This is a genomic window from Streptantibioticus silvisoli, from assembly GCF_027947535.2.
Classification (GTDB): Bacteria; Actinomycetota; Actinomycetes; order Streptomycetales; family Streptomycetaceae; genus Streptantibioticus_C; species Streptantibioticus_C silvisoli.
On record NZ_JAAGKO020000042.1, the window covers coordinates 1 to 57671 of the forward strand.

Sequence of the window (57671 nt, forward strand, 5' to 3'; positions counted from 1 at the left end):
GGTTCGGGGGGTCGGGGGTTCGGGGCATTGTGCCGGCCGGCGGTGGCGGGACGAGGCGTTGCACCGGACGACGATGCGAGGGCGGAGGCGTTGCACCGGACGACGGCGTGGCGGCGGACGGCACGGCGGGCAGCGGGGGCCAACGGCGGCGGGGCGGAGGCGTTGCACCGGACGACGGTGTGGCGGCGCAGGGCACGGTGGGCAGCGGGGGCCGGCGGATTCGGCGCCGGTGACTTTGGCGGGGCCGCAGACAGTAGTCGTGGCGGGAGCCGGTGACGGTGGTCGTGGCGGGACCGGTCAGGGTTCCTGCGACAGCGCGGTGGCGAGCGCGGTGATCCCGGTCGGGCCGACCCGGCAGCAGCCGCCGATCAGCCGGGCGCCGTCCGCGTACCACTGCCGGGCGGCCGACGGTGCGAATCGTGAACCGCCGTGCCACTCGCGCTGCCCGGGGTCCCAGTCCTCACCGCTGTTCGGGTAGACCACGACGGGCTTGCCGGTCGCCGCGCGGGCCACCGGGATCGCCCGGCCGGCGTCCAACGGCGTACAGCAGTTGACGCCGACCGCGACCACCTCGGGAACGTCCGCCGCCAGCCCGAACGCCTCCGCCAGCGGCTGACCGGCCCGCGTCACCCCACCGGCCACGCTGTAGGACAACCACACCGGCAATCCGATGCCGTCGACCACCCGCAGCAACGCCTCCGCCTCGACCACGTCCGGCACGGTCTCCAGCGCCAGCACGTCCGGCCCCGCCTCCGCCAGCGCCTCGATCCGCGGCCGGTGGAACCGTTCCAGCTTCGGCACGCTCAATCCGTACCGGCCGCGGTACTCACTTCCGTCCGCGAGCATCGCCCCGTACGGTCCGACCGACGCCGCGACCCACACGCCCTGCCGCTCCCCCACCGCCCGCCGGGCCAGCGCCACGCTGTCGCGCAGCACCTCCGCCGCCCGCGAACGGCGCACGCCACGCCGTACGAAGCCCTCGAACGTCGCCTGATAACTGGCCGTCGTCAGCACCCGCGCCCCCGCCGCGAGGTAGGCCCGGTGCGCCGCGACGACCTGCTCCGGCTCCTCGGCGAGCACCCTCGCCGACCACAACTCGTCGGTCAGATCGCAGCCCTGGGCGGCGAGCTGATTCGACAGCCCGCCGTCCAGGACCACCGGCCCGGCCGCGATCGCGTCGGCGAACGCCACCGGACCACCAGCCGAACCTTTCATCCGACGATCACCCCGCCCGTCAGCGCTCTCCGGTGCCTCTCGCTCTGCGGCAGCCGACTGTCTCAGCCGAGCTGCGACTGCACCTGCGAGGAGATCAGCTCCAGGTGGTCCAGGTCGTCCAGGTCGAGGATCTGCAGGTAGAAGCGGCTGGCCCCGGCCTCGGCGAACCGGCCGATCTTCTCGACCACCTCGGCGGGCGTGCCGGCCAGCCCGTTCTCCCGCAGTTCGGCCGCGTCCCGGCCGATGGCGGCCGCCCGCCGCGTCACCTCGGCGTCGTCCTTGCCGACGCAGGCGACCAGCGCGTTGGAGTACACCAGCTCCTGCGGGTCCCGGCCGATCTCACGCGCGGCCTCCCGCACCCTGCCGAACTGCTCCCTGGTCTCCTCCAGCGAGCCGAACGGCATGTTGAACTCGTCCGCGTACCGCGCCGTGAGCTTCGGCGTGCGGCTCGCGCCCTTGCCGCCGATGAGCACCGGCAACCGGTCCTGCGCCGGCTTGACCAGCGCCGGGGCGTCCGTGAGCTGGTAGTGCGTGCCGTGGTGGCTGAACGTCTTGCCCGCCGGCGTCGACCACAGCCCGGTGACGATCGCCAACTGCTCCTCCAGCCGGCCGAACTTCTCCTTCGGGAACGGGATGCCGTACGCCTTGTGCTCCTCCTCGTACCAGCCCGCGCCCAGGCCGAGCTCGACCCGCCCGCCCGACATCCGGTCGACCTGCGCGACCTCGATCGCCAGCACCCCCGGCAGGCGGAACGTCGCCGCCGTCATCAGCGTGCCCAGCCTGATCCGGCTCGTCTCCCGCGCCAGACCCGCCAGCGTGATCCACGCGTCGGTCGGCCCGGGCAGGCCGTCGACGTCACCCATCTTCAGGTAGTGGTCGGAGCGGAAGAACGCGTCGAATCCGAGGTCCTCGGTGGCCTTGGCGACGGTCAGCAGCGTCTCGTACGAGGCGCCCTGCTGCGGTTCGGTGAAGATACGAAGATCCATGCCTCCTATCCTGCCCCTTCCTCCCGCACGGGGCAGGGCGGGGCGATCCGGAAACGGCGAGCCGGCGCCGGCGGTCCGCAGCTCACGTCTTCAGCTCACATCTTCAGCTCACGGTCTTCAGGGGGCGGCCAGGTCATCGGGACTCCGGTGTTCGGGACTCCGGTGTCCGGCGCTCCCGATTTCGGCGCTCCCGTTTCGGCGGGGCTCAGGGGCGGACCGCCAGCGAGAGTGCAAAGCGGTGCTCGGCGTCGGTCCACCAGTGACGTTGCTCCAATCCGGCGGCCAGCAGTTCGTCGCGCACCCCGCTCTCGCGGAACTTCGCCGAGATCTCGGTCCGGATCTCCTCGCCACGGGCGAACTCGACCTTCAGGTCCAGCGCGGGGATCTTGGCGGTGAACGCCGCGGTGGCCCGCAGCCGCATCTCGATCCACTCGTGCTTGGCGTCCCAGCGGGCGACGTGCTCGAAGGCGTCCGGATCGAGGTCCGCGCCGAGTTCCCGGTCCAGGACCGCCAGCACGTTCTTGTTGAACGCCGCCGTCACCCCGGCCGCGTCGTCGTAGGCGGCCACCAGGGTCCGTTCGTCCTTGACCAGGTCGGTCCCCAGCAGCAGCGCGTCGCCCGGCGCCAGCGCGTCGTGCACCCGGCGCAGGAACTCCGCACGCTCCGAAGGCAGCAGATTCCCGATCGTGCCGCCGAGGAACGCCACCAGCCGCGGCCCGTCGGCCGGCGGCAACGTCAGCCCGGCCTGGAAGTCGGCGATCAGCGCGTGCACCGCCAGCCCCGGATAGTCGGCGATCAGCGCCCGCCCGGCCTGTTCGAGCGCCGACTCGCTGACGTCGACCGGAACGTACCCGGTCAACGTACCGCCGGCCCGCAGCGCCTCGATCAGCAGCCGGGTCTTCTCCGACGATCCGGAGCCCAGCTCGACCAGCACGCGGGCACCGGTGACCGCGGCGATCGCACCGGCCTCGGCCGCCAGGATCGCCCGTTCCGCGCGGGTCGGGTAGTACTCGGGGAGTTGGGTGATCTCCTCGAACAGCTCGCTGCCTCTGGCGTCGTAGAACCACTTGGGCGGCAGCCATTTCGGCTCGGCCGTCAGTCCGTTGACGACGTCGGCGCGCAGGGCGCGTGCGGTGGCGTCGGCGGGCAGTTGCCTGGTCAGGGTGAAGGCACTCATACCGGCGGCTCCTTGAGGGGGGTTGCGTCGATCCCGTCGGGGCGGGCCAGGATCACCGTGCGATCCGGGACCCGCGTCCAGCCGGGCGCGTCGTCGTAGGGTTCCGAGGCGACGACCACGTGGCTGCCGCGCTCCCATCGGTGCCAGAGCGTGTCGCCCCAGGCGGTGGCGGCGATGGTCTCGCCGTCGGTCAACAGCAGATTGAGCCGCGCCGGAACCCGGGCGGCCACCTCGGTGACGGTGTCGGCCAGCGCCTCACCCGGCGACGCGCCGTCACGCAACCGGTGCAGGACCAGCGCCCACACCAGCGCCGAGTCGCAGCGCGCCTCCAGGTTCAGCAGTTCCTCGGCCGGCAGCCGCCCGGCGAGCGCGGCGACCGAACCGGGCCAGCCGGGCAGGGCGCCGTTGTGGCTGAACAGCCAGCGCCCCTCGCCGTAGGGCGCCGCGGCCGAGGCGTCCGGCGCCGAACCGTCCGTCGTGTCCCGCACCGCGGCCAGGATCGAGCCGGACCGCACGACCCGGGCCAGGTCCGTGAACGACGGATCGGCCCACATCGGCCCCGCCCGGCGGTACCGCGCCGGCACTGGGTCACCGGGCGCGTACCACCCCACGCCGAACCCGTCCGCGTTCACCGTGCCGTGCTCCTGCTGACGCGGCGCCCACGCCTGTCGGTACAGCGCGTACGCCGGCTCGACCAGCACCGTGCCCAACCGCACGGGTGGACCGAGATAGGCGACATGACGACACATCGGAACTCCTCATTGACGCTCGGAATCGGCCTTCGACATCCGGGCTTGGGGCTTTGGAGCTTGGGGCTTCGGAGCTGGGGGCTTGGGGCCTGGGCTTGGGGCCTGGGGCAATCGACTCGGGCGTTCGGCTTGGGCTTGGGTAATGGGGCTTGGGCAATCGGCCGACGGGGCCTTGCAGGCGGCAGGCGCTTCGGACCGAGGGAATGGCGGTGCCACCGTGTCCCGTGCCCGGGCCGGCGCGCCCGGGCACGGGTCCACCTCGGGTGGGACCCGAGGACTCCGACGGATCACCGCCCGGCGCGGTCAGGGCGTGGCTGGACGTGCGTCGCGCGCGGTCCGGAAGCCGGCGAATATCTGGCGGCGCACGGGATAGTCCCAGTTGCGGAACGTGCCGCGGCACGCCACCTCGGCCACCGAGAACGCGCCACCGCGCAGCACCTTGCACTCCGGGCCGAAGAAGACCTCGGAGTACTCCCGGTACGGGAACGCCCGGAACCCCGGGTACGGCAGGAAGTCGCTCGCCGTCCACTCCCACACGTCACCGATGAGCTGGCGCACGCCCTGCGGCGAGGCCCCCTCCGGGTAACTGCCGGCCGGGGCCGGCCGGAGATGGCGCTGCCCGAGGTTGGCCAACCGGGCACTGGGCTCCGCGTCACCCCACGGGAAACGGCGGGACCGGCCGCTGTCCGGGTCGTGCCGTGCCGCCTTCTCCCACTCCGCCTCGGTCGGCAGCCGCCGTCCCGCCCATCGCGCGTAGGCGTCCGCCTCGTACCAGCTGACGTGCAGCACCGGTTCGTCGTCCGGAACCGGCTCGACGGTGCCGAACCTGCGCCGCGACCAGCCCTCCCCGTCCCTGCGCCAGGACATCGGCGCCTCGATCCCCTGGTCGCGCACCATCCGGTATCCGGCCGGCGCCCACCACCGCGGCTCGTGGTACCCGTTGTCCGCGATGAAACGCTTGTACGCCCCGCACGTCACCGGCACGGTGTCGAGGAAGAACGGCGGCACGTCCACCCGATGCGCCGGCCGCTCGTTGTCCAGCGCCCACGGCTCACTGTCGGTCCCCATGACGAACGGCCCGCCAGGGATGAGGACTTCGGCCGGCAGCGTAGCCGCGTCCGCCGGCGCCGGGCCCGGTGCCGGCGCGGTGAGGGCCGCCGGACCGCTGCGCAACTGATGGGTGATCAGCATCGTCTCACCGTGCTGCTGCTCGTGCTGCGCGATCATGCCGAACGCGAACCCGGCGTCCAGCAACGGCTTGCCGTGCAACGCCGTGACCTCCAGCAGGTCGAACACCCTGCCGCGCACCTCGGCCGCGTACCCGCGCGCCTCACCGGGTGACAGCAGCGGCAACATCGGCCGCTCGGACCGCGGATGCTCGAACGCGTCGTAGATCGAGTCGATGTCCGGCCGGATCGCCTCCCGCCCACCGACGGCGCGCAGCAGCCACAGCTCCTCCTGGTTGGCAATGTGCGCCAGGTCCCAGACCAGCGGCGACATCAGCGGCGAATGCTGGGCGATCAGGTCGCTCTCGTCAACGCACGTCGTCAACACGTGGGTTCGAACCCGCGCGCCGTCCAGCACCCTGACCGCCCGGCGCCGCGTCTCCTCGGGGTCGAAGACGTCCCCGGTACCGCGGGGGTCGGACGGGGGAAGTGATGTGGTCATGATGCTTCGTCCTTCCCGCTGAGCGGGCCCGCCGCCGCGGCCGGCCGCCGCGCCGGAGTGAAAGTCTTCTGGTCGAGCAGGTCGTCGGCGGGACATCGGCCCCGAGCGACGTACCGTTCCGTGAACTCGGCCACCGCGTCCTGGATCGCCGCGCTCGCGCCCAGTCGCGGCAACGCCTCCCGCGCCGCGTCGAAGCACGCCGCAGCCGCCAGCCGCAACGCCGCGTCCGTCATCCCGTGCCGTGCCGCCCGCCGCCACAGCGGGTTGCCCGGCGCTCGGTAGTACGGCCGCAGGTCCAGCGGTCGCACCGCTTGCAGCGCCGTCCGCGACGCCACCGGATCGTCCAACAGCGCGGTGGTCACGGCCAACGGCACGATCCACCCGTCCTCGCCCGGCTGCGCGTCGATCATCCGGAACTCCAGATGCCCTTGCGGCCGCACCGGCGGAAACAACGTCGTCAGGTGATACGCCAGATCGTCCGCCGTCGGCCGCCGCGACGCCGCGCTCCGACCGGCCAGCCACTCACGGAACGTCAGCCCGCTCGGCACCTCCCACGGTCCGCTGTCCCGCCGCACACACAGCACCGGCGTGCCGAGCGCGTAGGCCACCCACGCGTCCCTGGGGTCTTCCGCCTCATCCGGCGCCCGAGTGCGCGCCGGGTCCAGTGCCGCCCACACCGCCTGCCGCGTCGAGCGGATACCGGTCGGCCTTCCCCTGCTGAACGGTGAGTTGGCGAAGGCGGCCACCAGAACCGGTCCCAGCAGATGCGCCAGCCGCCACCGCTGCCGATACCCCTGCGACCCCGCACCCTCCGTGCCGGAGTCCAGGCAGACCTGCACCGAGGCCGTACTGCCCATCATCGCCCGCCCGACCGGCCCTGCCCGGTCGAAGTACTCCTCCATCGCGGCGTACCGCGGCAACGTCAGCACCCGCCGCGGCCGATGCCACGGATCATGCCCGAACCCCGCCAACCCCAGCCCGTGCTCCCGCAAACACTCCCGAACCGCTTCCAGATCGCGGTTCATGGTCTCCACACACCCGGTGAGCGACTCCTCCGGCGGCGAACTCAGCTCCACCTGCCCGCCCGGCTCCTGCGTCAACGCGGAACGCAGCGGAAGTCGCTCCAGATCTGTGTACGCCGCCCGCAACCGCACCGGACCCACCGGCACCAACGGGTCGCCATCGTCGTGCACCAGCCACTCCAGCTCCACGCCGACCTTGCGCGGCGGGCCGTTCTTGAAGCAGATGCCGTGCACACGCGCCGCAGCCTCCGCCTCATCGATCAACGTGACGTCACTCATCGCCGGACCCCCAGTCACGGTCTTCCTCGGACAACCATTCCACTGCATCACGTTCCCGGGCATATCGCACGCCCTTTATCGAACTACAGTTCCTTTCTCCTCATCCATTGCCTCCTTCTCTGCCCGCCGTCGCCGTCACCAATCCCCACGAATTGACCACCTCTCCCCACATCCGGCAAGCCTCCGGGGAACGCATACTCGCCCCGCCCCGGCAATCCGTCCGCGACCTGCGGATTCCGTGATCCTTTGCCGATTTCGGTCCGCCCGGCCGCACCGCCGATCCAGGCCGACCGCATGCGCCGCGTCCACGGCGGCCGACGCACCTTGCCTCCCTCACCGGAGGGGCCCGCCCCGGGAAGACCGCCGTACTCCGCCCGCTGCATCAGCGCCACACATCTCCTCCCTCCAGCCGATCCCTCCGGGCCCCTCCGGTCTCTCCGATTGCCGCTCCGCCCGATTGCCCGACTGCCGCTCCGCCCGATCGCCCGACTGCGTCCACCCCGAGTGCCTCGACTGCTGCTCCATCCGATCGCCCGACTGCCGCTCCGCCCGATTGCCCGACTGCCGCTCCGGCGTCTTCCCCACGGGGCCGTTCGACCAGGTCACGGTCCGCGATCTCGCCGGCCGTCCGGCTGGGCTCTTCCCCCGGCTTGCCGAGGTCGGAATCCACTGCATTCGGTGTCACCCGAATGGCCGCTGCCTGCGGTCACCTACGGCTCGGCACCCCTCCCTGCCGCGTCGCCGGCGGCAGACGGCAGACGGAAGCTGCTGGCAGCCGCCCCCGTGGACCTCGAAGGCCTGGACGCCCGCCTCGAACCATCCGCCAACCGATCGCGCGATCCCTCCGAAGACGGACACCATGCGGCCGTGGACGGCGGACCGGAGGGCGGCGAGCGACGGGCGACCGGCGACCGGCGACCGGCGACCGGCGACGGCAAGGCTGCCACTGCGAGGCCTCCCGGCCGACGCGGTTGCCGCCGCTGCGGACTTCGCTTCAACCGCTGGCGCCAACCCGTCCATTCAGGGCCACGGTGGACAGTCGCGAGCAACGAAAGCGGCGATGTGTGAACCACGCAGGACACCTACCACTTCTCCCACGGGTTCTCCGATGAGCGAAGCGCTCATGCGCAACTGGTTGATCGATGGCAGCGACCGATGCGTCGCGCCTGAACGTCCACCAGCCATCGCCTCCCTCCCAATCCTCGAAGTCCTCAACGTTCCCGACGTCCTCAACTCACAGATCCCAGCGAATGCGATGGCGGCCCAGAGGCCGTGCCGGTCGATCAAGCCGGCGCGGCTGGCTGACCCATTGCGATCGGACCGTTGAAGCCCCAGCCATGGGGCGGACCCCTTGAGCCAGGGGGCGTTGAAGCCCCAGCCGTGGGAACTGCCCTGTTGAGCCCGGTCCGTCGAAGTCCCAGCCATGGAGGCGCAGCCGTTGAACCAGGGGCGTTGAACTCGGCCTTGCCATCCCAAACCGATCCGCTGGATCAATCGATCCGGTCAACGGAAGCCCGACGCGTCGGCACGGTCGGAACAACCGTGGCGCGGACCGAAACAACTAGCCGCCGGTGATCGTTCGCAGAGAGTCGGGGCCGGGGCCTTTCAGGGTGGCCCCGGACCCGGCGAACAGAGCTCCAGGAGTGCCCGCACCTGGTCAGCGGCCTCAGCGATGGCATCAGCTGCCTCGATACAGCTCCAATAGAGAGCCAACTCCTCCGTCGAACGCGCGAGAGCGACCAGCGCGACCCCAGCCTCACCGGATATCGCCAACAGGTCCCGCAACGCACCGTCCGGCCGCCGAACCGACGTCAGCCGCACCGCCCTCACCGACCCGGCTCGCACTCCGGGCAGTGGATTCATGGCAAGGCGCCCGACAACAGCTTCGACCAGAGCATGGGCTTCCCATGCCTCGGCCACGACAGCCCGTTCCTCAGGTGCGGCGGCGATCGCGAAACGCGTGATGGCGATCAGGCGTGCGGCGTCCATAGCAATTCCCTCCCTCGCGACCGCCCGCAAGCGGATCGCATCCGGTTCTTTCCGCGCCTCCCCTCGGGGCAGCGCTCGACTGTCCTCACTCAGCCCGTTCAACGGACCGCGCTTGACTCGCTACTTACAGTGACATCGATCGCAAGCGAGCGCTAGAGAAGGGGAAAGATCCGTGGATAGAGGAGCATTTGTGGATAACTCAGTTACACGATCCGGTTGATTAGGCCTCGAAGTGCGAAATCAGCCGTCGGACCGGGGCAAGCTTGACTCAGCCGAGGGGCGCTCTTCGCCGAGGCGGCATCCAGCCGCCCGACTCCGCCCGCACAAGGCCCGGTCACGCCGACGATCGAGCCTCGCGCGGCAAGAGCATTCCCACGGCGCGCGGCAAGTCGGACGAGAGGAGGCGAGATGTAGGAGAGAGCGGCAGAAGCCGGCTGAGGACCGCCGGACAGGTCAACGGCGGCTGGACGGAGCCGCGGAGGCGGTCAGGCGGTCAGGCGGTCAGGCGGTCAGGCGGTCAGGCGGTCAGGCGGTCAGGCGGTCAGGCGGTCAGGCGGTCAGGCGGTCAGGCGGTCAGGCGGTCAGGCGGTCAGGCGAAGCCAACTGCATGGCGGCGGGCGGGCGCCGTCAGCGAGTGGGTGTGTCCAAGCGGTCCAAGACATCGTCGAAACGGAAGACCGGAGACCACGGTCCTCGGGGCCAGGTCTTGCGGGGACAAAGTCGAAAGTGGAGAGGGATTCGAGCAATGAAGCGTTCAGAGTCGGAGTGGTACGGACGGAGCCCTGGAGGGGACCGCCCAAGGGGTCGTGCTCTGGGAGACGTTGGAGGGCATGGAGGACAAGGTTGGAATCACTCGCCCCCTTGAGGACGGCCTACTCGACGCCAGACACTTTGAAGACGCCCGGCGTTGAAGGAGACAACCCCGAGAAAGCGTGGCTGAACAAGCACCGGCAGGTGGCGATTCACGCGCAAGTCGCTGCCCAAGCCGCCCGGGAGTCGAGGCTTTGAGGCTGACGAGGCGGTGCCGTGCGTCTTCAAAGGCGTTGAACTCCATACGGCGATCCGATGGCAAGGGATCGCCGATCCATGGATAGCCGGTCAGGTCATCCGAGATATACGGATCAGGTGTTGGAGTCGGCCTCGGGGACGGGGAAGCGATGCTCATTACGGTCGATCTTGGCTGACAGAGCGGAAAGGAGGTCGATGGCGAGCGAGTCGCAGAACTGAAGGAGGTAGGCGAGGACGTCGGCGACCTCGTCGCGGACCCTGTGGGCCGTATCGGAATCGGCCATCACGGCAGCGGACTGCTCGGGCGTCAGCCACTGGAAGATCTCCAGCAACTCCGACGCCTCAACGCTCAACGCGGCGGCTAGGTTCTTCGGGGTGTGGAACGGCTCCCAGTTGCGGGCCGTCGCGAACGCGGTGAGTCGGCGCCGCAGCGCGTTGATGTCTTCGGTCATCCCGCAGGTCTACCTCATCAACGCTGACAGCGCCGGGGAGCGTTGCGCGGTCCGAAGACGTGGCCGCTGAAAGCGCTCCGTGTCCCCGCCGGCGGAGCGGCGTCGAGCCCCGCGGCAGCAACCGTCAGCCATCACACCCCCTACCAGCGTCCCCCTACCGCCACGCACCGCCTCTCGCCCCCGCCCCCGCCCAGACCTACCCGGCCAGAACCACCACCGCCTGCCTCCGCCAACCATCTCCTACCACCGCCACCACCGCCATCCGCCCCTACCTCCGGTCTCGTCCACCACCCCCGTCTCCAACTGCCAACCGCCGACAGCATCTACCGCCCCCGGACTCCCCCTTCCACCGCCAGCCGCGCGTCCACCGCCCGTTCCCCTTCGCCGCCCGCCCCCTTCACCGGCGGCACCGGCGGCACCGGCGACTGCTTCACTGCCCGCCCCCCTCACCGGTGTCCGCCCCCGCCTACCGCCCGCCCCCGCCTACCGCCCGCCGCCGCCGAGGTCGCCGCGGCGGAGGTGGATGACCGTGATGCCGTCGGCGGTGACGGTGGCGGGGTCGTGGGTGGTGGCCAGGACGCGGACGTGGCCGTGTTCGGCGGCGCGACGGGCGACGGCGAGGAGGGCCGCTGTCTGGGCGTGGTCGAGGCCGGCGTCGAAGCCGTCGGCGACGACCGTCATCGCGCGGAGGGCAGGCGGGACCTCGATGCCCTGGTCCATCTCCAGGACGCCGGGACCGGTGAGGAGGACCAGGGCGAGGGCGAGGAAACGGAGTTGGCTGTCGCCGAGGCGGTCGACGGGGGTGAGTCCGAGCGGGCCGCGGTCGAGGGCGGCCATGACGCCTTCGCGGGGTTCGGCGGTGGCCGGGGCTGTGCCGCAGGCGTTGCGGGGATCGGGGGTGGACCGGGAGGAGGGACGACCGGTTCGCGTGCCGGTGGAGCGGACGGAGGTGCGGCCTCGGAGACGTTCGCGGAGACCGGGATCCGGCTCCGGGACGACCGGGGGCAGGTCGCGGCGGGTGACGACGATGCCGTCGAGAGGACCGTCGGTCACGGAGCGAACCGCGTCGACGAGGATGCCGTGGCGGATGCGGCATTCGGCGTTGGTGCGGTTGAGGACGGCGGAGAGGTTGTCGCAGCCGGCGCGCAGCATGCCGTCGGTGGGAAGGGAGGGGGAACGCATGCCGGAAGGTACGGGAGCGACGGGGAAGACGGCGCGTAGGCCGATCAGCATTTGTTCAGCCGCCTCGATGACCAGGCGTTGGCCCTGGGTGGTGCCGGCGACGCGGAGTGGGAGGAGGGCAGTGGCGAGCCGGTCGTCCGGCAGGGGTGCGCGGGTGACCGGGACAGCGCCGGCGGTGTACCAGGCGGCTTGGACGGAGGAGCGGGACGGATCGCGGAGGGCGGTGGTCAGAAGGGGGAGGTCCGAGCCTGTCAACCGCTCGCCGACAACGCGGAGTTCGGGCTCCGTCTGGACGGCGAGGTCGAGCCGGACCTCGCCGGATGGGCCGTTGACGGTGCAACCGAGGTGGAAGCCGCGGCGGCCCTGGTCGTCGGGGCGGCTGCTGTCCGGGGCACAGGCGTTGACGCCGCCGCTGACGGTTTGCTGGATGGCGGTGGCGAGTTCGTCTCCGGCGGCGAGGCGGGACAGCAGGACGAGGGCTTCAAGGGCGCTGGACTTCCCGGTACCGGCGTCCCCGGCGAAGACCGTCACCGGTCCGAGCGGGAAGACGGCGCCGCGGTGCGACTTGAAGGCGGAGAGCCGCAACTCGGTGACGGTCGGGCGCAACGCGGGATACGCGGCGGGGGCTGGTTCGGTCGCGAGGGGCTGTCTCGGGGTCGGGAACTCGGTGAACGCAGCCAGTACGTCGCCGTCGGTGCTCTCCGCAGCCTCGTCCGTGACGGAGTCGCGTTGCTCGACCACGGCGGGCCCGGGGTGGTCGAGCGCAACGGACCGGTCCCGCTCGCTCAGCATGGACTCGCAAGGGGCAGCAGGTTCAGCACCGGCGGCCTCGGACTCCAGCCCCGTCGCGGCCTGCGCCCTCACCTGCGTCTCCGTCTCCAACTCGTTGCCCTCCGTAGGTCGCGCCCCCGACGCCAGACCGTTCATCGACCGCGCCCCCGTCTCCGAACCCGCTCCCGGACCCGCTCCCGTCACCAGCCGCACCCCCGACTCCGGTTCCACTCCCCTCACCGGCCGCGTCCCCCGCTCCAGACCCGTTCGCGGGGTCGGCGGGGAAGGGTGGGTGGGTTGCTTGTTGTTGGCCCCGGCTCCGTTGGAGGGGGTGTTCGCCGTGCCGACCGTGTCGGCGTTCGCCAGCTCCATGGGGGGACGGTAGCGACGGGAGGTGGTGAGGAACCGTTACGCCTGACCGCGTTTCCACCGAAAGAGTTACAGAAAGTAATAGAGCACCTTATATGTGCTTTGGCGGCCGAAGCAACGATGAGGTAGCTGGTGTCGGTTAATGCGATGAAAGCAGATGGATGCGTGAAATTCGCGACGGCGGACAGCCGAATGACGGACAATCGGACCGGAGTCGTACGCGCGACGGCTCACCGAGAGATGAACGCCCGCCCCCGCCCCACAGGAGGCTCACGTGTTGCATGGCATCGACGTCAGTTCGTACCAGTCGAGCGATTACTCGACCTCCGGCCTGTCCTTCGTCTTCATCAAGCTGACCGAGGGGATGTCGTACGTCAATCCGAAGTGGACCGCGCAGCGCACCAGGGCGCGGGGAGCCGGGCTGGTTACCGGGTTCTACCACTATCCGCATATCGCCAACTCCCCCACCGCCGAGGCGGATCACTTCCTGGAGCAGATCAACCTGACGGCCGGTGACATCCTGTGTCTGGACTGGGAGTGGTACGGGCAGGACGTGTCGAACGCGCGGGCCCGGTCGTACAAGGACACCTGGCTGTCGCATGTGAAGTCGAAGGCGCCGGCGCACCGGGTGGTGCTGTACAGCGACCGTTCCAACTGGCTGAACGTGGACGAGGATTCGCACTGCGGGGACGGCTTGTGGATCGCGGACCCCACGGCGGCCGGGCATCCGCGGGTGAAGCATCACTGGACGTTCCACCAGTACGCGGAGTCGTCGGCCGACAAGGACGTGGCGAATTTCTCGTCCGCGGCGGCGCTACGGTCCTGGGCCGGTGTGGCGAAGGCGGCGGACGAAGAGGTGGCGGGGCCGGCAACACCTGTCGCCAGTCGTACCGGTGACGACTCGAAGGGGTGAAATCCGGTCGGGCCATAACCCCGGCCGTCCGAAGACCGTTGCCTCCGGTGCGGGCGCATGTCCCGTGAGCGATTCCGGAAGGCAGGAGACCTATGAGACTGGACGCCAGGAAGGGCCTGGTCACCGCGTTGGCCGCTGGTGGGGCGTTGGCTGCCGCCGCCGGATGCGCGCAGGCGGACGCGGGGGCGCAGGGCACCTCCATCGGTTCGCCGGGCGTGCTGTCCGGCGACCTCGTGCAGATCCCCATCCATCTGCCGGTCAACGTGTGTGGAAACACCGTCAACATCGTGGGACTGCTGAACCCCACCACGGGCAACAGCTGCGCGAACACCTCGCAGGGCACCGGCACCGGAACGGGCCCCGGCGCCGTCAACAACGGCGGAGCCGCGGCCGAGGGCACTGCGGCGGGATCGCCGGGCGTCGGATCGGGCCTGACGGTTCAGCTGCCGGTCCACGTGCCGGTCAACGTCAGCGGCAACTCGGTCGGCGCGGTCAGCGTGCTGAACCCGACCACGGGCAACACCGCGGTGAACGGTTCCGCGCCGGCGCCGACCGTCACGCACCGCACCGCGGCACCGCGGCCCGTGCCGCAGACGCCGAACCGGCCGGTGCCCCAGGTGGTGGAGCGGGCGCACACGCTGCCCGCGCAGGCGATGCTGGCCCACACCGGTTCCGACGGCATCGGGTACATGGCGGCCGGCAGCGCGGCGAGCCTGCTGGGCGGCATCGTGCTGTACCGGCGGTTCCGTCCGGGCCGCGGCTGACCGCATACGCACATCGCCGACGGCGGGCAACATGACTCACCGCGGCCGGGACGAACCCCTTCGTCCCGGCCGCAGGCGCTCGCCCGGTTTCCGGTACGGCAATTCACCTGGGGCACGGCTCCCCCCGACGGGAGCCCGGCGGCAGGCGTTCAGTCCGATGCCCCGGACCTGCCGAAGGCGTTCGCCCGGCTACCCGACCCGTAGCCGTCGACGGCGTTCACCCCGACGTCCCGGCTCTACCGAAGGCGTTCACCGCACGCCGTGCCCGCACGACCGCCCGAAGACGCCCGTCCCCGCACCGCCCCGCACCCCGGCTCCCGTCCCTGTCCCCGCCCCGCCTCCACATCCGGGCCAGTTCCATATCCGCACCCACCGGAGGCATCCCCCTCGCCGGTCGCAGTCCGCCCTGCATACTGGGCGCAACTGACGAAGGAGATCATCGGATGTCCAGCCGATCACCCTGGCTTGTCGCTCTACGGTCCGAGGCCGCAGCGACGCGCCGTCTCGTCTGCTTTCCGCACGCCGGGGGCGGGACGTTGTTCTTCCACTCCTGGGTGAAGCACGTCGGGCCGGACGTGGAGCTGCTGGCCGTCGGGTATCCGGGGCGGGAGAGCCGGTTCGAGGACCCGCTGGTGGGGTCCGTCGCTGAGGCGGCCCGTGCGGTGGCGGACGCGTTGCTGGCCGAACCGGCCCGGGAGACCGTGCTGTTCGGGCACAGCATGGGCGCGTCGATCGCCTACGAGACCCTGCGGCTGCTGGACGCGGACGGGCGGTCGGACGTCACCCGGCTGTGCGTGTCGGCGCGGCGGGCCACCGGGTTCCCCGAACCGATGAGGACCACCCCGCGCGACGACGACGAACTGCTCAGCTCGATGCGGCAGCTGGGCGGCACGCATCCGGAGCTGCTGGAGAACGCCAGCTTTCGCGAGATGCTGTTTCCGATCATCCGGAACGACTATCTGCTGGTCGACACCTACCGGCCGGACCCGGACGCCAAGCTGCTGGACGTCGACGTGCAGGTCGTGATCGGCGCCGACGATCCGCGGGTGAAGCCGGAGGAGGCAGCCGCCTGGGAGGGGGTCACGCGGGGCTCGTTCGACATGTGGACGATGACCGGCGGGCACTTCTACCTCACCGAACACGTCGCCGACGTGGTGTCCCTGGCGCTGACCGGCGAGCTGGCGGAGGCCGGTGGCGGTCAGCGGTCCCGGAGCCTGCGGACCCCGTAGAGCAGCAGTTGCGGCGCGACGACCAGGGCGAGGAAGAACAGCAGGTACCAGCCGAAGCCCGCGTGGTGGGTGTGCCGTTGCAGGACGTGGGCCAGGTAACCGCCGAGCGGGATGGCGACGGCGTTGTAGAGCTTGCCGCGAAAGGCGGCGTCGTCGCGCCGCATGCGGTCGATCCGCTCCGGGGTGTCCATGTACTCGCGGTAGTTCTCCAGGCGGTCGCTCCACTGCTCGGACCGGACCCACTCGTCCTCCCGGTCCCGCCCGGCCCCCGGCCGACTCCAGCTCATGTACGCCTCTCCCCCGTCACGACCGCGCCGCACCGCGCCGACCCCGGCGCCACGCCCGCCATCCGGCGCCACGCCCGCCACGCACGCCGCGCCGACGACGGCTCCGGCTCCACGCCGGCTCCGACTCCGATGCCACCGCCGGCTCCAGCTCCCAGCTCCGACGCCAACGGATGACCACGCCTCAACACGCCAACGTCAACACACCACCACGCCAACGTCAACGCGCAGGCTGAACGTCAACGGGAGCGACCGCGTCGACCCCGACCCCGACCGCGGCCCAGCACCGGCACCGGCACCGGCACCGGCACCCGCACCCGCACCCGCACCCGCACCCAACGAACCCCGCGAACGCCCGTGCGCCGGAGCCCGAAGGCTCCGGCGCGGCAGCGGGATCGTGGAATCGACCGGTGTAATCGGCGGGACCGGTGAATCGGGGGAATCGGTGGGATCGACCGGTGAGGGTCGGGGGAATCACATGGTCACGGTCGGCTTGACGACGGTGTCGACGAAGTCGCCGATCGCGCCCAGGGTCTTCCCCAGCTGCTCGATGTGCGGGAAGTGACCGGCGTCGGGGACCGGAACGAAGTGGCCGTTGGGGAACGAGGCGGCGTAGGCACGGCCGTACTCGACCGTGGCGATGCCGTCCTGCTCACCCCAGGCCACCAACACCGGCACGGCGACACGGTGCAGGTGGTGCCGCAGCTTCGGGTCGTGCGTGAACGCCTCGCCCCCGTAAGTCGCGAGCGCCTTCTGGTTGGCGCCCACCGCGGCCCGCTGCTCGTCGCTGAAGGAGGAGAAGTCGGGGCGGAAGGCCGGGTTGACGAAGGACAGCTCGCCGATCTGCGCCGGGGGCACGGTGCGGGGGTCGGTGATCTGCTTCTCGTCGCCGGGCTCGACGCCGAGTGCGTTGAGCAGGGTGAACGCGCCGATGCGGCCGCGGGTGTCGCGCAGTGCCATCTCGGCCGCGACCCAGCCACCGAACGAGTTGCCGATCACCATGACCCCGCTCAGGTCCAAGGTATCGAGCAGATCCAGGTAAGCGGTCGCCAGATCCGCGGCCGAGTCACACCACTGCGGACGCTCCGTGCCGTCGAACCCCGGATGCATCGCCGCGATGACGTACACGTGCTCGGACAACGCCGTCGCGAGACCCGCCATCGAACGGGGTCCGGCGCCGCCGTGCAGCACCAGCACGGCGCTGCTCTCGGTGGTGTCGCCGTACTCGGCGATGGTGACGGTCAGGCCGTCGGCCAGGTCGACGGTCCGGGAGGTGCTGGTGACGGCGGGGGCGGTCACGGTCGGCTTGACGACGGTGTCGACGAAGTCGCCGATCGCGCCCAGGGTCCGTCCCAGCTGCTCGATGTGCGGGAAGTGACCGGCGTCGGGGACCGGAACGAAGTGGCCGTTGGGGAACGAGGCGGCGTAAGCACGGCCGTACTCGACCGTGGCGATGCCGTCCTGCTCACCCCAGGCCACCAGCACCGGCACGGCGACACGGTGCAGGTGGTGCCGCAGCTTCGGGTCGTGCGTGAACGCCTCGCCCCCGTAGATCACGGTGGTGCGCCCATTAGCGGCCATGGTGGCCCGCTGCCGGTCGTCGAGCGCGGCGGGGCTCAGGCGGGTGGCCGGGTCGTGGAAGGCCAGCCGGCCCAGTTCGGCCACGGGGAGTCCGCGGGTGTCGACGAGTTCGTCGCGGCGGTCGGCCTCGACGCCGAGTGCGTTGAGCAGGGTCAGCGCGCCGATGCGGCCGCGGGTGTCGCGCAGTGCCATCTCGGCCGCGACCCAGCCACCGAACGAGTTGCCGATCACCATGACCCCGCTCAGATCCAAGGCATCGAGCAGATCCAGGTAAGCGGTCGCCAGATCCGCGGCCGAGTCACACCACTGCGGACGCTCCGTGCCGTCGAACCCCGGATGCGTCGCCGCGATGACGTACACGTGCTCGGACAGCGCGGTCGCGAACGCGGTCATGGAGTGGGGTCCGGCGCCGCCGTGCAGCAGCAGGACCGCGGTGCCCTCGGAGGTGTCGCCGTACTCGTCAACGGTGATCGACAGGCCGTCGGTCAGGTCGACGGTGCGAGAGGTGCTGGTGGACATCGGGTCGTTCATCATGCGGAATCCTTATCCTGAGGGCTGGCTCTCAGGAATATAGAAGGCTCTCGCCACTTCATGCAAGCCCACTCTCACCACGAGAGTCGCCCCGCCACGAATGGGCGATGCGGCGGCGGCCGGCGGAAGGGGTGAGCGGGACGCAGTCGCTCCGCGAGCAATGCCACCAACCGACCGCCGCCACGCCAAGCAATGCAGACGGCACACCCTCACCACGAGAGGTAACTTGCATCGCACGACGCGAGTCATCTACGTTAACGAGAGTACACTCTCACAAAGGGGCAGCGGTGGAGATCGGTCTGCACATCTCAGACTTCACGTATCCGAGCGGGCCGAGCGGGCTCGCCGACGACCTCACGCGGGTCGTGGTGGCCGCCGAGGAGGCCGGCTTCGCGCGGGTCAGCGTCATGGACCATCTCTGGCAGATCGGCGTGGCGGGCCCGCCGGAGCACGACATGCTGGAGGCGTACACCACGCTCGGCTACCTCGCGGCCCGCACCTCGCGCGTTCAGCTACTGGCCTGGGTGACGGCCGTCAGCTACCGGCAGCCGGGGATGCTCGCCAAGCTGGTGAGCACGCTCGACGTCCTGTCGAAGGGCCGCGCCTGGCTCGGCATCGGCGCGGCCTGGAACAGTGCGGAGGCCGCCGGCCTGGGCCTGCCGTTCCCCGGCACCGCCGAGCGGTTCGAACGGCTGGAGGAGACGCTGCAGATCTGCCGGCAGATGTGGAGCGCGAACGAGGGCCCGTACGAGGGCCGGCACTACCGGCTCACGCGCACGCTGAACGTCCCGCAGCCGATCCGGTACCCGCCGATCCTGATCGGCGGCGGCGGGGAGAAGAAGACCCTGCGCCTGGTCGCGCGCTACGCGCAGGCCTGCAACCTGTTCGCCGGCCCGGACCTGGAGCGCAAGCTCGACGTCCTGCGCGAGCACTGCCGGGCCGAGGGCCGCGACTACGACGACATCGAGAAGACCGTCATGCTCTCCCTCGACCCGGGCGACCGGGGCGAGAAGATCGACGGCCTGCTGGCGCAGTTGGAACGGCTCGCCGCGCTCGGCTTCGCCGAAGCGCACGGCCGGGTACCGCGGGTCTGGGAGACCGAGCGCCTCGCCCTGATCGGCAGGGAGATCGTGCCGGCGGTCTCCGGGCTCTGAGGGGACCGATTGCCGGCGGGGGTGGGACGGGCGTCGCGAGGCGGATGTCGAGGGCGAGGCCGAGGGCAAGGCGGATGTCGGAGGCGGGACGGATACCGCGAGGCCGATGTCGGAGGCAGAACCGGCGGCGGAGGCGGGACGAACGGCGGGAGGCGACCGACGCCGGAGGTGAGTCGAACGTCGGAGGTGGCGGGTCGAACCTCCCGCCGGCCCCCTGCCTGGCCCCCACCACCGCAAGACCACCCCCGCCCCAGCAGAGCCAACCGCAGGACCACCACCGCCGCGGGAAAACAGCCCCCTGTACAGGCCCCGCCCCCTGGTGGACCCTGGTGCCCGTGAACGACACGACGGGCGATCGGGCTCGGCCCGGCGCCATCAAGGACCCGGCCGGAGAACCCCGGAAACCGCGGACCGCCGCTTCCCACGGCCCCGCCGACCGCATTCAGGAGAACACACGGTGACCACCGCGCCGGACCCCGAAGTCCGAACGCTGCTGTCGTTCCTGGCCGGGCAGCGCCGCCATGTCCTCGGCGCACTCGACGGGCTCGACGCGGAGGCGTTGCGGCGGCCGGTGCTGCCGTCGGGGTGGAGCTGTCTGGGACTGGTCCAGCATCTCGCGCTGGACGTCGAGCGGTTCTGGTTCCGCGCGGTCCTCACCGGTGACAAGGACGTCATCGCGGCGCTGGACGACGCCGACGACGCCTGGCAGGTGGGGCCCGACGTGCCGGTCGCGGACGTTCTGGGCCGTTACCGCACGGAGGTGGACCTCGCGGACGCCGTCGTCACCGCGGCGGCCGCGGACACCCCCTTGGCCTGGTGGCCCCGTCACCTCTTCGGCGAACCGCACCTGCACACTCTGCGGGACATCCTGCTGCACGTCATCACCGAGACCGCCTGCCACGCGGGCCACCTCGACGCGGCACGGGAGCTCATCGACGGGCGGCAGTGGATGGTCCTGCCCTAGGGGCACGGCCGGCGTCCGCCGTTCCCCGTCACGGGGGCCGGAGGAGGCCCGGGGTCCGCGCCGACCCCCTGCGCTGCGCGCCACGAAGCGAGGCGGGCCGCGGAAGGGCGGGGCAGCGCTGGCCAGTGAATATCTTCATACCGGCTGCCGTCCACCGCCCGGTTCCCGATAACGGGCCCCGTTCACGATTCCCGTTCGGCGGTCCCCGTGCGGCGATTCCCGGTCACGTTCCCGTGCGGCGGCCCCCGTGGGCCTCCGTGCGACATTCGTCGCATTGTGACGCGGGGACTTCTGCGGTCGGCGGCCCTTTGTTAGACAGGAAGGAGGGGGCAGGCAGACGCGACAGGCGAGACCCGGGAACGCACCGTGACAGATGACGGCTCCAGCGAGCACATATCCGCATTCGACATCGACCTGACCCGTGAAGAGGCCCGGCGGCAGACCGAGGTGATCGCGGCGCTCGGCCCGGACTGGGATCCGGTCGCCGTCCTGGAGGGCGAGCGGGAGGCGTACCGCCTGCTCTACTCCGGACTGGACGCCGGGCAGCTGGCGACGTACCGGCGCCTGGAGGCGGCCGGCGTGCTGCCCCCGCTGCCGCCGCCGGCCGAGGGGGACGGCCATGCTGCCCATTGACCCGACCGCCGACATCGGACGGCGGGCCTGGGTGCCCTGCCCCGGCTGCGAGAACCACCGCGGCTGCGCGACCTGCGAGGCCGGCCGCAACTGCCCGGACCACTGGCGCTACCTGCTGTCCAACACCGGCCGCCTGCTGCACCTCCAGTGCCCGGCCTGCGCCCACCTGTGGTCCTGGGACTCCGGCTTCGGCAGCCGCCCGACCGGCTGACGCCACGACTCCGGCGCGCCCGCCACACCACCGGCTTCCGCGACCCCGCCGCCGTCCACCGGCGTCCGCCACCCCACCGGCGTCCGCCATCCAACCGCCTACGCCACCCCACCGGCGTCCGCCATCCAACCGCCTACGCCACCCCACCGGCGTCCGCCACCCAGCCCTCCTACAGCGACCCACCGCTGTCCGCCACCCCACCGCCATCCATCACCCCGCCGTCGTACGGCAACCCCGTGCGGGTCGCCAGGCCGGCGATCAGCGTTTCGAGACCGTAGCGGAACTCCGCGTCGTGATCGCTGACGGCCAGGTGCGGCGCGACGGCGGCCAGGAGGGGGTCGCCGGTGGCCGTGATCTCCTCGACCCGGTGCCGTACCTGGTCCGGGTCCATCACGCCGACGGTGATGGCCGAGCCCAGTTCCCGCATGATCGTGCCGATGACGAAGGCGACGTAGGTGCGCAGCGCGTGGACGAGTTCCGACGGCGGGAGGGGGACGCCGGACAGGCCGGACAGTGCGCAGCGGATGGTCTCCAGGGCGGACGCGGCGTGCGGGGGCCGGGTGAGGACCAGCTGGAACGCCCTGGGGTGCCGCTTCGCCGCGGCCCGGAAGGCGTTGGCGTTGGCGCGGACGCGGTCCTGCCAGGAGCCGGTGCCGCCGGCGGACAGGTCGATGCCGGCGAGCAGCAGTTCGGCGACACCGTCGAGGAGCGCCTCCTTGTTCGGCACGTGGTTGTAGAGCGACATCGTCTCGACGTCGAGTTCGTCGGCCAGCCGCCGCAGGGAGAAGGCGTCGAGGCCGTCGCGTTCGATCACGGTGACCGCCGCGGCGATCACCTTCTGCCGTGTCAGTCCCAGCCGCCTGCCGCGGCCGGTGCCCCGAGTGCCCATCCGCCGCCTCCTGCGCGGGTCGGCGGTAAGGACCGCCGCCAGCAAGGTCGTTGACATCACTTACGGCGTAAGTCTAGCGTCCGGAGCGAAGACCGGCATGGCAGGTCTTCTGCTCCCGAGGACGCGGCCCGGCCGAGGGAGGACCGACTCGGACCGGCAGCGCCCGACCGCACACCGGGGCGGACGGCCGCCGGACATCCTGGGGGAACCGTGCAACTCGCCTGGCGGGACGCCGACGTCGCCGACATGCCGACGATCGGCACGCGGATCACCACGTTCGACGGCCTGCGGCAGGTGCCCGGCGGCCACGGTGCCCGGCTGGAGTGGGTCCGCGCCCGGGCGAAGGCGTTCCGTGCCGAGTTCACCTCCACCGGAACGCCCGCGAGCGTGACCACCTGCGACCTGGTGACCCTGCCGTATCCCACGCGGTTCGGGCTCTTCCGGGCCAGCCGTGCGGTGGCGCCGTTCCTGGCCATCACCAACCGCATGCTGGTCATCCGCTGGCAGGACGGCGACGGGCGCCGGCGCGTTCTGCTGTTCGAGCCGAGCGACGTCGAACTGGGCCGCAGCACGCCCTACTTCGCCGCGCTGGCCCGGCGCACCCCGGCCGCGCTCAGCTCCCTGCTGGTCACCGAGCACGGCACGGTCCTCGGTCACCTGGCCCGGCTGGGCATCGCGCCCGAAGAGGTCGACTATCTGATGTTCGACCACCTGCACACCCAGGATCTGCGCCGCTGGGTCGGCACCACCACCCCGCAGCCCGACCTCGGCGGCGCCGTGGTGGAACCGCTGCTGCCGAACGCCAAGGTCGTCGTGCAGCGCGACGAACTGCTCGCCATGACGTGCCTGCACCCGATCCAGCGCCCCTGGTACCAGCCGGAGGCGTTCCGTGCCGTGCGCACCGGCGCGTTCCTCGCGGTCGACGGCGCACTGCTCCTCGGGCCGGGCGTCGCCGTGCTCGCCACCCCCGGCCACGTCCACGGCAACCAGACGCTCGCGCTGAACACCTCCACCGGAGTGTGGGCGAGCAGCGAGAACGCCATCGCCGCCGAGTGCCTGACCCCCGAGCACTCCCGCATGCCGGGCATCGCGCGGTGGACCCGGACCTGGCAGCAGGAGGTCGTCCTGAACGCCAACACCATCGAGACCACCGCGGAGCAGTACAACTCGCTGGTGCTGGAGAAGACCCTGGTGGACCGCTCCCAGGCCGACCCGCGGTTCCTCCAGTTCTTCCCGTCCAGCGAGCTGACCGCCGCGTGGACCAACCCCGGCACGAAGCCCACCTTCTCCCACCACGCCATCCACCACGCCGCGTGACCAGCCCCCCGGAGCACCCGTGATCACCGAAGACGTCCGCAAGGCACGCCAGAAGCTGGTCCTCGACCACTTCCACGACGAGGTCCGCCAGGACTGGGACGACGTCCTCGCGACCTTCCCGCATCCGCACTACGAACTGATCCCGACCATGACCGTCCACGACGGCGATGCGACGGTCCGGGGTTATTACCATTCCACGCGGCTCGCGTTCCCCGACCAGGACCACGAGATCATCGCGTTCCGGCACAGCGACGACGCCGTCATCGTCGAGTTCTGGCTGCTGGGCACCCACCTCGGCCCGCTCGGCGGCATCCCGCCGACCGGCAGCCGCTTCCGGGTGCGCATGACCGCCTACTTCATCTTCGACGAGCACGAGAACCTCGTCTGCGAGCGCGTCTACTTCGACAGCCTCAGCATGCTCAAGCAACTCCTCGGCGGGATCAACCTGAAGAACCCCAGGAACTGGCTCCTGGTCGCCCGCTGCCTCAAGGGCGCCCTCGGCGCCAGCGGCGGCACCCCCGACCCGTCCCTCGTACACACCACACCGCCGGTCCTTGCGGACTGAGCGGACGGTACGGGCAGGCGGGCGTACGTGCGTATGCCGAGGTGCCGGTGAGGTCGGTGGCGTCGTCGGCGTCGGCGTCGGTGCCGACGAGGCGTCGTCGGCGGCATCGGTGACGTCAGGACGCCGGCCGGCATCGCCGGCGTAGGAGCGCCGCCTGCGACGGTGACGTCAAGGCACCGCCGACATCGGTGACGTCAACGCGCCGCCTGCATCGGTGACGACGAAGCGCCGCTCGGCAACGGTGACGTCCGGCCCGGTCCGCCGAGAAGCCGAGAACATGTGCGCGCAGGTCTTGCGGGCGATGCGTGGTGCGGATAGAAACCCCGATAACGTTGTCATACGAGAGGTCGCGGGATGCATCTCCATCGCAGACACAGACGCCGCTTGCGGGCCGCGGTGGTCGCGGTAGCCGTCGCGGGCATGTATGCGGCCGGCGGCGGGACCGCCGGGGCCCAGCCGCCGCAATCGTCCAGCGCGGACACCCTGGTGAGCGATCCGGCGTCGCTGGTCGACCCGCTGATCGGCACCGGGTCCGGCGGGGCCACGGTCGGCCAGGTGGACACCTATCCGGGAGCGACCGCACCCTTCGGCATGCTGTCCTTCAGTCCTGACACCCCGTCGCGTCCGGACGGCGGCGGCTACAACTACGACGACACCTCCACCACCGGCTTCAGCCTCACCCACATGTCGGGTCCGGGCTGCGGTGCCTACGGGGACTTCCCCGTCCTGCCGACCGTGGGCGCGGTCGGCGCCGACCCGGCGAACAGCACCGCCGCGTTCAAGCACAGCGACGAGCACGCCGCGCCCGGTTCGTACTCCGTCGCGCTGAACCCGGGTACCCCCACCGCCGTACAGGCGGATCTGGCGGCCACCGCCCGTACCGGGATCGGCGAGTTCACCTACCCCAGCACGACCGCGGCCAACATGCTGTTCAAGATGGGTGACGCGCAGTCCGGCAACCAGGCGGCCGACGTCTCGGTGGTCGGCGACCACGAGGTGACCGGCACCGAGACGGCCGGGCAGTTCTGCGGCTCGCCCGGCACCTACCCGGTGCACTTCGTCGCCTCCTTCTCCCGGCCGTTCTCCACCTACGGCACCTGGCACACCGCGCCGACCGGGGCCAACGCCTTCACCGGAGCCACCGGTGACCTGTCCTGGAGCTACCACGAGGTCGCCAGCGGCGGCAGCACGGCGGCCATCGCGCCCGCCACGACGCCCGGCGGGGACAGCGCCGTGTCGTGGAAGCAGACCAACGCCCTGGCCAACACCTGGATCCAGGCCACGCCCCCGGCACTGACCCAGGGCGACAACTACCAGGCGAGCGTCACCCTGCAAGGTGCCGGCGACGTCTACCTCAACTTCTACAACGGCCAGCAGGACGTGGGCGGCAAGGCCGTCAACCTCACCTCCACGCCGGTCACCCTGACCGTCGACGCGGCCATCCTGACCGGTTCCATCGGCACCCCGCAGTTCCAGGTGCGCACCGCCGGCACCGGCCCGGTCGACCTGCTGGCCTCGGCGGTCTCGCTGCGGCAGGACACCGTGGTCACCTCGCCGGGTACCGCCAAGGTGGCCACCCACGGCTCCGGCGCGTCGCGGATTCCCGCCGGGTCCAACGGCAAGCCGGCCGGCGCCGCGGCGATGGCCCCGCGCGGTGTCGAGGCCAAGGGCGCGCAGTCGCGCACCCAGGTCGCCGGCACCGACGGGCTCCAGTCGGGCGCCTGGGTCGGGTTCGACACCACGAAGGACCGCAAGGTGACGATGAAGGTCGCCCTGTCCTACGTCAGCCAGGACGACGCGGCCGCCAACCTGGCGACCGAGGACCCCGGCTGGAGCGTTCCCGCGGTCGCCCACCGCACGTACGGGCAGTGGAACGACCTGCTGTCCCGCATCCGCGTCGGCGGCGGTACCGCGGCCGAACGCCAGCAGTTCTACACCGCGCTCTACCACACGATGCTGGAACCGACGCTGTTCTCCGACGCCAACGGCGCCTACCTCGGCTTCGACGACAAGGTCCACCGGACCGCCCGCGGCAAGGACCAGTACGCCAACTTCTCCGGCTGGGACATCTACCGTTCCGAGATACCGCTGCTCGCCGTGATCGCCCCCGAGCAGACCAGTCAGATGATGACCTCACTGCTCAACGACCAGGCGCAGGGCGGCTGGCTGCCCAAGTGGGGGTTCGCCAACGACTACACCGACGTCATGAACGGTGACGCCGCCGACCCGATGCTGGCCGAGGCGTACGCCCTGGGCGCGCGGGACTTCGACGCCAAGGCCGCGCTGGCCGCCATGGTCAAGGGCGCCACCGAGACACCGTCCTCACCGGCCGCGATGGGCCAGGGCTGGTACGTCGAACGCCCACAGCTGTCCTCCTACGAGTCGCTCGGCTACGTACCGAACACCACGCAGAGCTCGCTGTCCCCCGAGGACAACGGCGCCTCGGAGACCATCGAGTACGCCACCGCCGACTTCGGCATCGCGCAACTGGCCAAGGACCTGGGCGAGACGTCGACCTACCGGACGTTCCTGGGCCGGTCGCAGGACTGGACCAACATCTTCAACACCGCCACCGGCTACATCCAGCCGCGCGACGGCGACGGCCGGTTCCCCGAGTTCGACCCGACGACCGACGGCATGGGCAGCTTCGGCCAGTCCGGCTTCCAGGAGGGCAACGCCGCCCAGTACACCTGGTCCATCCCGCAGGACATCCACGGCCTCACCACGGCGATGGGCGGTGACCAGGCCGCCGTCCAGCGCCTGGACACCTACTTCCAGCAGCTCAACGCCGGCCCCAACCTGCCCTACGAATGGGCCGGCAACGAGCCCGCGTTCGGCACCCCGTGGATGTACGACTACGTCGGCGCGCCGTACAAGACCGAGGAGACCGTGCACCGGCTGCTCACCTCGGTCTACGCCGACATCCCGGGCGGGGAGCCCGGCAACGACGACCTCGGCGCCATGAGCTCCTGGTACGTCTGGTCCAGCCTCGGCATGTACCCGGAGACCCCGGGAACGCCGGTGCTCGCGCTGGGCGCGCCGATCTTCTCCCGGGCGCAGTTCGACCTGCCCGGCGGCCACCGGCTGCGGATGACCGCGCCGGGCGCCTCCACCAGCACCTACGTGCACAGCCTGTCGGTCAACGGCCGCTCCTGGGGCCCCGCGTGGCTGCCCGCGTCGCTGCTCACCGGCGGCGGACCGGGCCGCGGGTCCAACGAGCTGTCGTTCACCATGTCGCCCACCGCCGACCGGACGTGGGCGGCCGCGTCCGCCGACGCACCGCCGTCCTACCCGGCCGGCCCGCTGAAGTTCCCGCCGGGACGCAAGCCGGTCATCCTCACCCCGACCGGTCCCAACCTGCTGGGCAGTACGCCCACCGGCCAGCTGGCCTGGCAGGGACCGGTGCAGAACGGCGCGGGCTCGGTGCCTGGCACGGTCACGGCCACGACCACGCCCGAAGGGGCCAGCGCGGTGCGGTGGACGTCGGCGGACCCGGCCGCCAACACGTGGATCTGGGTCGACCCGGCCACCGAGCCGACCGTCGGGCAAAGCTACGAGGCGTCGGTCACCGTGGAAGGCACGGGTTCGGTGTACCTGGACTTCTGGAACGGCTCGCAGGACCTCACCAGTGCGACCGTCCAGCTGACCGGCACCCCGCAGACCCTCACCGTCCAGGGCGCGGACACCTCCGCCGACGGCACCCACCTGCAGATCCGCACGGCCAACCCCGGCCCGGTGGACCTCTACGCCAGCGCCGCGTCCCTCCAACTCCTCACCCCGCAGACCGGCTGACCGGCTGACCGGCTGACCGATCCACCGAAGGGTTCGGGGCTCCCTCACCGCGATGAGGGAGCCCCGGCCTTTTGGTGCTTTTGGGTGGGCGGGAGCGGGGGGCCGGCTTGCGCGGCAGGACAGGTCAGCCCTGGCCATGGCAGAGAGGGCAACCCGCTTTTTGACGGGACCGGGGTGGACCCAGCATTTCGAAATTGTGCGGTGCCCGGTCCCACGTGACCGATGAGGACCCCCGATAATTCAGCATCTGAGCCCCGACTTCGGTCTCGCCACGAGAAGGCCGGGTGATGCATGAGGGCCCGGGCACGCGAGTTTCCGGACTTCACGACGTCGAGCGTCAGGAAAGGGGAAACCAGGCCGACAGACGCTTGGCAATGACAGGTACATCGACCCTGTCTTGTGCGACTTCCTCGACGAACGGGCCGGCCACGGAGGCGGGCGGCGGGACGGTGCCGGCGCTGGCACCGTTGAACCGCAGGAAGACGCGCATGGCGAGCTAGGCGGTGCGCTTGTTGCCGTCGATCAGCGCGTGATTGCGGGCAACCGAGTGCAGCAGCGCCGCCGCCTTCTCGTGCAGCGTGGGATACAGCTCGACCCCGAACATGTTGGTCCGGGGCCGCTCGATCGCCGACACCAGAAGTCCCATGTCACGCACGCTGTGTCCGGTGCCGTTGACCGCGCGGGCGATGGCCAGCGATCTCGTCGATGTGGATGTGGCGCGCTTCGGTCACTTCAGGTGGTCCAGGATCTCCGCATCGCTGTCCATGAGCTCGGCAAGGACGTCACCGACCTGTAGCTCGGCCCGGTTCTGGGCATCACGGATGGCCTCAATGGCAAGCTCCTGCTTGCTGCGCCGCTCCCGGCGAGCACGCTCGGTGAGTTTCGCGTCAAGGTCGTCGGGAAGTCTGAGCGTCATGGCCATACGGCGATGACACCAGACTGGTATCTGGGCGGGATGGTATCAACCCTTCGGGACCCCGAACCGCAGCACCGCCTTTTGCGCCCGGACGGGCCACGCTCTCGGTTCCGCGGCACGTGCGACCGAGGGAGCCGGCGGCCCCGCCCGCTTCGAGCGTCACATTCCGCATTTCGCATCCCGCGTTACCCGCGCCAGCAGTTGAAACTGCGACTCAGAACGTTCTGCACAAACGAACCTTGGTCGACGCGTTCCGCAAGCGAAAACAAGTCGAATCGACCACCCGGAATGCAATGCGACAGGTCAGGCGCCCTTTTCGGCAGGCTCCAGAATCGCCACGCACTCCCCGTGGTGCGTCATCGGGAAGAGGTCACGAGAATCGAAAGCTGGCAGAAGCGCAGGTCAGCGCGGGTTCACTCCGCCGTGAGCGGCCATCTGGCTACCCGGAGACTCCGGACGCCGCACCGGCAACCTGCACCGACCGAAACGCTAAAGCCGCCGCCTGCGCAGGGCTTCTACTTGTCCGCCCAGACCAGCATCATCGGGGACGGTCCCCACCGGGACTTCTACCTCAAGAAGCGCGCCGAGGGGGTGCAAGCACGTCCAAGCGATCACCGCCCTGGCCCGTCGCCGGGTCAGCGTCCTGCGGGCGCTCCTGCGCGGCAACCGGACCTTCACCCCCGCCCGGCCGGTCGCGCAGGCAGCTTGACTCGGTCATTGAGACTCCTTCACGAAGAAAGCCGTACTGCAACAGCAGCAACAGCTGCACCAACACCGGCTCCGACGGCAGCGACCCGTGCCCGGACGAGGACGACCGCTGCTGGTGGGACGGATCAGTGAGCTGGACGTCCCCACCCGAGGTCAATCTGTTGTCCACGGAGAACCTGACCTACTCGCTGGGCGCCGGTGAGCCGACGCTCACCCCGCAATACCCGGCGCCACCGTGCGGCGGTGCCCCTGGTGGCACCGGGACCATCGTGATCGATGACGTCCCGTCGGGAGACAACACCTACGGCTGCAACGATTCGGCCACCGCGCACGGCACCTTCAAGCTGGTCCTGGGCGACGACGTCTCCTACCAGCGCGTCACGAGCAACTTCCCCACCAGCAGTCCCTACTTCGGCACGTGGCGGTACACCCCGGACATCGCGCAGGTCGACCTGCACCAACTGGGCACTGGGTACGACGGCCACATGTGGTTCACCCACCAGTACGCCACCAACGACGTCTGGCACGAGGTAACGGCCATCTGGACCCCGGACCCGAGCCTCCTGCCGACGGAGCCCACCACGGCGCACTTCGACGTCTACGTTCACCTGCCGAGCCACGGGGGCCAGGCGACCGTTCAGTACACCGGCCACAGCGGGGGTGATGGGGGCGGAGACTCCCACTCCTGTTCGATCAACCAGGCGGGCGGCAACGGTTCCGACACCTGGAAGGAACTCGGTAGCCTGCCGCTCTCCAAGGGGGCGTACCTCACGGCCGACAACCTGTCCTCCTCGGGAACCGGTGACGCGGACGTAACGTTCGACGCCATCGCCCTCGTCCCGGTGAGCTCCGGTGTCCCGGGCGTCTGCGGCTGGGGCCACTGACACATCACCACACAGGTGGTGCCCCGGATTTCCCGGGGCACCACCTCGCAGGGAGAATCACATGAACTCAAAGAACCACTCCCGGCCCCGCAGCATCGCGGCGCTGGGGATCGGTGCGGTGCTGACTGCAGGTCTGCTGACCGGATGCGCCGGGCAGTCCACGTCCAAAAGGGCCTCCAGCGCGACGAGCACTGCCGCTCCCTCACCTTCCGCTCCGGCAACCGCGACGACCGCACCGGCCGGGGAGAACGGGAAGACGAAGAAGAGCATGTCCCGGATAGCAACGGGGTACACCGGGAAAGCCTTCGTCGGGCGCCTCGCCGCCACCTGGCATGTGAGCCTTCGTGCCTCGACGCTCAAGGCGGGTAACCCGGCGGCTGGCGACACGGTCACCTACGGCTCGGGACGGCTGCCCTCCGGCACGGAGATCGAGATCTCCGCCCTCCGGGACCACACGGGAGCCCTCATGCGGATTCTGTGCCGGGTGCACGGCACCGACGCCACCACGGCCGCCTTCTTCGCCGGCTGCGCCGCCATCGACGCCCCGAGGCTGCACCCGGCCGCACAGGAGGCGTGGGCGAAAGCGGCGACCGCTTCAGTGCGCCGCTCATACTCGGCGGCGGTCGGCGCGTCACAGAGTGCCCCTCACCAGGCCGGAAACCTGACGGTCAAAATCAGCGAGGCCGCAACGGTGACGAGGGGCACGACGTACACCCGTCCGGAGATGGACCTGCTCGCCTACGGCGTGGGCGACTGAGTCAGGTCGGCACAGCACAACGGCCCGGGCCGGGCCAGCGGTTCGGGCCGGGCCGTCAGCGGCGTGGACCCACCGTCTCGGAGAAAGCCGGCGGACACCGGCCCAGGAACGTGAGCACACGGGAACGGAGCCGGCACCTCGGTGACCGCCGAGCCGGGACGAGCCAAGGCCTTTCGACAGCAGGCCGGGACCGCACCGCCCGTGGTGCTTCCGGGAGCAGCCGGCACCAGTAGTTCACCGCGAAGATGAGCACCACATCGACGCCATTCTGCCGGGCGCCGACCATGCCCGTACCGCTGGGCCGGGCGAGGTCGCGGAGGCCGTCCCGAGTGCATTGGTGGGCGGCCCGCGCCTGCTGCCCGAGGGTGTGCGCGACGGACAGCGTCCCGGTCCGTGCGGCAGCCAGGGGGAGGAACGGAGCCGACACCGACGCGACACGGATGACGGGGCCTGTCAGCGGGACTGCACCCGCCAAGGAGTGGTCGATACCCCTGGTCCTTCAGTCGGGCAATGGTCAGCTGCGGCCGTCCGACAACCGCAAGACCGTCGGGGCTGTGGGGGCGGCTCCGGATCGCCATGTCCACGGTACGGGGGTGGTGCCCGTCAGCCATGCGTTCGCGATCAGCCGACGAACCTGGCGACCCATCAGCGTCAGCGTCAAGGCATCGCCCGCAACGCCCATGCCACACACACCGTCCCCGACCCCCACGTCACCCCTCCTCCGCCACCCGTTCCAGAATCGCCACGCACTCAACATGATGCGTCATCGGGAAGAGGTCGAAGGCTCGCAGGGAGACCGGGCGGTAGCCCTCGGTGGCGAAGTAGGACAGGTCGCGGGCCAGGGCGGCCGGGTCGCAGGCCACGTAGGCGATCGCGCGGGGGGTGAGCGCCGCGAGCTGGTGGACGGTGGACTTGCCGGCGCCCACGCGGGGCGGGTCGAGGACGATGAGGTCGGCCTCGGTGATGCGGGTGCGCGGCAGCACGCGTTCGACCGTGCCGTGCTCGACGCGGACGCGGTCGAAGTCGGCCAGGTTGTGCCGGGCGTCCTCCACCGCGCGCTTGACCGACTCGATGCCCACCACCGCGCCGCGCTCCCCCACGCGTTCGGCGAGCGCGCCGGCGAACAGGCCGACGCCGCAGTACAGGTCGAGGGCCGTCTCGCCGCGCCGGGGGCGCAGTCCGTCCAGCACCGCGCGGGCCAGGATGTCGGCGGCCTGCGGATGCACCTGCCAGAAGCCGCCCGCACCGACCCGCCAGGTGCGCTGTACGGCCCGCTCGCGCACGAACCCGCGTCCGTGGACCTGGTGGACCCCGCCCTGCTCGTCGACCCGCAGGACCGACACCGGGCGGTCCAGCTCGACGAGGGGCAGCCGGCCGCCGGGGGCCGGGGTGATGACCACCTGGCGGTCGGAGGAACCGGTCGCGGCGATCGCCTCGACGGTGGCGGTGGCCGGCCAGTCGCGGGACTCGACGCCGAGCTCGGTGATCTCCGGCGCCGCGATCATGCAGCGGTCGACCGGCTCGACCTCGTGGGAGCGGTGGCGGCGCAGCCCGGCGCGGCCGCCGGCGTCGACCGCGTAGGTCACCCGGGTCCGCCAGGCCGGCACCTCGCCCTTGGCCACCTTGTCGCCCGGCGCGGGCACCACCGTGCCGTCCCAGCCCGCCTCCTCGGGGGTCAGGCCGGCCAGCCGGGACAGCTGCTCGGTGATGACGGCGACCTTCAGCCTCCGCTGCGCGCCGGGCGCCACGTGCTGGAAGTCGCAGCCGCCGCAGCGGCCGGGGCCGGCGTAAGGGCAGGGGGCCTCGACGCGGTCGGCGGAGGGGGTGAGCACCTCGACGGCGTCGGCGCGCAGGAAGCGTGACTCCTCGTCGCCCTCGGTGACCTCGGCGACGACCCGCTCGCCGGGCAGCGCGTGCCGTACGAACAGCACCCGTCCGTCGTGCCGGGCGACGCAGTGGCCGCCGTGCGCCACCGGGCCGACCTCGACCTCGAAGCGTTCACCGACCAGGGAGGCGGCCGCCGACTCCGAACGGTCCTTCACGCGGTTCGTACGGATGCGATTGTTCACGTCGGGCCAGGCTCCATCAGCGGGTGGTACGGGCGGCGGGGCAACAACGGCCCAGTCTACGGGCAGCTTCTCCCCCGCCGCGCCGCCGCCGATCCCCGCCGCTCCCCGGCTGTCCCGGCCGTCCGGACCGCCTCCGCCGCTCACCGCCGTCCGGACCGCCTCCGCCGCCCGGACCGCCCCGAACCTTCTCCGCTACTTGCCCTTGATCCGCTGCTTGGAGCCGCCCTGCCGGGGCGGGCGGATCTCACCGCGGCGCACCGAACCGGGGGCGTTCCAGTCGCGGGCCTTCTTGTAGCGGTCCTTCGCCACCTGGCTGGAGTCCAGCTGCCACGGCACCGAGGTGACGGTGACGCCGGACATGAACAGCAGGCGGCCCTTGAGACGCAGGGCGCTCTGGTTGTGCAGCAGGTGCTCGTACCAGCGGCCGACGACGTACTCGGGGATGAAGATGCTGATCACATCGCGCGGGCTGGAGCCGCGCAGGCCGCGGACGTACTCGATGATCGGCCGGGTGATCTCGCGGTAGGGCGAGTCCAGCACCTTCAGCGGCACGTCGATGCCGCGGCGTTCCCACTCGGCCTGCAGGACCTTGGTGTCGGCCGGGTCGACGTTGATGCTGAGCGCCTCCAGGCTGTCGGAGCGGAACAGCTTGGCGTACGACAGGGCGCGCAGGGTGGGCTTGTGGACCTTGGAGACCAGCACGATGGTGTGGACCCGGGAGGGCAGGACCGTTTCGTCGGGTGCCGCCTCGGCCGCCGACAGTTCGTCGGAGACCCGGTCGTAGTGCCGGCGGATGCCGGTCATCGTGGCGTAGAACACCACCATGCCGAGCACCGCGACCCACGCGCCGTGGGTGAACTTGGTCAGCAGCACGACGATCAGCACGATGCCGGTGAAGAAGCCGCCGAAGGTGTTGATGACGCGCGAGCGCATCATGCGGCGGCGCTTGGCCGGATCGGTCTCGGTGCGCAGGTGCCGGTTCCAGTGCCGCACCATGCCGGTCTGGCTGAGGGTGAACGACACGAAGACGCCGACGATGTACAGCTGGATCAGCCGGGTGGAGTCGGCGCCGTAGATGTAGACCAGCACGCCGGCGAACAGCGCCAGCAGCACGATGCCGTTGGAGAACGCGAGGCGGTCGCCGCGGGTGTGCAGCTGCCGCGGCAGGAAGCGGTCCTGGGCGAGGATCGAGCCGAGGACCGGGAAGCCGTTGTAGGCGGTGTTGGCGGCCAGGAAGAGCACCAGGGCGGTGACGGCGGCCAGGAAGACGAACGGCGGCGAGCCCTTGCCGAAGACAGCGGCCGCCACCTGGGCGATGACCGGGTCCTGGGTGTAGCCGGTACCGACCGGCTTGCCGTGCAGCAGCAGGTCGGTGGCCGGGTTCTCGGCCATCTTGACCTTGGTGTTGAGCGCCAGCGCCACGATGCCGCAGAACATGGTGACCGCCAGGCCGCCCATCAGGGCCAGCGTGGTGGCGGCGTTCTTCGACTTGGGCTTGCGGAAGGCCGGCACGCCGTTGCTGATGGCCTCGACGCCGGTGAGCGCCGCACAGCCGGAGGAGAAGGCCCGCAGCAGCAGGAAGACCAGCGCGAAGCCGGACAGCCCGCTGTTCTCCGCGTGGACGGCGTAGTGCGCCGAGGGCGCGATCATCGTGTGTCCGGTGGTGAGCCGGAAGATGCCCCAGGCGATCATGCAGAACACGCCGGTGACGAACGCGTACGTGGGGATGGCGAAGATCGTGCCGGACTCGCGCACGCCGCGCAGGTTCATCACCGCCAGCAGCGCGATCATCAGCAGCCCGACGAGCACCTTGTTCTGCTCGACGAACGGGATGGCCGAGCCGAGGTTCTCCACCCCGGAGGCCACCGACACCGCCACCGTCAGCACGTAGTCGACCAGCAGGGCGCTGGCGACCGTCAGGCCCGCCCGGGGTCCGAGGTTGGTGGTGGCCACCTCGTAGTCGCCGCCACCGGATGGATAGGCGTGCACGTTCTGCCGGTAGGAGGCGACGACGGTGAACATGAGCACGACCACCGCGACCGTGATCCACGGGCTGAAGTGGTAGGCGCCCGCGCCCGCCACCGACAGAACGAGGAGCACCTCCCCCGGGGCGTAGGCCACGGAGGAGAGTGGGTCGGAGGCGAAGACGGGCAGAGCGAGGCGCTTGGGGAGCAGCGTTTCCCCCAGTTTGTCGCTGCGCAGCGCCCGGCCGATGAGGATTCGCTTCGGCAGGTCGGTCAGATTCGGCACCCGGCGATGTTAAGGGTTCGTCAAGATAGGCGGCCACCCTGCACCCCCACTCCGGGTGCGCGTGTGTAGCTTTGGCGACGCGGTACGAGACTCTTCAGGTGAGTCCGGACGCGAGGACAACAGCCGGAAGGACAGGCGTGCACGTCGTAATCATGGGCTGCGGACGAGTGGGATCGGCACTCGCGCAGACCCTCGAAGAGCGCGGTCATACGGTCGCGGTGGTCGACCAGGACCCGACGGCCTTCAGACGTCTGGGCTCCGGCTTCGCCGGACGCCGGGTGACCGGGGTCGGCTTCGACCAGGACACCCTGCGCGAGGCGGGCATCGAGGAGGCGGGGGCGTTCGCGGCTGTGAGCAGCGGCGACAACTCCAACATCATCGCCGCCCGGGTCGCGCGGGAGATGTTCAACGTCGAGCACGTGGCCGCCCGGATCTACGATCCGCGGCGTGCGGAGGTCTACCAGCGGCTGGGTATTCCGACGGTGGCGACGGTGCGCTGGACCGCCGACCAGATGCTGCGGCGGCTGCTGCCGTCCGGTTCCGAGCCGCTGTGGCGCGACCCGAGCGGCGGGGTGCAGCTGGCCGAGGTGCCGGTCTCGGCCGCCTGGGTCGGGCAGCGGATCCGCAAGATCCAGGAGGAAACCGGTGTCCGTGTGGCGTTTCTCACCAGATTGGGCGAGGCGATGCTGCCAGGAACCGACACGGTCCTGCAGGAAGGCGACCTGGTCCACGTGATCATGCGCACCGGTGACGTGGACAAGGTCGAGGCGGCGTTCGCCCAGGGCCCGGAGGAGAGCCGGTCATGAGGGTCGCGATCGCCGGAGCCGGCGCGGTGGGCCGTTCCATCGCCGGAGAACTGCTGGAGAACGGGCACGAGGTTCTCCTCATCGACAAGAACCCCTCCTCCATCTCCGTCGAGCGGGTGCCGCAGGCCGAGTGGCTGCTGGCCGACGCCTGCGAGATCACCTCGCTGGACGAGGCGGCGCTCCAGCGCTGCGACGTGGTCATCGCGGCCACCGGCGACGACAAGGTCAACCTCGTCGTGTCGCTGCTGGCCAAGACCGAGTACGGGGTGCCGCGGGTGGTCTCGCGGGTCAACAACCCGAAGAACGAGTGGCTGTTCAACGAGGCGTGGGGTGTCGATGTCGCGGTCTCCACGCCGCGGCTGATGTCGGCGCTGGTGGAGGAGGCGGTCAGCGTCGGCGACCTGGTGCGCCTGCTGCGCTTCAGCCAGGGCGACGCCAACCTGGTGGAGCTGACGCTGCCGCCGGACGCCGCGCTGGTGGGCACCCGGGTCGGCGACGTGCGCTGGCCGACGGACACCTCGCTGGTGACGATCATCCGCGGCCACCGGGTCGTGACCCCGGCCAAGGACGACGTGCTGGAGGCGGGCGACGAGCTGCTCTTCGTGGCCGCGACCTCGCGCGAGGAGCAGCTGGAGGACCTGCTGTCGGTGCCGCGCGGCGAGGAGGCCGCCCAGGCCGTCTCCAGGGCCGACGGGGAGCCGGACGAGCCCCGCGACTGATCCGTGGCACGCGACTGATCCGTGGCACGCGAAGGGCCCGCCACCCCCGGCCGGGGGTGGCGGGCCCTTCACACGCGCTTGCCGCTGCCGGGTCAGGCGGCCGGGGCGTTCTCCTCGTCGCGCTCGGCGGCCTCGCGCTTGTCGCGCTCCTCCATCTCCGCGATCACGTCGATCGGCGGCGGCGCCTTGGCCAGGAAGATCCAGGTCAGGTAGACCGACAGCAGGAACGGCGGGATGCCGAGCGCCACCTTGACCCAGCCCAGCTGCGTGGCGTCGCCCCACCAGTACAGCGGGAAGAGGATCGCCGACTTGGCCAGCAGGATGACGCCCCACGCCCAGGTGGACTTGGTGTACGCCCTCATGCGCCCGGGGTTGCGGGTGCGCCACGACAGGTTCTCCCGCAGGATCGGGCCGAGCAGCACGCCGATCAACGGGAAGCGGGCGAGCGCGGAGACCACGTAGGCGACGGCCAGGCCCAGGGTGTAGAGCATGCCGGGCAGGTAGAAGTTCTTGGCGTTGCCCGACAGCACCGCGAAGAACGCGCCGAAGGCGATGCCGAAGACGCCGCTGAAGGCGTGCTTGAGGGTCTGCTTGCGCACCACGCGGGCGACCGCCAGCACCAGGCTGAGCGCCAGCGCGCTGATCGCGGAGACCAGGATGCTGCGGGTCGAGGTGAAGACGGCCACGAACACCAGGCCGGGCACGGTGGTGTCCACCATGCCCCACACGCCGCCGAACGCCTCCAGCAGCGCCTTGTCGGCCGCCGCCTTCGCCGCCGCGGCCTCCTCCTCGGTGCGCTCGGGGCCGGGGGGCGGGGCGCCTCCCGGGGTCGTCTCTTCATCGGTCCGCTGATTGGTGGGGGCCACCGGCTACTCCTGTCCGACGGGGCGCAGCTCGTACTTGGGGTTGAACAGCACCGGGCGGCCGCGGTTGAGCGCGATCCGGCCGGAGGCGATGATCTTGCGCCCGGGTTCTATACCCGCGATGCTGCGGCGGCCGAGCCACACCACGTCCAGCGGCGCGGAGCCGTCGAACAGCTCCGCCTCCAGCGCCGGCACCCCCGCGCGCGGGCGCAGGGTGACGGTGCGCAGTGTGCCGGTGACCGTGACCTGCTGGCGGTCGTGGCAGTCCTGGATACGGGTGCAGCCGACCGCGGCCGCCTCCTGCCGCAGCTCCTCGGAGAGCAGGTCCTCCTGGGAGGAGGCGAGACGGTCGAGTATGCGGCGGATCCGGCCTGCCGGTTTGTCCGAACGGGTGGCACCACTCATAGGGGGAAGCGTACCGGCCGGTCGCCGGATCGGTCCCGGTTGACGTCGGTTACCGCTCGAACCTGTACCCCATGCCCGGTTCGGTGACGAAGTGCCGGGGGTGGGCGGGGTCGGGTTCGAGCTTGCGGCGCAGCTGTGCCATGTAGACGCGCAGGTAGTTGCTCTCGGTGCCGTAGGCCGGTCCCCAGACCTCCTGGAGCAGCTGGCGCTGGCTGACCAGCCGGCCGGGGCTGCGGACCAGCACCTCCAGCAGGTGCCACTCGGTGGGGGTCAGCCGTACGTCGGCGCCGGAGCGGTGGACCTTCTTGGCGGCCAGGTCGACGGTGAACGAGCCGGTCTCCACCAGCACGCCCTCGCCGTCCTCACCGGTGGGCGCGGCCCGGCGCACCGCGGCGCGCAGCCGGGCCAGCAGTTCGTCCATGCCGAACGGCTTGGTGACGTAGTCGTCGGCGCCGGCGTCCAGCGCCTCGACCTTCTCGTCGGAGGCCTGCCGGGCCGACAGCACGATGATCGGCACCCGGGTCCAGCCGCGCAGCCCCTTGATGACGTCGGCACCGTCCATGTCGGGCAGCCCCAGGTCGAGCACGACGACGTCGGGGTGGCGGGCGGCGGCGAGCTGGAGGGCGGTGGCGCCGTCGGGGGCCGCGTCGACGTCGTAGTGGCGGGCGCGCAGGTTGATCACCAGGGCGCGCACGATCTGCGGTTCGTCGTCGACGACCAGCACCCGGACCGGGTTCCTGGGCCGCTCGGCCGGGGGCTGCGCCATGGCGTCCGCCTTTCGTGCGGTGTCCTGCTGCGCGGGGGCGTTCCCCGGCCGTACGCGTACGGGGTGGGCGGCCGGGGTCATGAGGTGGCCCCGGCGGGCAGTACGGGTTCGCGGTCGGCGGCGCCGTGCCCGGCCCGCAGGGTCAGCACCATGGTCAGGCCGCCGCCGGGGGTGTCGTCGGCGACCAGGGAGCCGCCCATGGCCTCGGCGAAGCCGCGGGCGACGGCCAGGCCCAGGCCGACGCCGGAGCCGCGCGGGGCGTCGCCGTAGCGCTGGAAGGGCTCGAAGATGCGTTCCTTGGCGGGGTCCGGGACGCCGGGGCCGCGGTCGGCGACCCGCAGTTCGACGCGGTCGCGCAGCGCGCTGGCGGCCACCAGGACCCGGCCGCCGCGCGGGTGGTACTTGACGGCGTTCTCCACCAGGTTGGCCACCACCCGCTCCAGCAGCCCGGGGTCGGCCACCACCATGGGCAGCGTCTCGGGGATGTCGAGGGCGACCGAGCCGGGCGGCACGCCGCCGAAGGCGATGGGCACCACCTCGTCGAGGTCGACCTCCTGCATGAGCGGGGAGACGGTGCCGGTCTGGAGGCGGGACATGTCCAGGAGGTTGCCGACCAGGTGGTCGAGCTTGTCGGCGCCCGCCTCGATGGCCTCCAGCAGGTCCGCCTCGTCCTGCGGGGACCAGGCGACGTCGTCGGAGCGCAGCGAGCTGACGGCGGCCTTGATGGCGGCCAGCGGGGTGCGCAGGTCGTGGGAGACGGCGGCGAGCAGCGCGGTGCGGATGCGGTTGCCCTCGGCCAGCTCACGGGCCCGCGACGCCTCCCCCACCAGCCGCTGGCGGTCCAGCAGGACGGCGGCCTGGGCGGCGAACGCGGACAGCAGGCGGCGGTCCTCGGCGGGCAGGACGCGGCCGGTGAGGGCCAGCGACATGCGGTCGCCGACCGGCACTTCGACGTCGGCGTCCTCCGGGCGCGGACAGGGGTCGGGGCCGACGCCGCCGGCCCGGGTCCACGGACCGTGGTCCGCCTCGCGTTCCAGCAGGGCCGCGGAGGTCATGGCGAACGTCTCGCGGACCCGTTCCAGCAGCGCGTCCAGCGAGGACTCGCCGCGCAGCACACTGCCGGCCAGCAGGGAGAGGATCTCCGCCTCGGCGCGCGATCTGGCCGCCTGGTGGGTGCGCCGGGCGGCCAGGTCGACGACGGAGGCCACCGAGACGGCGACGGCGGCGAAGATGACGATGGCGACGATGTTGTGCGGGTCGGCGATGGTGAAGCGGTGCAGCGGCGGGGTGAAGAAGTAGTTCAGGAACAGCGAGCCGACCGCGGCCGAGGCCAGCGCCGGCAGCATGCCGCCCAGCAGGGCCGCCGCCACGGTCAGCGCCAGCAGGAGCAGCAGGTCGTTGCCGAGGCCGAGGCCGGGCACCACGTGGATCAGCAGCAGCGTCATCAGGGCCGGCCCGGCGCAGCCGACGGCCCAGCCGGTGATGATGCGGACCCGGCCCAGGCGGGCGCCGCGCGCGACGGGCAGGCCGCGGCCCTTGGCGGCCCGCTCGTGCGTGACGATGTGCACGTCGATGTCGGCGGACTCCCGGGCCACGGTGGTGCCGACGCCGGGCCCCAGGACGTACTGCCAGGTCTTGCGGCGGGAGGTGCCCAGCACGATCTGGGTGGCGTTGACGCCGCGGGCGAAGTCGAGCATGGCGGTGGGGACGTCGTCGCCGATCACGTGGTGGAAGGAGCCGCCCAGGTTCTCCACCAGGGTGCGCTGGACGGCGAGTTCCTCGGGCGATCCGGCGGTCAGGCCGTCGCTGCGGGCGACGTGGACGGCGAGGATCTCGCTGCCGGAGCCCTTGGCGGCCATCCGCGCCGCCCGGCGGATCAACGTGCTGCCCTCGGGGCCGCCGGTCAGGCCGACCACGATGCGTTCGCGGGCCTGCCAGGTGGAGGAGATGCGGTGTTCGGCGCGGTACTGCTGGAGGTACTCGTCGGCCCGGTCGGCGACCCACAGCAGGGCGAGTTCGCGCAGTGCGGTGAGGTTGCCGGGCCGGAAGTAGTCGGCCAGCGCGGCGTCGACCTTGTCGGGCTGGTAGATGTTGCCGTGCGCCATCCGCCGCCGCAGCGCCTGCGGCGCCATGTCGACCAGCTCGATCTGGTCGGCGCGGCGCACCATTTCGTCCGGCACGGTCTCGCGCGGGCGGACACCGGTGATGGACTCCACGACGTCGCCCAGCGACTCCAGGTGCTGGACGTTGACGGCGGAGACCACGTCGACGCCGGCCGCGAGCAGCTCCTCCACGTCCTGCCAGCGCTCGGCGTTGCGGCTGCCCGGCACGTTGGTGTGGGCCAGCTCGTCGACCATCGCGACACGCGGTGCGCGGGCCAGCACCGCGTCGACGTCCATCTCCTCGAAGACGGCGCCGCGGTGCCGCAGGGGGCGGCGGGCCACCGTCTCCAGGCCGGACAGCAGGGCCGCGGTGCGGGGGCGTTCGTGCGGCTCGGCGAAGCCCACGACCACGTCCGTGCCGCGCTCCAGCCGCCGGTGGGCCTCCTCCAGCAGGGCGTAGGTCTTGCCGACGCCGGGGGCCGCCCCCAGGTAGATGCGCAGTCTGCCGCGTGCCATGGCTCCATCCTCATCCTGCCGCCGCCCGGTACGCCCGTCAGGCGCCGGCGCTGGGACGGCGCCGGCCTCCCGCACGGCCCGGCGTCCACCGCGCCGGCCTCCCCGCGGTCCGGCGTACGCCGGTGAACCGTTGCCACGGCAGGCGATCCTAGGCAGCGTTTCACCCGTTCGGGCGACGGAAAGGGCGTTCGGGGCGTTAGGGAGGCGTATGGATTGGCCGCGGGGGCGGTCTCCTGCGGAGGGCGGGGCGGCAGGGGCCGGAGTGGGGTGGGGCGCTTTCGGGGGTGGCGGCGGCTGCGGGCCTGGCGGCTTCGGGGGCTGAGGACGCCTTCGGGCCCGGGGGACGCTTCGACGGGCCTGCGAGCGCCTTCAGGAGGCGGCGGTGCTGCCAGGGGCGGGGTCGGCTGCCGCTGGGCACCGCAGGGCTGCTGGGTGCCGCGGGGGCACCACGGTGCCGGCTGAGGGCGCCGGGGACGCCTGCGGTACGGGACGCTGGCCGACGGTGTTGGGGGCCGGCCGGGGTCGCCGGGGAAACCCGTCCCGTCGGAGAGGCCGGCTGCCGTCCGGCATCGCCGCGGCCCGGCCGAGCCCCCCGGAGGGAGAAGCCGGCTGCCGTCGCAGAGGCCGCCGCCGGCCGGTCCGAACGGCGCGGCCGGGCGTGCGGAGCGTGCGAACGGGCCGGGACCGCAGGGGTGCGGTTCCGGCCCGTCGGCGATGACGCGTGCGGCGGTCTCAGCGGACCTCGGTGATCTCCGGGCCGCGGCGCATGGGGTCGATGCCGTCGGAGAACTTGCCGGGGGCGGCCTCGTCCTGCGTCTGGGCCATGCCCTCGGGGACCATCTGGGCGTCCTCGGGGAGCTTCAGCACGATCGGGTCGCGGGGTGCCATCGGCGTGTCGCCGCGGGTGACGACCGTGTCGCGGAAGATCTGCTCCAGCACGCCGGCCGCCTGCGGGGCGACCGCGCCCTGGCCGGAGATGACGCCGCGCAGGAACCAGCGCGGGCCGTCGCAGCCGACGAAGCGGACCAGCTGGACGCCGGCGGCGCCGTCGGGCAGCTGCACCGGGACCTGGGCGCGCAGCTCCCAGCCGATCGGGCCCTCGACGGTGTCGACCACGCCGCCCTGCTGGGTGATGCCGGAGGCGATCTCGTCGCGGACCTCGCCCCAGATGCCCTCGGACTTCGGCGCGGCGAAGGCCTGGAGCTGGATGGCGCTGTCCTGGAGCACGACAGTGGCGGCGACGATGGAGTCACCGGCCACCTCGACCCGCAGTTCCATGCCCTCGACACCGGGCACGAACAGCCCGCCGAGGTCGACGCGGCCCTCGCCGGGGTTCTTGACCTCGCTGATGTCCCACGGGCCGTCGGGGCGCGGGGCGGGCGGCAGGTTGTAGCGGGGAGACTCGCCCTCGTCGGCGCCCTCGGACGCGTCGGCGTCCTCGGTCGACTCGTCCGGGCCCGCGTCTTCGGCGAGCTCGTCGTGGGCGTCTTCGCGCTCCTTGCTGCGACGACGGAACACGGTCACTGTCCTTCCCGGTCTGAGGCGACCGTTGCGTAGCCCTGCGTGGTTACGGTCGTACCGTCCGCCGGTGCCGCCACGGCGTGTCCTCCAGTGGAGCCGAAACCGCCCTCGGCCCTGGCGGAGCCGGGCAGCTCCGCGACCTCGTGGAAGCGGACCTTCTCGACCTGCTGGACGACCAGCTGGGCGACCCGGTCGAACCGTGCGAACCGCACCTTCTCGCGCGGGTCGAGGTTGACCACAATCACCTTGATCTCCCCACGGTACCCGGCATCGATCGTGCCCGGCGCATTCACCATGGAGACGCCGCACCGGGCCGCCAGGCCCGAGCGCGGGTGGACGAAGGCGGCATAGCCGTCGGGCAGGGCGACGGCGATACCGGTGGGCAGGACCGCACGCTCACCGGGGGCGAGTTCGGCAGCCTCGGTGGTCATCAGGTCGAGTCCCGCGTCGCCGGGCTGCGCGTACGCGGGCAGGGGGATCTCGGGGTCCAGGCGTCGCACCAGGACGTCCAGCCGGGGGCGGACGGCGCTCACGGGTTCACCTCGAAGGCACGCACGACCTTGTGCTGGTCGGGGTTGTCCAGGGCCGCCTTGATCTCCTCGGGGCGGCCGTTCTTCGTGAAGTGTTCGAGCTGGACCTCGACGAAGACGGCTCTGGCACGCACCGCGACCGGACCGTCGGGGCTGCCGATGCGGCCCTCGGCGGAGGAGTAGATCTTGCGGCCGGACACGCCGGTGCAGTGGGCCCTCAGGTGCAGCGTGGTGCCGACCGGTACCGGGCGGACGAACTCGGTCTCCAGCCGGCCGGTGACCGCGATGGTGCGCAGCAGCCACTGGACCGAGCCGAGGGTCTCGTCCAGCGCGGAGACCAGCACGCCGCCGTGCGCGAGGCCGGGGGCGCCCTGGTGGGCAGGGCGTACGGTGAACTCCGCGGTGACGCCGACGCCTTCGCCGGCCCGGGCTTCCAGGTGGAGGCCGTGCGACTGGGCTTCGCCGCAGCCGAAACACTGCTCGTAGTGCGATCCGAGCGGGGTGCCGGGTTCGGGCGCGTCGGGATGGCGCACCGGGGTCTCGGCACCGGGCGGCGGCGTCAACGCCGAACCGCCTGTGCTGTCGGTAGCAGTAGCTCCACTCACGGCCCGAACCCTACCCTCCTGGTGATGCCCCACCCTTACGTCGCGTTCTTTAGGTCGGTTCCTGTGAGTCCGAAGATCCCGCTGAATCCGAAGATCCCGCGTTCGCGCCCGTCGGTCGTGGTCACCGGCGCCACCAGTGCCACCGGTCAGGCCATCACGATGGAGCTGGCCCGCACCGGATTCGCGGTGATCGCCGCGTGCCGCACCCGGGAGAAGGCCGAGGCGCTGCGGGAACGCGCGGCGCGCACCGGTCCACCGGTGCGCACGGTGGTGGTGGACGTGGCCGACGCGACGTCCACGGTCCGGGCGTTCACCGAGATCGCCACGATGACCGGCGGCGGGCCGTGGGCGGTGGTGAACAACGCCGACTTCGCGCAGCCCGGCGCGGTGGAGGACGTCGACGACGAGCTGGCGCGGCGGCAGCTGGAGACCAATCTGCTGGCCCCGGCCCGGATCGCGCGGCTGGTGCTGCCGTCGATGCGGGCCCGCAGGCGGGGGCGGATCGTGAACGTCTCCTGCCTGGCCGGGCGGGTGACCATGCCGATGCTGGGCTGGTACTGCGCGAGCAAGCAGGGCCTGGAGGCGGTGACGGACGCGCTGCGCATGGAGTGCGCGCCGTTCGGGGTGCGGGTGTCGATGGTCGAGCCGTGGTCGTACGGGTCGCGGCTGTGGGCGGGCAGTTCGCAGCTGCTGCCGCAGTCGCGGGTGTCGGCCTACCGCAAGCAGTACGAGGCGGCCGGCGAGCCGGTGCGGCGCGGCGCGCGCAACCGGGAGCCGGCGCCGGGCGAGGTGGCGCGGGCGGTGCGGCGGGCGCTGACCGAGCGGCGGCCGCGGTCGCGGTATCCGGTGGGCGGCGGGGCGCGGTCCACCGCGGCGCTGGACGCGCTGGCGCCGACGGCGGCGTCGGACTGGGCCAAGATGATCGCCACCGGGCTGCGTGAGGCGCCGCCGCGACTGGCACGGGTCATCGGGCTGCCGCTGCCCTGAGCGGGCCGCAGCGGGCCGCCCGGGGCCCTGGGGCGGCTGTCGGGCGGCCGGCGGCGGTGCCCGCGCCGGGTTCACAACCGGACGTGCCAAGCTTGTCGTCATGCAGCCTTACGACGAGCGCCTGACCGCGCCGCGTTCCTGGTGGTTCCTGGCCGTGCTGACCGGTGTGGGGTGCGGGCTGATCGCCCTGCCCTTCGGGCCGTTGCCGCTGCTCGGCACGTTCGTCGGGGCGACCGCGCTGTCGTGCGTGGTGGTGAGTTCCTACGGCTCGGCGCGCATCCGTGTGGTGGCCGGTTCGCTGGTGGCCGGCGACGCGCGCATCCCGGTGTCGGCGCTGGGCGAGGCGGTCGAGCTGGACCGCGAGGAGGCGACGGCCTGGCGCACCTACAAGGCGGACGCCCGCGCCTTCATGCTGCTGCGGTCCTACGTGCCGACGGCGCTGAAGGTCGAGGTGAGCGACCCGGCGGACCCGACGCCGTACCTGTACCTGTCGACGCGGTCGCCGAAGCGGCTGGCGGACGCCCTGCGGAAGGTCACCGCGGCCTCCTGAGGGCACCGCGGCGCAGGACGTTCACGGGTACACCGAAGACGTTCCCGCGGGCGGTGCGGACGCTCCGTGGCGGTGGATGACGCTCGCGCGGGGCGTCGCGGATGCCGTGCCGGTGCTGACGTTCGCCCCGGGCCGTCGCGGTGCCGACGTGCGCCGTGCTGACGTTCCTGCGGGGCGTCGCCGTCCTGATACGTGCGCGCGGGCCGACCGGGGAGCCCGGGTACGGGTGCTCAGTCGCCGGCGGGCGGCAGGCGGTCCCAGGGGATCTGCCGGGTGCGCAGGTCGGCGCGGACCTTGTCGGCGAGGGCGTGGGTGCTGCGCCGGTTGAACACCGCCCCCACGACGGCGCCGATCATGAACGGGGTGAGGGTCGGCAGGTTGCGTGCGGTGCGGCGCACCAGGCGCTGGCGCAGCTGGCGTTTGAGCTGGCCGCCGAGGGCCGCGTCGAAGCTGGCCGGCTTGGTGACGCTGATGCCGCGCTGCTGGGCCCAGGCGCCCAGGTACGCGGCCACCCGCTGTTTCGTGCTGCCGGGGGCGCGCAGTCCGTAGACCTCGTGCAGTTCGGCGATGAGCTTGTACTCCACCGCGGCGACCGCGATGGTCTCGGCGGCGAGTTCCGCGGTCATGGCGGGCGGTACGGGCAGGGCGGCCGCGGCGCCCACTCCCGCCCCCACCCCGGCGGTGCCGGTGGTGGCGCCGGTGACCAGCTTGTCCGCGATCTGCTCGGGTCCCAGGCCGGGGAACTGCCGGCGCAGGGTTTCCAGATCGCGGACCGGGATACGCGGCGCCACGTCGATGAGGCGGTCGGCGAGCGCGCTCACCGCCGCCCTGGCGCCCCCTCGGACGCGTCGCGCGAGCGAGGCCCTCCGGCCGTCCCACGCCACCTCACCGTCAAGGGGTGGCGTCGCGTACGGCTGGTGCCGGTGCTCCAGGGAGCCCCGCTCGTCGTCTGGTCCCGCCGGGTCCGACATGGCCGCCCGACCGTCAGGCCGCGCAGTCGCGGCAGATCGGGTTGCCGTTCTTCTCCTTGGCGAGCTGGCTCCGGTGGTGGACCAGGAAGCAGCTCATGCAGGTGAACTCGTCCGCCTGGCGGGGCAGCACCCGCACCGACAGCTCTTCGTTGGAAAGGTCGGCGCCGGGCAGTTCCAGCCCCTCGGCCTGTTCGAACTCGTCCACGTCCACCGCGGAGGTGGACTTCTCGTTCCGTCGGGCCTTCAGCTCCTCAATGCTGTCCTCGTTGATGTCGTCATCGGTCTTGCGTGGCGTGTCGTAATCCGTAGCCATAGCGCTCTCCCCCTCTGGGTGTCTGCGGTCTCTCCAGCGCACGTAACGCGCGAGGGGCGGAACTTGTGCCCGACCCGAGGCGGGAATTTTGCCTCACTTCAAGCCCTGTTACTCAATCGACACCCAACGCCACCCCCGAAGGGGTGATGGTGTCGGCCATCGATCAGGGCTCGCAGGTGGCCGGTCACGGTGCCCAAAGGGCACTGTCCCGTGTACTTCCCGTGATCATGACCAGTGGAAACATGGATTTTTCGGCTTTTTCGCCGTGAGCGTCCCTCACGGTACGTGCCCATTGACCCGCCGACCTGTGCGATCGGTCACACCGGGGATGGGCCGGTTGTGGACGGACATATTCCGCTCGGAGCGAACAATATTTCCACGCAGTGTGACACGTGCCGTACCGTGCGCGACCGGCGGATCGGTGTCGGATACATCACTTCCCGCCCTCACAGCGGGATCGCGACCCGCATGACCAGCCCTCCCCCGGAGCGGGACTCGGCCGTGATGGTGCCGCCGTGGGCGCGTACGACCGAGCGGACGATGGACAGGCCGAGGCCGGCCCCCTTGTCGCTGCCGGTGCGCTCGGCGAGCCGCCGGAAGGGCTCGAAGATGTTGTCCAGCTCCTCGACCGGCACCGGCAGGCCGGTGTTGGTCACGGTGAGCAGCGCGGCGCCGTCGCGGACGGCGGTGGCGACCCGCACCCAGCCGTCCGGCTCGTTGTACCGCACGGCGTTCTGCACCAGGTTGAGCGTGACGCGTTCCAGCAGCACGGCGCTGCCCTGCACGACGGCGGGGGCCAGGTCGGCGCTGAGTTCCACGCCCTTGCCCTGGGCCTCGGCACGCGTCTGCTCGACGGTCTGGTTGGCGGCCTCGGCGAGGTCGACCGCCTTCTTCTCGGTGAGTTCGTTGTCGCTGCGGGCCAGCAGCAGCAGGCCCTCGACCAGTTGTTCGCTGCGCAGGTTGGTGGCCAGCAGGTTCTTGCCGAGGTCCTGAAGGTCCGGTGAGGCGCCCGGATCGGCGAGGTGGACCTCCAGCAGGGTGCGGTTGATGGCCAGCGGGGTGCGCAGTTCGTGGGAGGCGTTGGCGACGAACCGCCGCTGCGACTCGAAGGAGCGGGCCAGCCGGTCGAGCATGTCGTCGAAGGTGTCGGCCAGCTCCTTCAGCTCGTCGTCGGGTCCGTCGAGCTGGATGCGGCGCGACAGGTCGATGGCGACGACCTGCCGGGCGGTGCGGGTGATGTGGCCCAGCGGCGACAGCACCCGGCCGGCCATCAGGTAGCCGCCGGCGAACGCGACCACCGTCAGCCCCAGCAGGGCCAGCAGCGAGCGGCGCAGCAGGTCGGCGAGGGCCACCTGGCGCTGCTGGTCCATGCAGGACGACAGCGCGCTGTTGAAGGTGTTGACGTCGATGGCCCGGCCCGGGCCGACGCCGACCAGGCCGGGGCAGGCGGCACTGTTGACCACCACGTTGGAGCCGGCCTGGAGGTGGTACGGGACCTGGTCGCCCTCCTTGAGGGCCTGCGCGGCCAGCAGGTAGATGATCAGCAGCAGCAGGACGCCGGCGATGAGGAACATCCCGCCGTACAGGACGGTCAGGCGTATACGGATGGTCGGACGCAGCCACGGCGGCGGGATCTCGGAGGCGCGCGGCGGCCAGGTGGGCTTCGGCGGGGCCTTGGGCGCCGGTGGGGGGAAGGAACTGCCCATGCCGGTCAGATCCGGTATCCGGAGCCGGGGATGGTGACGATGACCGCGGGCTCACCGAGCTTGCGGCGCAGTGTCATGACGGTGACCCGCACGACGTTGGTGAACGGGTCGGTGTTCTCGTCCCAGGCCTTCTCCAGCAGTTGCTCGGCGGAGACCACCGCGCCCTCGCTGCGCATGAGGACCTCCAGGACGGCGAACTCCTTGGGCGCGAGGTGGACCTCCTTGCCGTCGCGGGCCACCTCGCGGCGGTTGGGATCGAGGCGGATGCCGGCGCGTTCCAGGACCGGGGGCAGCGGGGTGCTGGTGCGGCGGCCCAGGGCGCGCACGCGGGCGGTCAGCTCGCTGAAGGCGAACGGCTTGGGCAGGTAGTCGTCGGCGCCCAGCTCCAGCCCCTGGACGCGCTCGCTGACGTCGCCGGAGGCGGTCAGCATCAGCACCCGGGTGGGCAGCCCGAGCCCGACGAGCTGGCGGCACACCTCGTCACCGTGGACGACCGGGAGGTCACGGTCGAGGACGACGACGTCGTAGTCGTTGACGCCGATGCGCTCCAGCGCGGCGCCCCCGTCGTAGACGACATCGACGGCCATGGCCTGGCGGCGCAGGCCGTGGGCCACCGCATCGGCGAGCAACTGCTCGTCCTCGACGACGAGTACGCGCACAGAGGTGTTCCTTCCGGGAAACGATCAATGATGAGGACTCCATCCTGCCTTCGATGCCCATAAAACACCGGTAAGCCCGTTCGCCGGACGCATCGGCGCCCGAGCGCCCAACACCCCTGACAACGCTGTCGGATGACCGTTGCAGGCGCAGGGCAACCGTGGGAAACCGCTGGAAAACACATCGTGATACGGGCGGTTTCGCTACGTGACGGATGGAATCCGTCACAGTACGTCACGAAAACCGTCCCATGAGATTTTTTCTGCGGGGGAAGGTTTTCGGCCCACCGGGGGAGGGGATGACGATTCCAACCCCGCGATCCAGCCGCATCTGCGGCTTCTGCCGCATCTGCCGCGCGTCCTGTACGCGTTAGGCGGTGATCGCCACACCCCGCACATCGGCACCACCCACCTTGTGCACCCGACGACGACGAGGGGGCGCTTCATGGACGCGTTCACCACTGGCATCACGCAGCGCATACGCCGCACCGAGACCGACCTGCACCGCGCGAAGGAGACCGGCGACGACTATCTCGCCGAGATCGAGCAGTCGGAGCTGGAGGAACTGCGCCGCACGGCCGCCGAGCACGGGGTCGAGATCGTACCGAAGGTCGCCTGACACCCCGCCCACCCGCCCGACACCCCGTCCGGCCGCGTGGCCGCCGTGTCCCGCGGCGTCAGTCGCGACCGGCGCCCAGTTCCGCCAGCAGGGCCTGGAGTGGCTCGAACAGGCCGGGCGGGGCCGCGATCGTCAGGTCGTCCGACTCCCGCTCACCGGGCCGTCCGCCGGTCAGCGCGCCCGCCTCCCGGGCGATGAGGGCGCCGGCCGCCCGGTCCCACGGGTGCAGTCCGCGCTCGTAGTAGGCGTCGAGCCGCCCGCAGGCCACGTCGCACAGGTCGATGGCGGCCGAGCCGCCGCGGCGGATGTCGCGCACCCGGGGCAGCAGTTCGCGCAGCACGGCGGACTGCGCGGCGCGGCGCGCGGCGATGTAGCCGAAGCCTGTGCCGACCAGGGCCTGCTCGAAGGCCGGCGCGGTCCGGCAGCGCAGCGGGCGGTCGCCCAGGAAGGCGCCGCCGCCGGCCACCGCCTGGTAGGTCTCGCCGCGCATCGGCGCGTACACCACGCCGGCGACGGTCTCCCCGTCGCGTTCTGCGGCGATGGAGACCGCCCAGGACGGCAGGCCGTACAGGTAGTTCACCGTGCCGTCGAGCGGGTCGATGACCCAGCGCACGCCGCTGGTGCCCTCGCGGTCGGCGCCCTCCTCACCGAGCAGGCCGTCGTCGGGGCGGTGCTCGGCGAGGTGGTCGGTGATCAGCTTCTCGGCGGCGATGTCCATCTCGGTGACGATGTCGATCGGGCTGGACTTGGTGGCCGCCACCGCCAGGTCGGCGGGGCGGCCGTCGCGCAGCAGCGTCCCGGCCAGGCGGGCCGCCTCCAGGGCCACGGCCAGCAGGTCGCGGTCGGATGCGGTCTCGGATGCGGTCACAGGGTGTTCCTCTCGTCGGGCCCGGCCGCGGTCGCCGGGCGCGGGCACGTCAGTCACGGCCGGCCGCCGCCGCGCGGGGCACCCGGGCCGGACAGCAGCCGGCCGGGCAGACGTCGTGGCTCGCGCCGAGGGCGCCGAGGGCGCAGCGCGCGGGCTGTTCGCCGCGTTCGGCGGCGGCGCGTTCGGCGACCAGGTCGCGTACCGCGGCGGCGAACCGGGGATCGGCGCCGACGGTGGCGGCGCGGGCGACCGGCAGGCCGAGGTCGGCGGCCTTGGCGGCGGCCTCGGTGTCGAGGTCGTACTTGACCTCCATGTGGTCGGAGACGAACCCGATCGGCACCATCACGACCGCGGGCGCGCCGGCCGCGTGCTCAGCCTCCAGGTGGTCGCAGATGTCCGGCTCCAGCCACGGGATGTGCGGGGCGCCGCTGCGGGACTGGTAGACCAGCCGCCAGGGGCGCTCGACGCCGGTGGCCTCCCGGACGGCGCCGGCGACCAGGGCGGCGGCGTCCAGGTGCTGGGCGACGTAGGCGCCGCCGTCCGCGGGGCCGCCGGCCGGGCCGGAGGTGTCGGCGGCCGCGGTGGGGATGGAGTGCGTGGTGAACGCCAGGTGGGCGCCGTCGCGGACCCCGGGGGGCAGGGCGGCCAGCGCGGCCAGGACGGCGTCGGTCATCGGGCCCACGAAGCCGGGGTGGTTGAAGTAGTGCCGCAGCTTGTCCACCACCGGTACCGGGCGGCCCTCGGAGCGCAGGACGGCCAGGGCGTCGGCGAGGTTCTCCCGGTACTGGCGGCAGCCGGAGTAGGAGGCGTAGGCGCTGGTGGTCAGCACCAGCACGCGGCGGCGGCCGTCGTCGGACATCTCGCGCAGCGTGTCGGTCAGGTAGGGCGCCCAGTTGCGGTTGCCCCAGTAGACGGGCAGGTCCAGTCCGCCGGCGGCGAAGTCGTCGCGCAGGGCGTCGAGCAGTTCGCGGTTCTGGGCGTTGATCGGACTGACGCCGCCGAACAGGAAATAGTGCTGTCCGACCTCCTTGAGGCGCTCGCGGGGGATGCCGCGCCCGGCGGTGACGTTCTCCAGGAACGGAACGACGTCGTCGGGTCCTTCGGGGCCGCCGAAGGACAGCAGCAGCAGGGCGTCGTACGGAGTGGGATCGAGCTGGTCGGCCATGCCCCGATCCTGCCACCCGGCACCGGCCGGCCGGCGGCACCCCGGCGGGCGCGGGGCGGTGGACGGGAGCGGACGGGAGCGGACGGGAGCCGGAGCGGCGGACGCCATGGCCGGCGGGGCGGGCGCCGGGGCCGGACGTCGTGGGCCGGCGGGGCGGGCGCCGGGATCGGGGCCGCGCCCGAGCCGGGGGGCGGGTCGGCCGATGGAGGAGCCGCGTCCCGGAGCCGGGCGGATGTCGGGCCGGCGGGGTCGCGTGTCCGCCGGCGGGGGTCGCGCGTCGGCCGGTGGAGGGGGCGCGTGTCGGCCGACCGTGGCGGACGCCGGCTGGCCGGAAGCGACCGGTGGGAATATCACTTGCTCCGACACGTAAGCTTTATTGGTTGTTTACCCCCACCGGCACCCACCTCGCCCTGTCCGCCGGTGTTACCCCCGCCGCGCCTGGAGTGCCCGTGCTCGCCCCTTATCGTGCGATCTTCGCCGCGCCCGGCGCCCGTGGCTTCTCCGTGGCCGGGGCGGTGGGCCGGCTGCCGTTGTCGATGCTGGGGATCGGCATCGTGACGATGATCTCCCAGGTGACCGGGCGGTACGGGCTGGCCGGGGCGCTGTCGGCGACGGTGGCGCTGGCGGCGGCGGCGTTCGGCCCGCGGGTCTCGCGGCTGGTGGACCGCTACGGGCAGCGGCGGGTGCTGCGGCCGGTCGCGGCGGTGACGGTGCTGGCGGTGGCGGGCCTGGTGGTGTGCGTACGGCTGAACGCGCCGGTGTGGACGCTGTTCGTGTGCGCGGCGGCGGCCGGCTCGACGCCGTCGCTGGGCTCGATGGTGCGGGCCCGCTGGGCGGCGCTGTACCGCGGTTCGCCGCTGCTGCACGCCGCGTACTCCTACGAGTCGGTGATCGACGAGTTCTGCTTCATCATCGGGCCGATCGTCTCCATCGGGCTGTGCACCGGGTGGTTCCCGGAGGCCGGCCCGCTGCTGGCGGCCCTGTGCCTGGCGGGCGGGGTGCTGTCGCTGACCGCGCAGCGCTCCACCGAGCCGGTGCCGCATCCGCGCGAGGAGCACCAGGCCGGCGGTTCCGCCCTGCGATCACCCGGACTCCGGGTTCTGGTGTTGACGTTCGTGGCCACCGGTGCGATCTTCGGTTCGGCGGACGTGGTGACGGTGGCGTTCGCCCAGGCGCTGGGGCACAAGGCGGCCGCCAGTCTGCCGCTGGCGGTCTACTCGCTGGGGTCGTGCCTGGCCGGTGTGGTCTTCGGACTGGTCGCGCCGCGCAGGAGCCCGGCACGGCGGTTCCTGGTGGGGGTGTGCACGATGGCGGTGAGTATGATCCCCCTCCAACTGGTGGGAAACTTGCCCGAGTTGGCCGCGGCCCTGTTCGTCGCGGGGCTGTCGGTGGCACCCACGATGGTCACCACCATGGCCCTGGTCGAGCAGCACGTGCCGCGGTCACGACTGACCGAGGGCATGACGTGGACCAGCACCGGGCTCGCGATCGGCGTGGCGGCCGGCTCGTGGGCGGCCGGCGCGGTGGTGGACGCGGCGGGTCCCACGGCGGGGTTCACGGTGCCGCTGGGCGCCGGGACGCTGGCGGCCGTGGTGGCGCTTGTCGGGTACCGCCGGCTGCGTCCGGCGCCGGAACGGGAGGAGCAGCGGGGCGATGAACTCGACGCGAACGACCGGCGGGACGACCTCGTGGCGTAACTGGGCGGGGACGGTCACCGCCCACCCGGTGCGGACGGTGACGCCAGCCACGGTGGAGGAGCTCGCGGCGCAGGTGCGGCGCGCGGCCGCCGAGGGCCTGACCGTCAAGGCGGTGGGCACCGGTCACTCCTTCACCGCGGCGGCCGCGACCGACGGGGTGCTGGTGCGGCCGGAGCGGCTGACCGGCCCGGTGCGGCTGGACCGGGCGGCGCGGACGGTGACCGCCGGCGCCGGGACCCCGCTGAAGGTGCTCAACCGGGCGCTGGACGCGGCGGGATGGTCGCTGACCAACATGGGCGACATCATGGAGCAGACGGTGGCCGGCGCGGTGAGCACCGGCACGCACGGCACCGGCCGGTCCTCGGCGTCGGTGGCCGCGCAGATCACCGCGCTGGACCTGGTCACCGCGGACGGGTCGCTGCTGCACTGCTCGGCGCGGGAGAATCCGGAGGTCTTCGCCGCGGCGCGGATCGGCCTGGGGGCGCTCGGGGTGATCACCTCGGTGACCTTCGCCGTCGAGCCGCGCTTCCTGCTGACGGCGCGTGAGGAGCCGATGCCCTTCGACCGGGTGGTCGGCGACTTCCACCAACTGGTCTGGGGCAACGAGCACTTCGAGTTCTACTGGTTCCCGCACACCGAGCACTGCAACACCAAGCGCAACAACCGCTCCCCCGGTCCGGCCGACCCGCTGCCGCGGGTGCGCGGCTGGGTGGACGACGAGCTGCTGTCCAACGCGGTCTTCCAGGCCGCCTGTTCGCTGGGCCGGGCGGCGCCGGCCGCGGTGCCGGCGATCGCGCGGGTGGCCGGCCGGGCGCTGTCGGCGCGGGTCTACACCGACACCGCCTACCGGGTCTTCACCAGTCCCCGCCGGGTGCGGTTCGTGGAGATGGAGTACGCGCTGCCCCGGGAGGCGGCGGTGCCGGCGCTGCGCGAGCTGAAGGCCATGGTGGAGCGGTCGGACCTGCGGATCGGCTTCCCCGTCGAGGTGCGGGTGGCGCCGGCCGACGACATCCCGCTGTCCACCGCCTGCGGCCGCGAGGCGGTCTACATCGCGGTGCACCAGTACCGCGGCGTGCCGTACCGGGAGTACTTCGGCGCGGTGGAGCGCATCATGACCGCGCATCAGGGCCGGCCGCACTGGGGCAAGCTGCACACCCGGGACGCGGAGTACCTGTCCGCCGCCTACCCGCGGTTCGCGGAGTTCACCGCCGTCCGCGACCGGCTGGACCCCGACCGGGTGTTCGGCAACGCCTACCTCGGGCGGGTGCTGGGGACATAACGGGTCGTACGCACACGTCGTGAGCCGGTGAACGGAGGCAGCACTTCCGTTTCTGGCCGTCGGGAGAAGATCGCCGCGTCGCGAAAGCCACGGCGCGGCGCCGCCCCCGCATGGCCCGAATGGAGTACTGTTACCAGCCTGTGCACCGGCCTCCCGTCCGGCTGCCCGGAACCTGCCGGAGGGGGCCCCGAAGGTGCCGTTCGACCAACACCGTTCAGCAGGAGCGTTGTTCGCAGGAATCGCCACGGGCAGCGGTCCTCGGGCCGTCGCTGGTGGCGAACAGGTAACCGTGCCATGACGGTGCGTTGGGAAAGGCTCCCGACACGCCGTTGAAGTCGGCAAGGTTGTGGCGTGCCGCGGCTGGGCAGGTCACACTCGTTCTTCGGGAGCAGCGACGCACGTGACGTCGGCAGGCACCACCCGGGAGGTCCCCATGCCCGATCTGCGTGTCGTGGCCGTCAGCAACGACGGCACACGATTGGTGCTCAAGGCTGCGGACAATACGGAATACACCCTTCCCATCGATGAGCGGCTGCGGGCCGCGGTGCGCAACGACAGAGCCCGGCTCGGCCAGATCGAGATCGAGGTCGAGAGCCATCTGCGCCCGCGGGACATCCAGGCGCGGATACGGGCCGGCGCGTCGGCCGAAGAGGTCGCGCAGCTGGCCGGCATCCCGGTGGAGCGGGTCCGCCGTTTCGAGGGACCGGTGCTCGCGGAACGCGCCTTCATGGTGGAACGGGCCCGCAAGACCCCGGTGCGCCGTCATGGGGAGAGCGCCGGGCCGCAGTTGGGCGACGCGGTGGCCGAACGCCTGATGATGCGCGGTGCGGAGAAGGACACCAACCAGTGGGACTCCTGGCGCCGTGACGACGGCACCTGGGAGGTGCTGCTGCTCTTCCGGGTGGCGGGCGAACCGCACTCGGCGACCTGGACGTTCGACCCGCCGCGCCGGCTGGTGCAGGCGGTCGACGACGAGGCCCGCGCGCTGATCGGCGAATCGGTCGCCCAGCAGCCCGAGCCGAGCTTCCCGTTCGTGCCGCGCATCGCCCGGCTGCCCCGGGACCGGCCGCTGGACCGGCCCGACCGGCTCGGCGACCGCTTCGAGGACCGCCCGGAGCGTGCCGAGCGCGACGACGACCGCGATTCGCTGACCAGCCTGCTCGAAGCGGTGCCCAGCTTCCGCGGCGACATGGTGGTGCCGGCCGCGCCGCCGCCCGTCGAGGCACCGCCGGAGGAGGTCGCGGACCTGCCCGACGAGGTCGAGGAGGCCGCGCCGCCCGCCCCGGCGGCCAGCGTCGGCGCCGGTTCCGCCTACGCGGACGTGCTCATGCCGCGGTCGGTGGCCGGCCACCGCGACCGGCTGGTCGGCACCACCGACCGCCAGGCGGAGGCCGACGGCGTACGGCCCGGCCGCCGCGCGACGGTGCCCAGCTGGGACGAGATCGTCTTCGGCAGCCGGCGCAAGAAGGAGTAACACCGCCCGTCGGTGTACGTGGTGGGCCCGTCCGGGATCGATCCGGGCGGGCCCGATCCGTATGCGGGTACCTGCTTCCTGCGACGCGGGCGCACGCGGGCGCTGAGCCGTCGCGCGCGGGGCGGCCGGTCAGCCCGGTTGCGGCCCGGTGGCCACCTCGCGGGCCGGGTCGGCCGACCACTCGCTCCACGAACCCACGTACAGCGCGGCGGGCCGGCCGGCCACCGCCATGGCCAGCACCTGGTGGGCCGCGGAGACGCCCGAGCCGCAGTAGACGCCGGCCCCGACGCCCTCGGTGGCACCCAACCGCCCGAACCGCTCGGCCAGTTCGGCGGCGGGCAGAAGACGTCCCTCCGGGCCGGTGTTGGCGGCGGTGGGCGCGCTGACGGCGCCGGGGATGTGGCCGCCGATCCGGTCGACGGGCTCGACGTCGCCCCGGTAGCGTTCCGCCGCGCGGGCGTCCAGCAGGACACCGGTGCGGGCCAGCCCGGCCGCCTCGTCGGCGCTCAGCAGCGGCATGCCGCCCGGCCGCGCCGTGAAGTCGCCGGGCCGGCCGGCCACGTCGCCGGTCTCCAGCGGGCCGCTCCAGGCGGGCAGTCCGCCGTCCAGCACCCGCACGTCGCGGTGTCCGGCCCAGCGCAGCAGCCACCAGGCCCGGGCCGCCGCCCAGCCCTGGCCGCCGTCGTAGACCACCACCGGCAGGTCGTCGCACACCCCGGCACGGCGCATCGCCGTGGTGAAGACGTCGAGGTCGGGCAGCGGGTGGCGGCCCGCTCGGCCGGGCCGGCCGGCGAGTTCGGTGTCGAGGTCGACGTAACGCGCCCCGGGCAGGTGGCCGGCTTCGTAGTCCGGGCGTCCGGACGGGCCGCCGAGCTGCCAGCGCACGTCGAGCAGGACCGGCCGGAAAGCGTCGGTGCGCAGCGCGTCCGCGGAGATGATGGAGTCCATACGGCCCATTGTGTCCTCAAGCAGTCCGCCGTTCTCCCGCACGCGTACCGGCCCGCCGGCCGGATTGTCCCGCCGGCGACGGACGCGATGCGCCGGAGGGCGGCGGCGACCGTTTCTCCGCGGGCGGGACGCCAGGGGCCCGGGCGTTGACCGGACGACACGCCGCACTCAGGGCGGCAGTGGCTTTCCGGCCAGGCGTGGTGCGCCCCGGGCCGCCTCCGGCACGCGGGGAGCACCCGAAGGAGAGAAACCAAGATGACCGAGGTACCGGCCCAGCGTCCCCAGGGTGCGCCGTGCTGGGTCAGCCTGCTGGTGCGCAGCCTGCCG

Annotated in this window: 51 protein-coding genes and 2 pseudogenes (1 of these 53 running past the window's edge); 22 read left to right on the top strand and 31 right to left on the bottom strand. The window is 71.9% G+C overall.

The features are described 5' to 3' along the window. Positions 1-297: 297 nt before the first annotated feature. The 9 genes from mmuM to POF43_RS24740 all read right to left on the bottom strand — a co-directional run bounded on the left by mmuM (position 298) and on the right by POF43_RS24740 (position 12870). A complete protein-coding gene (gene mmuM / locus POF43_RS24700; RefSeq protein WP_271325267.1) occupies positions 298-1215 on the bottom strand; it encodes a homocysteine S-methyltransferase in 918 nt (305 codons plus the stop codon). A 62-nt stretch (positions 1216-1277) separates the two neighbouring features. Continuing rightward, positions 1278-2201 (bottom strand): LLM class F420-dependent oxidoreductase, encoded by a 924-nt coding sequence (locus POF43_RS24705; protein WP_271315264.1) that lies wholly within the window; start codon positions 2199-2201, stop codon positions 1278-1280. A gap of 205 nt (positions 2202-2406) precedes the next feature. Then, on the bottom strand, positions 2407-3378 hold the full coding sequence (egtD, locus tag POF43_RS24710; RefSeq protein WP_271325268.1) for an L-histidine N(alpha)-methyltransferase: 972 nt from the start codon (positions 3376-3378) through the stop codon (positions 2407-2409). After that, positions 3375-4127, bottom strand: a complete 753-nt coding sequence (gene egtC / locus POF43_RS24715) for an ergothioneine biosynthesis protein EgtC (protein ID WP_271325269.1) — start codon at positions 4125-4127, stop codon at positions 3375-3377. The genes egtD and egtC overlap by 4 nt, the downstream gene beginning before the upstream one ends. 303 nt (positions 4128-4430) lie before the next feature. Continuing rightward, positions 4431-5795, bottom strand: coding sequence for an ergothioneine biosynthesis protein EgtB (gene egtB / locus POF43_RS24720; protein ID WP_271324712.1), 1365 nt, complete (start codon positions 5793-5795; stop codon positions 4431-4433). Then, the gene (egtA, locus tag POF43_RS24725; RefSeq protein ID WP_271324711.1) at positions 5792-7096 is read right to left on the bottom strand and encodes an ergothioneine biosynthesis glutamate--cysteine ligase EgtA; all 1305 of its coding nucleotides are present in this window, start codon (positions 7094-7096) and stop codon (positions 5792-5794) included. Before egtA ends, egtB begins: the two co-directional genes overlap by 4 nt. A 1605-nt stretch (positions 7097-8701) precedes the next feature. Next, entirely contained in the window at positions 8702-9085 is a 384-nt protein-coding gene (locus tag POF43_RS24730) for a DUF6099 family protein (RefSeq protein WP_271315259.1), read from the bottom strand. Positions 9086-10206: 1121 nt separating this feature from the next. Beyond that, complete coding sequence (locus POF43_RS24735) at positions 10207-10545, bottom strand: nucleotide pyrophosphohydrolase (RefSeq protein WP_271324710.1); 339 nt, start codon at positions 10543-10545, stop codon at positions 10207-10209. 483 nt (positions 10546-11028) lie between these two features. Next, positions 11029-12870 (bottom strand): AAA family ATPase, encoded by a 1842-nt coding sequence (locus tag POF43_RS24740; protein WP_443732114.1) that lies wholly within the window; start codon positions 12868-12870, stop codon positions 11029-11031. Between the two features lie 271 nt (positions 12871-13141). Between POF43_RS24740 and POF43_RS24745 the strand changes: the two genes are divergently transcribed. The 3 genes from POF43_RS24745 to POF43_RS24755 all read left to right on the top strand — a co-directional run bounded on the left by POF43_RS24745 (position 13142) and on the right by POF43_RS24755 (position 15773). Next, positions 13142-13780 (top strand): glycoside hydrolase family 25 protein, encoded by a 639-nt coding sequence (locus POF43_RS24745; protein ID WP_271324658.1) that lies wholly within the window; start codon positions 13142-13144, stop codon positions 13778-13780. A gap of 92 nt (positions 13781-13872) precedes the next feature. Then, positions 13873-14544 (top strand): chaplin, encoded by a 672-nt coding sequence (locus POF43_RS24750; protein WP_271324657.1) that lies wholly within the window; start codon positions 13873-13875, stop codon positions 14542-14544. A 443-nt stretch (positions 14545-14987) separates the two neighbouring features. Then, complete coding sequence (locus POF43_RS24755; protein WP_271324656.1) at positions 14988-15773, top strand: thioesterase II family protein; 786 nt, start codon at positions 14988-14990, stop codon at positions 15771-15773. Here POF43_RS24755 and POF43_RS24760 read toward each other — a convergent pair. Next, complete coding sequence (locus POF43_RS24760) at positions 15743-16060, bottom strand: hypothetical protein (protein ID WP_271324655.1); 318 nt, start codon at positions 16058-16060, stop codon at positions 15743-15745. The genes POF43_RS24755 and POF43_RS24760 overlap by 31 nt on opposite strands. Before the next feature lie 471 nt (positions 16061-16531). After that, complete coding sequence (locus POF43_RS24765; protein WP_271324654.1) at positions 16532-18172, bottom strand: alpha/beta fold hydrolase; 1641 nt, start codon at positions 18170-18172, stop codon at positions 16532-16534. A 284-nt stretch (positions 18173-18456) separates the two neighbouring features. Here POF43_RS24765 and POF43_RS24770 point away from each other — a divergent pair, with 284 nt between their 5' ends. The 4 genes from POF43_RS24770 (at position 18457) to POF43_RS24785 (ending at position 21131) form a co-directional block, all read left to right on the top strand. Continuing rightward, positions 18457-19323, top strand: a complete 867-nt coding sequence (locus POF43_RS24770) for an LLM class F420-dependent oxidoreductase (RefSeq protein ID WP_271324653.1) — start codon at positions 18457-18459, stop codon at positions 19321-19323. A 457-nt stretch (positions 19324-19780) separates the two neighbouring features. After that, positions 19781-20287 carry a DinB family protein gene (locus POF43_RS24775; protein WP_271324325.1) on the top strand — a complete coding sequence of 169 codons (507 nt, stop codon included), beginning with the start codon at positions 19781-19783 and terminating at the stop codon, positions 20285-20287. Positions 20288-20653: 366 nt separating this feature from the next. Further along, entirely contained in the window at positions 20654-20920 is a 267-nt protein-coding gene (locus POF43_RS24780) for a DUF6400 family protein (protein WP_271314019.1), read from the top strand. Beyond that, positions 20907-21131: a hypothetical protein gene (locus POF43_RS24785; RefSeq protein WP_271324326.1), complete on the top strand. Its 225-nt coding sequence runs from the start codon at positions 20907-20909 to the stop codon at positions 21129-21131. Before POF43_RS24780 ends, POF43_RS24785 begins: the two co-directional genes overlap by 14 nt. Before the next feature lie 169 nt (positions 21132-21300). Here the strand turns inward: POF43_RS24785 and POF43_RS24790 are convergent, their stop codons facing one another. After that, complete coding sequence (locus tag POF43_RS24790; RefSeq protein WP_271324327.1) at positions 21301-22020, bottom strand: TetR/AcrR family transcriptional regulator C-terminal domain-containing protein; 720 nt, start codon at positions 22018-22020, stop codon at positions 21301-21303. A 210-nt stretch (positions 22021-22230) separates the two neighbouring features. On the opposite strand from POF43_RS24790, the gene POF43_RS24795 reads away from it, so the two are divergent. The 3 genes from POF43_RS24795 to POF43_RS24805 all read left to right on the top strand — a co-directional run bounded on the left by POF43_RS24795 (position 22231) and on the right by POF43_RS24805 (position 27694). Continuing rightward, a complete protein-coding gene (locus tag POF43_RS24795; protein ID WP_271324328.1) occupies positions 22231-23337 on the top strand; it encodes an MBL fold metallo-hydrolase in 1107 nt (368 codons plus the stop codon). Between the two features lie 19 nt (positions 23338-23356). Further along, complete coding sequence (locus POF43_RS24800; protein WP_271324329.1) at positions 23357-23902, top strand: ester cyclase; 546 nt, start codon at positions 23357-23359, stop codon at positions 23900-23902. A 486-nt stretch (positions 23903-24388) separates the two neighbouring features. Further along, positions 24389-27694 carry a GH92 family glycosyl hydrolase gene (locus POF43_RS24805; protein WP_271324330.1) on the top strand — a complete coding sequence of 1102 codons (3306 nt, stop codon included), beginning with the start codon at positions 24389-24391 and terminating at the stop codon, positions 27692-27694. Positions 27695-28031: 337 nt separating this feature from the next. On the opposite strand, the pseudogene POF43_RS24810 reads toward POF43_RS24805, so the two are convergent. Together POF43_RS24810 and POF43_RS24815 are read right to left on the bottom strand one after the other, a co-directional pair. Beyond that, positions 28032-28425, bottom strand: a pseudogene (locus POF43_RS24810) (type II toxin-antitoxin system death-on-curing family toxin). Beyond that, positions 28422-28616: a ribbon-helix-helix protein, CopG family gene (locus tag POF43_RS24815; RefSeq protein WP_271323306.1), complete on the bottom strand. Its 195-nt coding sequence runs from the start codon at positions 28614-28616 to the stop codon at positions 28422-28424. Before POF43_RS24815 ends, POF43_RS24810 begins: the two are co-directional and overlap by 4 nt. Before the next feature lie 433 nt (positions 28617-29049). Here POF43_RS24815 and POF43_RS24820 point away from each other — a divergent pair. Both POF43_RS24820 and POF43_RS24825 read left to right on the top strand, forming a co-directional pair. Further along, positions 29050-29319: pseudogene (locus tag POF43_RS24820) on the top strand (IS110 family transposase); the annotation flags it as partial. Between the two features lie 160 nt (positions 29320-29479). Beyond that, the gene (locus POF43_RS24825) at positions 29480-30202 is read left to right on the top strand and encodes a hypothetical protein (RefSeq protein WP_271323307.1); all 723 of its coding nucleotides are present in this window, start codon (positions 29480-29482) and stop codon (positions 30200-30202) included. Between the two features lie 57 nt (positions 30203-30259). Here the strand turns inward: POF43_RS24825 and POF43_RS24830 are convergent, their stop codons facing one another. Beyond that, positions 30260-30472, bottom strand: coding sequence for a hypothetical protein (locus POF43_RS24830; protein ID WP_271323308.1), 213 nt, complete (start codon positions 30470-30472; stop codon positions 30260-30262). Between POF43_RS24830 and POF43_RS24835 the strand changes: the two genes are divergently transcribed. Next, complete coding sequence (locus POF43_RS24835) at positions 30471-30959, top strand: hypothetical protein (RefSeq protein WP_271323309.1); 489 nt, start codon at positions 30471-30473, stop codon at positions 30957-30959. The two genes, POF43_RS24830 and POF43_RS24835, sit on opposite strands and share 2 nt — an antisense overlap. Before the next feature lie 710 nt (positions 30960-31669). Here the strand turns inward: POF43_RS24835 and POF43_RS24840 are convergent. Beyond that, the gene (locus tag POF43_RS24840) at positions 31670-33028 is read right to left on the bottom strand and encodes a class I SAM-dependent RNA methyltransferase (RefSeq protein WP_271314026.1); all 1359 of its coding nucleotides are present in this window, start codon (positions 33026-33028) and stop codon (positions 31670-31672) included. Positions 33029-33220: 192 nt separating this feature from the next. Further along, complete coding sequence (locus POF43_RS24845) at positions 33221-35278, bottom strand: APC family permease (RefSeq protein WP_271314027.1); 2058 nt, start codon at positions 35276-35278, stop codon at positions 33221-33223. 137 nt (positions 35279-35415) lie between these two features. Here POF43_RS24845 and POF43_RS24850 point away from each other — a divergent pair, with 137 nt between their 5' ends. Both POF43_RS24850 and POF43_RS24855 read left to right on the top strand, forming a co-directional pair. Then, positions 35416-36084 carry a potassium channel family protein gene (locus POF43_RS24850; protein ID WP_271314028.1) on the top strand — a complete coding sequence of 223 codons (669 nt, stop codon included), beginning with the start codon at positions 35416-35418 and terminating at the stop codon, positions 36082-36084. Then, on the top strand, positions 36081-36803 hold the full coding sequence (locus POF43_RS24855) for a potassium channel family protein (RefSeq protein ID WP_271314029.1): 723 nt from the start codon (positions 36081-36083) through the stop codon (positions 36801-36803). The genes POF43_RS24850 and POF43_RS24855 overlap by 4 nt, the downstream gene beginning before the upstream one ends. Before the next feature lie 92 nt (positions 36804-36895). Here the strand turns inward: POF43_RS24855 and POF43_RS24860 are convergent, their stop codons facing one another. The 7 genes from POF43_RS24860 to POF43_RS24890 all read right to left on the bottom strand — a co-directional run bounded on the left by POF43_RS24860 (position 36896) and on the right by POF43_RS24890 (position 44111). Beyond that, positions 36896-37669 carry a DUF3159 domain-containing protein gene (locus tag POF43_RS24860; protein ID WP_372516115.1) on the bottom strand — a complete coding sequence of 258 codons (774 nt, stop codon included), beginning with the start codon at positions 37667-37669 and terminating at the stop codon, positions 36896-36898. Positions 37670-37672: 3 nt separating this feature from the next. Further along, on the bottom strand, positions 37673-38071 hold the full coding sequence (locus POF43_RS24865) for an OB-fold nucleic acid binding domain-containing protein (protein ID WP_271314030.1): 399 nt from the start codon (positions 38069-38071) through the stop codon (positions 37673-37675). A gap of 49 nt (positions 38072-38120) precedes the next feature. Further along, positions 38121-38837 carry a response regulator gene (locus POF43_RS24870; RefSeq protein ID WP_271323310.1) on the bottom strand — a complete coding sequence of 239 codons (717 nt, stop codon included), beginning with the start codon at positions 38835-38837 and terminating at the stop codon, positions 38121-38123. 77 nt (positions 38838-38914) lie between these two features. After that, on the bottom strand, positions 38915-41455 hold the full coding sequence (locus POF43_RS24875) for a DUF4118 domain-containing protein (RefSeq protein WP_271317975.1): 2541 nt from the start codon (positions 41453-41455) through the stop codon (positions 38915-38917). A 732-nt stretch (positions 41456-42187) separates the two neighbouring features. After that, positions 42188-42973 carry a DUF3710 domain-containing protein gene (locus tag POF43_RS24880; RefSeq protein WP_271316117.1) on the bottom strand — a complete coding sequence of 262 codons (786 nt, stop codon included), beginning with the start codon at positions 42971-42973 and terminating at the stop codon, positions 42188-42190. Between the two features lie 2 nt (positions 42974-42975). Further along, positions 42976-43509, bottom strand: a complete 534-nt coding sequence (dut, locus tag POF43_RS24885; RefSeq protein ID WP_271316116.1) for a dUTP diphosphatase — start codon at positions 43507-43509, stop codon at positions 42976-42978. After that, positions 43506-44111 carry a PaaI family thioesterase gene (locus tag POF43_RS24890; protein ID WP_271316115.1) on the bottom strand — a complete coding sequence of 202 codons (606 nt, stop codon included), beginning with the start codon at positions 44109-44111 and terminating at the stop codon, positions 43506-43508. Before POF43_RS24890 ends, dut begins: the two co-directional genes overlap by 4 nt. 63 nt (positions 44112-44174) lie before the next feature. Between POF43_RS24890 and POF43_RS24895 the strand changes: the two genes are divergently transcribed. Then, on the top strand, positions 44175-45098 hold the full coding sequence (locus tag POF43_RS24895; protein ID WP_271324353.1) for an SDR family NAD(P)-dependent oxidoreductase: 924 nt from the start codon (positions 44175-44177) through the stop codon (positions 45096-45098). 100 nt (positions 45099-45198) lie between these two features. Continuing rightward, positions 45199-45648: a DUF3093 domain-containing protein gene (locus POF43_RS24900; RefSeq protein ID WP_271316113.1), complete on the top strand. Its 450-nt coding sequence runs from the start codon at positions 45199-45201 to the stop codon at positions 45646-45648. Between the two features lie 230 nt (positions 45649-45878). Here POF43_RS24900 and POF43_RS24905 read toward each other — a convergent pair whose 3' ends face one another. The 4 genes from POF43_RS24905 to POF43_RS24920 form a co-directional block, all read right to left on the bottom strand. Further along, complete coding sequence (locus POF43_RS24905) at positions 45879-46469, bottom strand: hypothetical protein (RefSeq protein WP_372516116.1); 591 nt, start codon at positions 46467-46469, stop codon at positions 45879-45881. A gap of 163 nt (positions 46470-46632) precedes the next feature. Further along, complete coding sequence (locus POF43_RS24910; protein ID WP_271316111.1) at positions 46633-46932, bottom strand: DUF4193 domain-containing protein; 300 nt, start codon at positions 46930-46932, stop codon at positions 46633-46635. A 446-nt stretch (positions 46933-47378) separates the two neighbouring features. Then, on the bottom strand, positions 47379-48638 hold the full coding sequence (locus POF43_RS24915; protein WP_271316110.1) for a sensor histidine kinase: 1260 nt from the start codon (positions 48636-48638) through the stop codon (positions 47379-47381). 5 nt (positions 48639-48643) lie between these two features. Further along, positions 48644-49297, bottom strand: a complete 654-nt coding sequence (locus POF43_RS24920; RefSeq protein WP_271316109.1) for a response regulator transcription factor — start codon at positions 49295-49297, stop codon at positions 48644-48646. A 442-nt stretch (positions 49298-49739) separates the two neighbouring features. Here POF43_RS24920 and POF43_RS24925 point away from each other — a divergent pair, with 442 nt between their 5' ends. Further along, positions 49740-49913 carry a hypothetical protein gene (locus POF43_RS24925; RefSeq protein WP_271324351.1) on the top strand — a complete coding sequence of 58 codons (174 nt, stop codon included), beginning with the start codon at positions 49740-49742 and terminating at the stop codon, positions 49911-49913. Between the two features lie 58 nt (positions 49914-49971). Here the strand turns inward: POF43_RS24925 and POF43_RS24930 are convergent, their stop codons facing one another. Together POF43_RS24930 and POF43_RS24935 are read right to left on the bottom strand one after the other, a co-directional pair. Further along, positions 49972-50781 carry an inositol monophosphatase family protein gene (locus tag POF43_RS24930; protein WP_271323687.1) on the bottom strand — a complete coding sequence of 270 codons (810 nt, stop codon included), beginning with the start codon at positions 50779-50781 and terminating at the stop codon, positions 49972-49974. Between the two features lie 49 nt (positions 50782-50830). Beyond that, positions 50831-51946: a ferrochelatase gene (locus POF43_RS24935; RefSeq protein ID WP_282704761.1), complete on the bottom strand. Its 1116-nt coding sequence runs from the start codon at positions 51944-51946 to the stop codon at positions 50831-50833. 449 nt (positions 51947-52395) lie between these two features. Between POF43_RS24935 and POF43_RS24940 the strand changes: the two genes are divergently transcribed. From POF43_RS24940 to sepH, 3 genes are all read left to right on the top strand, one after another. Next, the gene (locus tag POF43_RS24940) at positions 52396-53643 is read left to right on the top strand and encodes an MFS transporter (protein ID WP_271315343.1); all 1248 of its coding nucleotides are present in this window, start codon (positions 52396-52398) and stop codon (positions 53641-53643) included. Continuing rightward, entirely contained in the window at positions 53600-54922 is a 1323-nt protein-coding gene (locus POF43_RS24945; protein WP_271323686.1) for a D-arabinono-1,4-lactone oxidase, read from the top strand. The genes POF43_RS24940 and POF43_RS24945 overlap by 44 nt, the downstream gene beginning before the upstream one ends. Positions 54923-55322: 400 nt before the next feature. Then, a complete protein-coding gene (gene sepH / locus POF43_RS24950) occupies positions 55323-56396 on the top strand; it encodes a septation protein SepH (protein WP_271323685.1) in 1074 nt (357 codons plus the stop codon). 129 nt (positions 56397-56525) lie between these two features. Here the strand turns inward: sepH and POF43_RS24955 are convergent, their stop codons facing one another. Next, the gene (locus POF43_RS24955; RefSeq protein WP_271323684.1) at positions 56526-57344 is read right to left on the bottom strand and encodes a sulfurtransferase; all 819 of its coding nucleotides are present in this window, start codon (positions 57342-57344) and stop codon (positions 56526-56528) included. A 255-nt stretch (positions 57345-57599) separates the two neighbouring features. Between POF43_RS24955 and POF43_RS24960 the strand changes: the two genes are divergently transcribed. After that, positions 57600-57671, top strand: the start of a protein-coding gene (locus POF43_RS24960; RefSeq protein WP_271315338.1) for a VOC family protein. The gene runs 720 nt beyond the window's last position; 72 of the gene's 792 nt are visible here — the first part of the coding sequence; the start codon lies at positions 57600-57602; its stop codon lies off the right edge, out of view.

Coding starts and splice junctions, on each gene's coding strand:
- mmuM (WP_271325267.1), bottom strand. CDS start 1,215: ATGAAAGGTTCGGCTGGTGGTCCGGTGGCGTTCGCCGACGCGATCGCG.
- POF43_RS24705 (WP_271315264.1), bottom strand. CDS start 2,201: ATGGATCTTCGTATCTTCACCGAACCGCAGCAGGGCGCCTCGTACGAG.
- egtD (WP_271325268.1), bottom strand. CDS start 3,378: ATGAGTGCCTTCACCCTGACCAGGCAACTGCCCGCCGACGCCACCGCA.
- egtC (WP_271325269.1), bottom strand. CDS start 4,127: ATGTGTCGTCATGTCGCCTATCTCGGTCCACCCGTGCGGTTGGGCACG.
- egtB (WP_271324712.1), bottom strand. CDS start 5,795: ATGACCACATCACTTCCCCCGTCCGACCCCCGCGGTACCGGGGACGTC.
- egtA (WP_271324711.1), bottom strand. CDS start 7,096: ATGAGTGACGTCACGTTGATCGATGAGGCGGAGGCTGCGGCGCGTGTG.
- POF43_RS24730 (WP_271315259.1), bottom strand. CDS start 9,085: ATGGACGCCGCACGCCTGATCGCCATCACGCGTTTCGCGATCGCCGCC.
- POF43_RS24735 (WP_271324710.1), bottom strand. CDS start 10,545: ATGACCGAAGACATCAACGCGCTGCGGCGCCGACTCACCGCGTTCGCG.
- POF43_RS24740 (WP_443732114.1), bottom strand. CDS start 12,870: ATGGAGCTGGCGAACGCCGACACGGTCGGCACGGCGAACACCCCCTCC.
- POF43_RS24750 (WP_271324657.1), top strand. CDS start 13,873: ATGAGACTGGACGCCAGGAAGGGCCTGGTCACCGCGTTGGCCGCTGGT.
- POF43_RS24755 (WP_271324656.1), top strand. CDS start 14,988: ATGTCCAGCCGATCACCCTGGCTTGTCGCTCTACGGTCCGAGGCCGCA.
- POF43_RS24760 (WP_271324655.1), bottom strand. CDS start 16,060: ATGAGCTGGAGTCGGCCGGGGGCCGGGCGGGACCGGGAGGACGAGTGG.
- POF43_RS24765 (WP_271324654.1), bottom strand. CDS start 18,172: ATGATGAACGACCCGATGTCCACCAGCACCTCTCGCACCGTCGACCTG.
- POF43_RS24785 (WP_271324326.1), top strand. CDS start 20,907: ATGCTGCCCATTGACCCGACCGCCGACATCGGACGGCGGGCCTGGGTG.
- POF43_RS24790 (WP_271324327.1), bottom strand. CDS start 22,020: ATGGGCACTCGGGGCACCGGCCGCGGCAGGCGGCTGGGACTGACACGG.
- POF43_RS24815 (WP_271323306.1), bottom strand. CDS start 28,616: ATGGCCATGACGCTCAGACTTCCCGACGACCTTGACGCGAAACTCACC.
- POF43_RS24835 (WP_271323309.1), top strand. CDS start 30,471: ATGTCCCGGATAGCAACGGGGTACACCGGGAAAGCCTTCGTCGGGCGC.
- POF43_RS24830 (WP_271323308.1), bottom strand. CDS start 30,472: ATGCTCTTCTTCGTCTTCCCGTTCTCCCCGGCCGGTGCGGTCGTCGCG.
- POF43_RS24855 (WP_271314029.1), top strand. CDS start 36,081: ATGAGGGTCGCGATCGCCGGAGCCGGCGCGGTGGGCCGTTCCATCGCC.
- POF43_RS24865 (WP_271314030.1), bottom strand. CDS start 38,071: ATGAGTGGTGCCACCCGTTCGGACAAACCGGCAGGCCGGATCCGCCGC.
- POF43_RS24870 (WP_271323310.1), bottom strand. CDS start 38,837: ATGGCGCAGCCCCCGGCCGAGCGGCCCAGGAACCCGGTCCGGGTGCTG.
- POF43_RS24875 (WP_271317975.1), bottom strand. CDS start 41,455: ATGGCACGCGGCAGACTGCGCATCTACCTGGGGGCGGCCCCCGGCGTC.
- POF43_RS24900 (WP_271316113.1), top strand. CDS start 45,199: ATGCAGCCTTACGACGAGCGCCTGACCGCGCCGCGTTCCTGGTGGTTC.
- POF43_RS24910 (WP_271316111.1), bottom strand. CDS start 46,932: ATGGCTACGGATTACGACACGCCACGCAAGACCGATGACGACATCAAC.
- POF43_RS24915 (WP_271316110.1), bottom strand. CDS start 48,638: ATGGGCAGTTCCTTCCCCCCACCGGCGCCCAAGGCCCCGCCGAAGCCC.
- POF43_RS24925 (WP_271324351.1), top strand. CDS start 49,740: ATGGACGCGTTCACCACTGGCATCACGCAGCGCATACGCCGCACCGAG.
- POF43_RS24935 (WP_282704761.1), bottom strand. CDS start 51,946: ATGGCCGACCAGCTCGATCCCACTCCGTACGACGCCCTGCTGCTGCTG.
- POF43_RS24945 (WP_271323686.1), top strand. CDS start 53,600: ATGAACTCGACGCGAACGACCGGCGGGACGACCTCGTGGCGTAACTGG.
- POF43_RS24955 (WP_271323684.1), bottom strand. CDS start 57,344: ATGGACTCCATCATCTCCGCGGACGCGCTGCGCACCGACGCTTTCCGG.